43 protein-coding genes and 1 pseudogene are annotated in these 57,671 nt (G+C 71.1%); 24 read left to right on the top strand and 20 right to left on the bottom strand.

Annotation, left to right across the window (positions count from 1 at the left end; translation table 11 throughout):
* Positions 1–107: 107 nt before the first annotated feature.
* The 4 genes from ACFWB8_RS21500 to ACFWB8_RS21485 all read right to left on the bottom strand — a co-directional run bounded on the left by ACFWB8_RS21500 (position 108) and on the right by ACFWB8_RS21485 (position 4,813).
* Entirely contained in the window at positions 108–338 is a 231-nt protein-coding gene (locus ACFWB8_RS21500; protein ID WP_385229239.1) for a hypothetical protein, read from the bottom strand.
* A 275-nt stretch (positions 339–613) separates the two neighbouring features.
* Entirely contained in the window at positions 614–1,828 is a 1,215-nt protein-coding gene (locus ACFWB8_RS21495; protein WP_385229236.1) for a helix-turn-helix domain-containing protein, read from the bottom strand.
* A 335-nt stretch (positions 1,829–2,163) separates the two neighbouring features.
* Positions 2,164–2,742 (bottom strand): recombinase family protein, encoded by a 579-nt coding sequence (locus ACFWB8_RS21490; RefSeq protein ID WP_385229233.1) that lies wholly within the window; start codon positions 2,740–2,742, stop codon positions 2,164–2,166.
* A 595-nt stretch (positions 2,743–3,337) separates the two neighbouring features.
* Entirely contained in the window at positions 3,338–4,813 is a 1,476-nt protein-coding gene (locus ACFWB8_RS21485) for a recombinase family protein (RefSeq protein WP_385229230.1), read from the bottom strand.
* Positions 4,814–4,874: 61 nt separating this feature from the next.
* On the opposite strand from ACFWB8_RS21485, the pseudogene ACFWB8_RS21480 reads away from it, so the two are divergent.
* Positions 4,875–5,039: pseudogene (locus ACFWB8_RS21480) on the top strand (MTH1187 family thiamine-binding protein); the annotation flags it as partial.
* Between the two features lie 38 nt (positions 5,040–5,077).
* Here ACFWB8_RS21480 and ACFWB8_RS21475 read toward each other — a convergent pair.
* The 3 genes from ACFWB8_RS21475 to ACFWB8_RS21465 all read right to left on the bottom strand — a co-directional run bounded on the left by ACFWB8_RS21475 (position 5,078) and on the right by ACFWB8_RS21465 (position 7,698).
* The gene (locus tag ACFWB8_RS21475) at positions 5,078–5,530 is read right to left on the bottom strand and encodes a hypothetical protein (RefSeq protein ID WP_385229227.1); all 453 of its coding nucleotides are present in this window, start codon (positions 5,528–5,530) and stop codon (positions 5,078–5,080) included.
* Between the two features lie 32 nt (positions 5,531–5,562).
* Positions 5,563–5,892, bottom strand: coding sequence for a plasmid mobilization protein (locus ACFWB8_RS21470; RefSeq protein WP_385229224.1), 330 nt, complete (start codon positions 5,890–5,892; stop codon positions 5,563–5,565).
* A 117-nt stretch (positions 5,893–6,009) separates the two neighbouring features.
* The gene (locus ACFWB8_RS21465; protein ID WP_385229221.1) at positions 6,010–7,698 is read right to left on the bottom strand and encodes an RICIN domain-containing protein; all 1,689 of its coding nucleotides are present in this window, start codon (positions 7,696–7,698) and stop codon (positions 6,010–6,012) included.
* A gap of 232 nt (positions 7,699–7,930) precedes the next feature.
* Here ACFWB8_RS21465 and ACFWB8_RS21460 point away from each other — a divergent pair, with 232 nt between their 5' ends.
* Positions 7,931–8,527, top strand: coding sequence for a hypothetical protein (locus ACFWB8_RS21460; RefSeq protein WP_385229218.1), 597 nt, complete (start codon positions 7,931–7,933; stop codon positions 8,525–8,527).
* Between the two features lie 75 nt (positions 8,528–8,602).
* Here ACFWB8_RS21460 and ACFWB8_RS21455 read toward each other — a convergent pair whose 3' ends face one another.
* On the bottom strand, positions 8,603–9,652 hold the full coding sequence (locus ACFWB8_RS21455) for a glycoside hydrolase family 6 protein (protein ID WP_385229215.1): 1,050 nt from the start codon (positions 9,650–9,652) through the stop codon (positions 8,603–8,605).
* A 255-nt stretch (positions 9,653–9,907) separates the two neighbouring features.
* Here ACFWB8_RS21455 and ACFWB8_RS21450 point away from each other — a divergent pair, with 255 nt between their 5' ends.
* The 3 genes from ACFWB8_RS21450 (at position 9,908) to ACFWB8_RS21440 (ending at position 12,599) form a co-directional block, all read left to right on the top strand.
* Positions 9,908–10,417 (top strand): MarR family winged helix-turn-helix transcriptional regulator, encoded by a 510-nt coding sequence (locus tag ACFWB8_RS21450; RefSeq protein WP_385229212.1) that lies wholly within the window; start codon positions 9,908–9,910, stop codon positions 10,415–10,417.
* A gap of 57 nt (positions 10,418–10,474) precedes the next feature.
* Positions 10,475–10,804 (top strand): DUF3817 domain-containing protein, encoded by a 330-nt coding sequence (locus ACFWB8_RS21445; protein WP_385229209.1) that lies wholly within the window; start codon positions 10,475–10,477, stop codon positions 10,802–10,804.
* Between the two features lie 94 nt (positions 10,805–10,898).
* Complete coding sequence (locus ACFWB8_RS21440) at positions 10,899–12,599, top strand: methylmalonyl-CoA mutase (protein ID WP_385229206.1); 1,701 nt, start codon at positions 10,899–10,901, stop codon at positions 12,597–12,599.
* Between the two features lie 153 nt (positions 12,600–12,752).
* Here ACFWB8_RS21440 and ACFWB8_RS21435 read toward each other — a convergent pair whose 3' ends face one another.
* Positions 12,753–13,400: a TetR/AcrR family transcriptional regulator gene (locus ACFWB8_RS21435; protein WP_385229203.1), complete on the bottom strand. Its 648-nt coding sequence runs from the start codon at positions 13,398–13,400 to the stop codon at positions 12,753–12,755.
* A 241-nt stretch (positions 13,401–13,641) separates the two neighbouring features.
* Between ACFWB8_RS21435 and ACFWB8_RS21430 the strand changes: the two genes are divergently transcribed.
* The 7 genes from ACFWB8_RS21430 to ACFWB8_RS21400 all read left to right on the top strand — a co-directional run bounded on the left by ACFWB8_RS21430 (position 13,642) and on the right by ACFWB8_RS21400 (position 23,150).
* Entirely contained in the window at positions 13,642–14,640 is a 999-nt protein-coding gene (locus tag ACFWB8_RS21430; RefSeq protein WP_385229200.1) for a tetratricopeptide repeat protein, read from the top strand.
* A 596-nt stretch (positions 14,641–15,236) separates the two neighbouring features.
* The gene (locus ACFWB8_RS21425) at positions 15,237–15,881 is read left to right on the top strand and encodes a DUF6230 family protein (RefSeq protein WP_385229197.1); all 645 of its coding nucleotides are present in this window, start codon (positions 15,237–15,239) and stop codon (positions 15,879–15,881) included.
* A 112-nt stretch (positions 15,882–15,993) separates the two neighbouring features.
* Positions 15,994–16,551 carry a DUF6114 domain-containing protein gene (locus ACFWB8_RS21420; RefSeq protein ID WP_385229194.1) on the top strand — a complete coding sequence of 186 codons (558 nt, stop codon included), beginning with the start codon at positions 15,994–15,996 and terminating at the stop codon, positions 16,549–16,551.
* Complete coding sequence (locus ACFWB8_RS21415) at positions 16,541–17,896, top strand: hypothetical protein (protein ID WP_385229191.1); 1,356 nt, start codon at positions 16,541–16,543, stop codon at positions 17,894–17,896. Before ACFWB8_RS21420 ends, ACFWB8_RS21415 begins: the two co-directional genes overlap by 11 nt.
* A 231-nt stretch (positions 17,897–18,127) precedes the next feature.
* Positions 18,128–19,024 carry an FG-GAP repeat domain-containing protein gene (locus ACFWB8_RS21410; RefSeq protein ID WP_385229188.1) on the top strand — a complete coding sequence of 299 codons (897 nt, stop codon included), beginning with the start codon at positions 18,128–18,130 and terminating at the stop codon, positions 19,022–19,024.
* Positions 19,025–19,044: 20 nt separating this feature from the next.
* A complete protein-coding gene (locus tag ACFWB8_RS21405) occupies positions 19,045–22,920 on the top strand; it encodes a hypothetical protein (RefSeq protein ID WP_385229185.1) in 3,876 nt (1,291 codons plus the stop codon).
* Complete coding sequence (locus ACFWB8_RS21400; RefSeq protein ID WP_385229182.1) at positions 22,917–23,150, top strand: hypothetical protein; 234 nt, start codon at positions 22,917–22,919, stop codon at positions 23,148–23,150. The genes ACFWB8_RS21405 and ACFWB8_RS21400 overlap by 4 nt, the downstream gene beginning before the upstream one ends.
* A gap of 117 nt (positions 23,151–23,267) precedes the next feature.
* Here ACFWB8_RS21400 and pyk read toward each other — a convergent pair whose 3' ends face one another.
* The 3 genes from pyk to pta form a co-directional block, all read right to left on the bottom strand.
* Positions 23,268–24,698: a pyruvate kinase gene (gene pyk / locus ACFWB8_RS21395; RefSeq protein ID WP_385229180.1), complete on the bottom strand. Its 1,431-nt coding sequence runs from the start codon at positions 24,696–24,698 to the stop codon at positions 23,268–23,270.
* 63 nt (positions 24,699–24,761) lie between these two features.
* Positions 24,762–25,994: an acetate kinase gene (locus ACFWB8_RS21390; protein WP_385229177.1), complete on the bottom strand. Its 1,233-nt coding sequence runs from the start codon at positions 25,992–25,994 to the stop codon at positions 24,762–24,764.
* Positions 25,995–26,039: 45 nt separating this feature from the next.
* A complete protein-coding gene (gene pta / locus ACFWB8_RS21385; protein WP_385229174.1) occupies positions 26,040–28,124 on the bottom strand; it encodes a phosphate acetyltransferase in 2,085 nt (694 codons plus the stop codon).
* A 269-nt stretch (positions 28,125–28,393) separates the two neighbouring features.
* Between pta and ACFWB8_RS21380 the strand changes: the two genes are divergently transcribed.
* Complete coding sequence (locus ACFWB8_RS21380; protein WP_385229171.1) at positions 28,394–29,419, top strand: ATP-dependent 6-phosphofructokinase; 1,026 nt, start codon at positions 28,394–28,396, stop codon at positions 29,417–29,419.
* Between the two features lie 142 nt (positions 29,420–29,561).
* Here the strand turns inward: ACFWB8_RS21380 and ACFWB8_RS21375 are convergent, their stop codons facing one another.
* Positions 29,562–30,185 carry a helix-turn-helix domain-containing protein gene (locus ACFWB8_RS21375; protein WP_385229245.1) on the bottom strand — a complete coding sequence of 208 codons (624 nt, stop codon included), beginning with the start codon at positions 30,183–30,185 and terminating at the stop codon, positions 29,562–29,564.
* 388 nt (positions 30,186–30,573) lie between these two features.
* Between ACFWB8_RS21375 and ACFWB8_RS21370 the strand changes: the two genes are divergently transcribed.
* Both ACFWB8_RS21370 and trxA read left to right on the top strand, forming a co-directional pair.
* Positions 30,574–30,966 (top strand): MerR family transcriptional regulator, encoded by a 393-nt coding sequence (locus tag ACFWB8_RS21370; RefSeq protein ID WP_385229168.1) that lies wholly within the window; start codon positions 30,574–30,576, stop codon positions 30,964–30,966.
* Between the two features lie 34 nt (positions 30,967–31,000).
* On the top strand, positions 31,001–31,348 hold the full coding sequence (gene trxA, locus ACFWB8_RS21365) for a thioredoxin (RefSeq protein ID WP_385229165.1): 348 nt from the start codon (positions 31,001–31,003) through the stop codon (positions 31,346–31,348).
* On the opposite strand, the gene glgB is transcribed toward trxA, so the two are convergent.
* The 4 genes from glgB to ACFWB8_RS21345 all read right to left on the bottom strand — a co-directional run bounded on the left by glgB (position 31,339) and on the right by ACFWB8_RS21345 (position 38,967).
* Complete coding sequence (glgB, locus tag ACFWB8_RS21360) at positions 31,339–33,669, bottom strand: 1,4-alpha-glucan branching enzyme (RefSeq protein ID WP_385229162.1); 2,331 nt, start codon at positions 33,667–33,669, stop codon at positions 31,339–31,341. The two genes, trxA and glgB, sit on opposite strands and share 10 nt — an antisense overlap.
* A complete protein-coding gene (locus ACFWB8_RS21355; RefSeq protein ID WP_385229159.1) occupies positions 33,666–35,126 on the bottom strand; it encodes a maltokinase in 1,461 nt (486 codons plus the stop codon). The genes glgB and ACFWB8_RS21355 overlap by 4 nt, the downstream gene beginning before the upstream one ends.
* A gap of 155 nt (positions 35,127–35,281) precedes the next feature.
* The gene (gene treS / locus ACFWB8_RS21350; protein WP_385229156.1) at positions 35,282–36,976 is read right to left on the bottom strand and encodes a maltose alpha-D-glucosyltransferase; all 1,695 of its coding nucleotides are present in this window, start codon (positions 36,974–36,976) and stop codon (positions 35,282–35,284) included.
* Positions 36,973–38,967 carry a maltotransferase domain-containing protein gene (locus tag ACFWB8_RS21345; RefSeq protein WP_385229153.1) on the bottom strand — a complete coding sequence of 665 codons (1,995 nt, stop codon included), beginning with the start codon at positions 38,965–38,967 and terminating at the stop codon, positions 36,973–36,975. The genes treS and ACFWB8_RS21345 overlap by 4 nt, the downstream gene beginning before the upstream one ends.
* A gap of 425 nt (positions 38,968–39,392) precedes the next feature.
* Between ACFWB8_RS21345 and ACFWB8_RS21340 the strand changes: the two genes are divergently transcribed.
* The 3 genes from ACFWB8_RS21340 (at position 39,393) to glgP (ending at position 43,765) form a co-directional block, all read left to right on the top strand.
* Positions 39,393–39,860 carry a hypothetical protein gene (locus ACFWB8_RS21340; RefSeq protein WP_385229148.1) on the top strand — a complete coding sequence of 156 codons (468 nt, stop codon included), beginning with the start codon at positions 39,393–39,395 and terminating at the stop codon, positions 39,858–39,860.
* Positions 39,847–40,992: a hypothetical protein gene (locus ACFWB8_RS21335; protein WP_385229145.1), complete on the top strand. Its 1,146-nt coding sequence runs from the start codon at positions 39,847–39,849 to the stop codon at positions 40,990–40,992. Before ACFWB8_RS21340 ends, ACFWB8_RS21335 begins: the two co-directional genes overlap by 14 nt.
* Positions 40,993–41,113: 121 nt before the next feature.
* Positions 41,114–43,765, top strand: coding sequence for an alpha-glucan family phosphorylase (glgP, locus tag ACFWB8_RS21330; protein ID WP_385229142.1), 2,652 nt, complete (start codon positions 41,114–41,116; stop codon positions 43,763–43,765).
* A gap of 51 nt (positions 43,766–43,816) precedes the next feature.
* Here the strand turns inward: glgP and ACFWB8_RS21325 are convergent, their stop codons facing one another.
* Positions 43,817–44,824: an Lrp/AsnC family transcriptional regulator gene (locus tag ACFWB8_RS21325; protein WP_385229139.1), complete on the bottom strand. Its 1,008-nt coding sequence runs from the start codon at positions 44,822–44,824 to the stop codon at positions 43,817–43,819.
* A gap of 158 nt (positions 44,825–44,982) precedes the next feature.
* Between ACFWB8_RS21325 and ACFWB8_RS21320 the strand changes: the two genes are divergently transcribed.
* Together ACFWB8_RS21320 and ACFWB8_RS21315 are read left to right on the top strand one after the other, a co-directional pair.
* A complete protein-coding gene (locus ACFWB8_RS21320; RefSeq protein ID WP_385229136.1) occupies positions 44,983–46,473 on the top strand; it encodes a DHA2 family efflux MFS transporter permease subunit in 1,491 nt (496 codons plus the stop codon).
* A 218-nt stretch (positions 46,474–46,691) separates the two neighbouring features.
* A complete protein-coding gene (locus tag ACFWB8_RS21315) occupies positions 46,692–47,210 on the top strand; it encodes a hypothetical protein (RefSeq protein WP_385229133.1) in 519 nt (172 codons plus the stop codon).
* Between the two features lie 300 nt (positions 47,211–47,510).
* Here ACFWB8_RS21315 and ACFWB8_RS21310 read toward each other — a convergent pair whose 3' ends face one another.
* Positions 47,511–49,778 carry a M4 family metallopeptidase gene (locus tag ACFWB8_RS21310; RefSeq protein ID WP_385229130.1) on the bottom strand — a complete coding sequence of 756 codons (2,268 nt, stop codon included), beginning with the start codon at positions 49,776–49,778 and terminating at the stop codon, positions 47,511–47,513.
* A 381-nt stretch (positions 49,779–50,159) separates the two neighbouring features.
* On the opposite strand from ACFWB8_RS21310, the gene ACFWB8_RS21305 reads away from it, so the two are divergent.
* Complete coding sequence (locus ACFWB8_RS21305; protein ID WP_385229127.1) at positions 50,160–51,644, top strand: sugar transferase; 1,485 nt, start codon at positions 50,160–50,162, stop codon at positions 51,642–51,644.
* Positions 51,645–51,662: 18 nt separating this feature from the next.
* On the opposite strand, the gene ACFWB8_RS21300 is transcribed toward ACFWB8_RS21305, so the two are convergent.
* Positions 51,663–52,604 (bottom strand): GDP-L-fucose synthase family protein, encoded by a 942-nt coding sequence (locus ACFWB8_RS21300; RefSeq protein WP_385229124.1) that lies wholly within the window; start codon positions 52,602–52,604, stop codon positions 51,663–51,665.
* Positions 52,605–52,822: 218 nt separating this feature from the next.
* Here ACFWB8_RS21300 and gmd point away from each other — a divergent pair, with 218 nt between their 5' ends.
* The 3 genes from gmd (at position 52,823) to ACFWB8_RS21285 (ending at position 57,631) form a co-directional block, all read left to right on the top strand.
* Complete coding sequence (gene gmd / locus ACFWB8_RS21295) at positions 52,823–53,836, top strand: GDP-mannose 4,6-dehydratase (RefSeq protein WP_385229121.1); 1,014 nt, start codon at positions 52,823–52,825, stop codon at positions 53,834–53,836.
* A gap of 246 nt (positions 53,837–54,082) precedes the next feature.
* A complete protein-coding gene (locus ACFWB8_RS21290; protein ID WP_385229118.1) occupies positions 54,083–56,866 on the top strand; it encodes a LamG-like jellyroll fold domain-containing protein in 2,784 nt (927 codons plus the stop codon).
* Between the two features lie 87 nt (positions 56,867–56,953).
* Complete coding sequence (locus tag ACFWB8_RS21285; protein ID WP_385229115.1) at positions 56,954–57,631, top strand: hypothetical protein; 678 nt, start codon at positions 56,954–56,956, stop codon at positions 57,629–57,631.
* Positions 57,632–57,671 lie beyond the last annotated feature (40 nt).

Genomic DNA, 57,671 nt, shown 5'->3' with positions numbered 1-57,671 from the left:
AGCGACGAGTGCCGCAACGACCGTGACCCATGCGACCGCCCCGAGCGTCACGGCTAACGCGCTCCGCCGGCTGAGCTGTCCGTGGTCCTGGTGCTCGTTGTCGTTGGTCACCGGACACGCTCCACCACGGCGACTTCCGAGAACTCTCTGATGAAGACCATGTGACCTGTGCGGCCCGTGTGCTGGATGCACATGTCGGTGCACTCGTCCGCGCTCCCGGTTGGTTCGGCGGCCCAGTTGCAGTCAGCGTTCAGGCACCGCGCGGTCGCTGTGGTCTCGGCGGACGGATGCCGTCGCATGACGTAGGTGATGTACCGCATCACCGAGATCACGCTCATGCCGCGCTCCGGCCGTGCGGGTGGTTGCGAAGCTCCTCGTTCTGCACTGCCACGGAGCACGGGTCGTCGGCTTCCCGAGAGATCTCACGGGCCGTGGCCAGCGCGAGGCACACCCCGCATCCGGTTACAGGTACCGGTTCGAGCGGAGCGGTTCGTGCCGTCTCTTGCTGTGCTGCCGTCGCCATGCCGCACCCCTTCGAGTAACCCGCCGGATGCTCGATGCTCTCGCCGGATAGGAGTGATCCACAGGGACGTAACGTCCTACTCTCGCAACGCTATTGATCCACTCCAAGGAACTCGGCAAGCTTGCGCAGACCGGCAGGCCGCGTATGCCCCACCCACAGATCACTCACGATGGCTACCGCCAGGGTGTGGTGCCGCATCCAGCCGGGGGCAACCCGCCTGAGAGCTTCCAGAGCCTTCACCGCACCCTCCGCGTCTCCCACATCGGTATGGGCGCGCGCCACGTCCAGGAGCAGCCACGTACGCCACGACGGAGGCGTGTCCGCAGATAGGCGCATGCCTTTGGACAGCTTCAACGCCTCTTCTGGTCGCTCATGCTGGACGGCAAGGCGTACGCGTTCGATGCGTACCGATGAACGGCTGAACACGGAGACGAGCTTGCCGTCTACCGGGGGCGGCAGCTTGGCAAGTCGGTCCGACGCTTTCTCAGCAGTGACCATCATGTCGTTGGCGGTCTCGTAGTCGTCGCTCCGCGCGTACGACGTGGCGGCAGACATCAGTAGCGCACCCCACACGCGAACACCTTCAGACGTATCCGTGTGCTCCCGCTCCACACCGTCCGCAGCATGCACGGCCAAGTTCGTCGCGTCGTCCAACCGGGCCTGCCGCTGATAGGCCCACGCGACAGAGTTCGAGATCATCGGCGCGAGCAACGGGTCTGACGAGTCCCCGGCGGCACCGTAAGCGCGCTCCAGCGCCGAGAGAGCAAGGTCCGTCTTACCCAAACGGATAGCCAGATGTCCGCCGAGTTGCAGCGCTTTGCCCAGTGCCGCTTGGCCGGCTGCCCTCTGCTCCGGATTCCCCACCGCAGCGAGTAGCCGAGCATCCGAGATGATGCCCGGCAGAACGTCCATGAGACGGCCGAACTCCGCCGAGTGGTACAGCGTCCACCCTTCGGCGAGTTCGGCTCTCAGGAGGGGCAGGGACAACCGCTCGACACCCGCAGGATCAACAGGCGGAGCGAACAGCGAAGGCATGATGGCGCGCCGCACGGCTACGAGTTGGGGCGGGTCGGCTTCACCGCTGGACGGAACGCCCGGCGGGTCCCCCAGAAGGGCAGTCAGCTCTACGCCGAGCCCCCTGGCGAGGGAATGCAACGTCGGCAACCGCGCACTGTGCTTCCGATGCTGCTCAAGCTTCCGAATCACGTCCACGGACACGCCGGACCGTCCGGCAAGACCCTCTTGCGTCAGGTCAGCGAACCGGCGCAGCCTCGCCATGCGGTCACCCAAGTGCTCAGTAGCCATGCCCCGAAGCTACGCCCAAACATCACGTCGGTGTCAGTGACCCGGAAACCCGTACAAGGGCCGAAGCGCCATCACGTTCCGGTCCCTGACCAGGGCGCCTCGGGGGCACTGCCCACCCCTTAACTTGGTGGTTCTCGCCCCGCATTACGGCCGTTCTACCCGGTCAGCGGCGCGCAGGGCCAGAAAAACGAGGTTGCACCCAGGGCGCGTATTTCGAGCCTGAGCCGGGATCGCTGACGGGTCTTTCGGCGGAACCTTGGAAGCGCCCTACCCCCGTCCCGGACAGCGGAAAGACCGTCCATCACGGCGGGCAGACGGCCTCTCGGAGGTACGGGCTACTTGCTCTCGTCCAGCGCCCGGTACAGCGTCGCGCGGGACACCCCGAGGGCCTTGGCAATGGCCGTGACGCTCTCGCCCTTGGCCTTCCGGGCCTTGGCCACAGCGAGCTTGTCCGTGTCCATCACCGCCGGACGGCCACCCACGCGACCCTGCGCCCTGGCAGCGTCCAGACCGGCGCGGGTCCGGTCCTTGATCAGGCTCCGCTCAAACTCCGCCATGGCGCCGACCACCTGAAGCATCACGCGACCGTCAGGCGTGTTCGGGTCGATACTCGCAAGAGCACCCGTCAGCACCTTGAAGCCGACCCCACGGGCCGCGAGAGCGTCCACCATGTTGACCAGGTCGATCAGCGAGCGAGCGAACCGGTCCAGTTTCCACACGCACAGCGTGTCCCCGGGGCGCACGTAGTCGAGAACGGCGGCAAGCTCCGGGCGGTCCATGTTCTTCCCGCTCGCCTTGTCCGTGAAGACTCGTGCGCACCCCGCTGCCGTCAGTGCATTGTGCTGCAACTGAGCTTCCTGGTCATCCGTGCTGACCCGTGCGTAACCGATGAGGTGTCCCGTGTTCGTGTTCATGACCACATCGTCTCAGAACCCGTCTCACAACACGATAGGTTTCCGGCAGGTTTTGAGACGGGTTTTGAACGCTGAGTGGAGCCCCCGGAGCGCCGATTCGACCGTCTCATAAACCATCGTTTCTGCGACGCTTCTCACTCGTCACACTGCGCCACGACTCCCCGATGTCCGCAACTGCCAGACCCGTACGGACCGGGGAGGGCAGACGCCTGACGGTGGTTCGGGTCACCCATGGGGGGTTCATCCCCTGCCCCCGCCACCCCGCTCGCGTCGACACGTGGGCGCACCGGGGTCGAAAGTGCCGAACTAACTGCCCTTTTCACCTTCTCTCTAAACGCGTTTAGTAGAAAATGAAAACAGGGTTAGGTGGCGCACTTTGGCGCACTCTGGCAACAGAGGGTAGCGAAGTGAGCGCTTCCGTGACGCTATGCAGTCAATGCTGCAACGGGGTTCCCTTCGGGCTTCCTCTCAGCCGTCGACGGGGGACGACGCATCGGGCGACGAGTGGCGGAACGGCGTGAGTCCACGGCGCCAGGAAGCTGAAGGCCCGCCACCAGGTTTCCCCGGGGGCGGGCCGTGACAGGCGCTCAGGCGTCTACAGAAGCGCTTCCTGTCGTGCGATGTCGTCCAAGATGTCCTGTCGGATCTCCTCATGCTGGTCAGGGGTCAGCGGGGCGCGTCGAGGGGGCAGTTCCTCAGCGTCACTCGCAGCGATGGCGGCAAGCTCGGCTTCTGCCATCTGCTCAGGGTCCGGTCCCCACTTGACCGACAGGCGGTCGGTCGCCTCGCGCGGGTACAGGGTCACGCGAAGATTGAGGAGCGTCAGCAGGCGCCTGCGTCCTGCCGTGTCCTCGGCCTCCCACGCCTGCCCCATCGTGCGCCCGGTCGGCACCGAGACCTCTCGGGTATCCGGGTCGTGTGCGGCCAGCAGACGGGCGTACGCGGCTTCCAGCTCCTTCGCTTTGCGCTCAAGGGTTGGCATCATCAGCGCGCCAGCGGTGGCTATGCGATCAGCCACTCGGTCGGCTTGCTCCTGAAGCTCTTCCATGTCCGCCGACAGGTCGTTGCCGCCCTCAAGGTGGACCAGGACTTCCCGCATGTTCCCGAACACGGTCAGGAAGTCGCTTTCTACCCGCTGATCGAGAGTCTCCGCGTAGATGGTGGTGTGGCCCGCCTTGCAGCGGTAGAGGGGGATGCCCTTGTCCGACGTTCCACCGTTCAGCTTGCAGCCTCGGTAACACGCCGCCATGTCGGAACACATCGGCGTGGCACGTCGCGGGGCGCGATCCTTGCCCGTGGCCAGGGCGTTCATGCGATCCCGTGCCGCCTTCAACTCCGCAGCCGACAAGATCGGGTCCGCGAACTGAACCGGCGTGATGCCATCGGCCGCCGTGATCAGCTTCCCCTTGTGGGCCCGCTGGCCGCGCAGCGTCGGGGCTTTCAGCAGCCGTCGCCACTGAGGCTCGCTGACACCGACGATCCTGGCTGTGCCGGCTACCGTTCCGCCGTTCACCAGGGTGGTTACGGCGTCCCGGATTGCCGATGCTTGCTCTGGTTCCACCTCAAGGTAGGCGGCATCGTCACGTCGCACGATGCGGTACCCGCGAGGAGCGCGCCCGGATGCCCAGCGTCCTTGCTGGCGGCGGGTGGCGTGGCCTTCCGTGATGCGGTCTTTGATCATCTCGCGTTCCCACTCGGCCAGTGCCGCGAGCACCACGGCGACCATGCGGCCGGTGGGAGTGAGTGTGTTGATCGTGCCGTCGGTGGTCGCGATCTTCACGCCGTAGTGCTCGCCCCATGCGACGAGTCGGAGGAACTCGGACACGCTGCGGGCGTACCGGTCCAGCTTCCACGCGATGACGAGATCAGGGCGAGCGGCCATGAGCGCACTCATCTGCTCTCGCGCCTCAAGCGGCTTGGCGCCGGACACCCCGGCGTCCGGGTACTCCACGGCGTCAGCAGGGTCGTACCCGTTCGCCACCAGCCACCGCCGGGCCGCCTGGCGCTGCGTTTCCAGAGATGCGGAGTCGTCCGACTCTCGCGACAACCGCAGGTAAATGGCAGTGCGCATGCCTTAGTTCCCTCCCACCCCATAAACGGGACCTCCATGTTGTCAGAGGTGCCCTCTCTTGGGCGAGTGGGACGAGGTGATGTCCGTCATCAAGCGTGCGGTGGAGGCCGTGGAGGCGCGCGCGCCCCGGGTCTCCTTCATCCTCAAGGCGGACATCCGCCCCGGCGTCACCGACGGCATCACCTCCAAGGTGGAGACGGTGGAACGCCACCTCGCGCAGGGCTGACCGGCCCCGGCCCGACCCGCCTGCATCGCGCGGACGTGTCAGACGGCATGGACGTGAACATCGGGCGGCTGAAGCACCGACAGGTACGCGGTGATGTCCTCCGGGTCACTCGTGAAGATCACCGCACTGCCGTGCTTCGCGGCGGCCAGGGCCACACAGGCGTCAACGGCGTCCGGCCGCTTCTTCGGGGGGAGTTGGGCCTCCCCGAGGACGGTACCGATTCTGCGCCAATCCGTCAGGTCGAAGCCCATCGCGCAGGCGATGCACTCTGGACGGCCCGCCCTGGTCGCGCGCATGGGCGGGGCCGAAGACCTTGCCTGTGGCACGGCACAGTCCTTGAGCGTCGTGGCCAGCGCATGTACCAGCGCCGCGTCGGGGCGCCACACCTGAGCCAGCACCGGCCCGAGGACAAGGGCCCGGTGCGGGGTCTCCTTCAGGGCTTCATGCAGGTGAACCGCCTTGGCCTTGCGGTCGGCAAGGGCGATGAGCATCCCGGTGTCGTAGACGGGAACCCTCCCCGCGTTCAAGCGGCTTTTCCGGAACGCGCACCGGGCCGGTCCGCCCCGTACACGAGGTCGAGGGCCGCTTCGACCTCCCGCCGCTCCTGCTCCGTCAGTGCCCCGGCGGCCGTGTCATCCTGCGGCGCGCCCGCAGCCTCGACTTCGGCCGCGGCGATCAAGGCGTCCACGTCCGCGAACTGCGCCTCTATGGTTTCGGTCTCCGCCATCTGCCGCGTCGCGGCGTGCACGAGATACGCGGACACGTCCAAGCCGGCTCGCTCGGCATGCCGCCTGATGCGCTCGGCCTGCTCCTGCTCAAGGCTGATGCTGATCCTGGTCTTGGCCACAGCCATAGTGTATGACGCGTATTACGCTCCGCCAAGTCTGGCTCACCCGGCCGCCACGGGTCGTTGTCGTGTACCCGGGGGTGAGCGTCTTCGCGTGTGCGGCGCCGCCGGGGGTGCGGGTGGTTACGCGCGCCAGAGCATCGAGGGCTCGGCGGCGCAGCCGGCCTGGAGTACCGGCTCCGTTTGCCCCTCGCCCGAACGTACCGAGGCGCACTTGCCGCTCTTGCGGTTGACCAACTGCCACGCCTGGGCGGACGCGTGATAGCGGAAGGTCCAGAACTGGTCCGGGAACAGGCCGTCCTCGTCCCCGCACAGGTACTGGGTGACGGGGGCGCCGTCCGTGGTGCGCGCCGCCTCTACCGACAGGCACAGGCCGCTGTGCCGGTTGTGGACCGAGTAGACGATTCCCTCGGGGCCGGCCGCCTCGGCAGTGAGCGTCCAGAACTGGGACGAGTTCTCCGCGCAGTCGCTCTGCACGAGCCCGTCGGAGGGCATCGTGGACCCGCCGTCGGGGGACAGGCACATCCCGCTGCCGGTGTTGGTCAGCCGGAACGGCGCCTTCGGTAGCGTCGGCGGGTCCTTCGGTGACCCCGGGGCGGGACCGGCCGGGGTGGGGACGGGGGAGCGGCCGCCGTCGGCCGGGGCAGCCGGCGGGGACGGGGTCGCGGGCGCCGGTGGGGGTGCGGGCCTGGACGGCCCGGCCGACGGCGGGGCGGCCGGGCTCGCCGTCGCGGGGCCCGGGCTGGTGGTGGGCGTGGGCGTGGGAACGGAGAAGGGGAGGGGGCCCGGGGGCAGCTCCCAGCGCGGCGCCGCGTTCCCGGCGGACGCGGGGGCGGCCTGCCGGGTGACGAGGACGACCGTGGCCGCGGCGGCGACGGTGGTGAGGCCGACCAGGGCGGCCGCGGCCACGGCGGCGTAGGAGAACCGGCGCGGCCGGGTCGGCACGGGCACCGGCAGGGGCGGCCCCGGTCTGTCCACGGCGCCGCTCGGCCCGCTCGGCCCGCTCGGCCCGCTCGGCCCGCTCGGCCCGAGCGGGTCGGGCAGGGCGGCCTCGGAGTCGAGGTCCGCGAAGGTGACCGCCGCCGCGGTTGCGGTGTCCGTGCGTTCCAGGACGATCCCCCCGACGTCGGCTCCGTCGTCGAGGCCGGGGGCGGCCCGGTCGCAGCCGTCCTCCCGTATCCCCTCCCACAGCCGCAGGGTTTCCGCCCGCCGGTGTTCGAGGGCGCTGCCCACCAGCGCCAGCGCGAGCGACAGCTCCGGGCCCGCGGTCGCCTCCGGCCCGGAGCCGGCGGCGGACTCCGCGCGCGCCCCGGCGTAGGCCCGCCGGGCCGCGGTCTGCACGGACCAGGCCGTGGCCAGCTGGCCGAAGGCCTCGTCCAGGTGCTCGTGCACCCGCTGCCCCAGTCGCTCCGGGGCGGGCGGCCCGACGGGTGCGGGCACCTTCAGCAGCATGGTGATGATGGCGAGCAGCCGGTTCACCAGCAGCCCCGACTCGGCCAGATCGCGCTCGGCCCGGTGCAGCGCTTCGTCCAGCGCGGGTGCGGGGGTGCGCGCCACCTCTGCGGTCAGCGCGCCGTCGTGGAGCCGCCGGGCCTGCTCCAGCATGGCCTCGCGGCCGCGCACATCGCGTACGCGGTCCCGTACCACCGTGTTGAGCCGGCCGAGCGGGATGACCCGCGCGCCGGAGCGGTACTCGCCCCACAGCGTCTTGCCGCCGCCGTAGCGCTCCGCCAGTTCACGGACCGTCAGCGAGTCGGTCATGGTCCGCAGGAAGCGCGCCAGCGCGTTGGCGGCATCCGTCTGACCCTTCATCGCCCCCTGTGGGCGGCCTGTCTTGCCCATGGTGCCCCCTGATGTCCGCGGACAACCGGGTTGTCCGCCCCGTGAGTACCCGGTGACCTGCGCAGGCCCGTTCCGGCCCGGCCGGTCAAATCCACCGCGGGGCAGCGTGTGCCCCGGACCGGCCAGGGAACAGCGGCGGCCGTCCACCGTCCACAGCCGAGTTCGCTCGGTGTCTCGAAAACGCGAGGAAGAAGGAGCGACCATGTCCCACAAACGCATCGGCGCGCTGGCCATCGGGGCCGCACTGATCGCCGGTCTTTCCCTGACGGGCCCGGTCCACGCCACCGCCACCGGCGGCCCGGTCAAGGGGTCCGAGGCCGAGGCCGCGGCACTGGCGGGTGTGAGCGTGCCCGCCCCGACCGGGGAGGCGGGACCGTCCGGGCTGCGGCACGTGACGACCAAGCCGATGGAACTGCCGGCGGGCGTCGCCGACAAGCTGCTGGCCTCCGGGGCGGCCGTCAACGCGAGCTACACGGCCTCGTTCTCGCCCAGCGGCTGGACCAGCACGGTACGGATGAACATCTTCACGGGCTCCGACGGCCACGACTACGCGTGGGGCGAGGCCTGGCTGCAGGGCGGCGGCGAGGCCCTCTACCTGGACGTCTCCCGCAACGGCGGCGCCACCTGGACGCCGTTCGTCGACTACCAGGTCCCCTCCGGGGTGTACACGCGCACCTCGTACAGCCACTACGACGGGCCCGGCTACTGGATCCGGGCCTGTGGAGCAAACCCGAGCTACGGCGACCCGTACAACAACCCCCAGTGGGGCTACAACATCGCCTGCACCGTCTGGCACTGAGCCCGTGGCCATGGGGGCGGGGCGCGTACAGGGGGGGTGCCCCGCCCCACTTGGTGGGGAATGGCCGGTTCTTGGTCACTCCTTCGCGCGGCGGGCCAGTCCCAGGGCGTAGTCGGGCCACCAGCGGCCGGCGGCGGGGCCGCCGCGGCAGGTTCCGTCGGACTCGCCGGGGCGCTTGATCCACAGGTACGCGTCCACGAGCGGGTCGCCGGTCCGGTCGGTCGGCGGGGTGCCCAGGGACCGGCCCGGCGGGTTGCACCGGGCCTGCCCGCGGTCGCCGTCCAGCGGTCCGTCGCCGTTGCGGCTGGTGTCGATGACGAAGTGCTTGCCCCGGGTGGCCCGGGAGATCCTGGCGCCGTACGCGCGGCCGGCTTCGTCGGGCTGGAAGTCGGAGACATTGAGGGAGAAGCCGTCGGCGCGCGCGAGCCCGGCCCTGTCGAGGGGCTCGACGAGTTTCGCGGGATCCGGGATCCGGGCCGGGTTGCCGGCGTCCAGGTAGACCTTGGTGTTCTTGTTCCGCTTGAGCCGGTCCACGGCCTCGGACAGCAGCCGCAAGCGCTCGTCGTGACGGTCGGCCGGGGTGCAGCCGTCGACGACGTGCGGGACGGCGTCCGGCTCCAGGATGACCAGGGCCTTGCCGTCGCCGATGCCGTCGGCGACGGCGCCGATCCACTTGCGGTACGCGGCGGCGTCGCGGGCGCCGCCCGCCGGGTGCTGCCCGCAGTCCCGGTACGGGATGTTGTGCGCGGCCAGCAGCAAGGTCCGGCCGGCCGCCCTGGCGGCGGCCCGCGCCCGGCGGATCTCCGGACCCGGGTCACCCGCCGACACCCACAGCGCCATCGGCCGGTCCGAGATCCGGCGCAGCACCTGGGCGTCGCTGTTGCGTCCCTGCGCCTCCCAGGCGGCGACCTGCCGGGCGGCGTCGCTCCGCGGGTCCACCCAGAACGGGGACTCCTGGGCCGGGCCGGCCGCCACGGGCCCCTCGGGCGGCGCGGACTGCGGCCGCGCCTTGGGGGCCGGGCCGCACCCGGGGGCGGCGGCGAGCAGCAGCGCGAGGCCGGTGGCGGCGGCGAGAGCGGTGGGGAGGGGGTGGCGGCGGGCGGCGGTGCGACGACGGCCTGGCATCCGGCTTCCTCGGGACGAAGGGTCGGGCAGCGGACCGGCATATCGTGACATAGCGGGAATGTCGGGCGAGGTCGCGACACCGTTCACCCCCGCCGGGGGCCGGGCCGGGCCCGGAGGGGGCCCGCCCGGGAGCCCGTGCTCACCGTCCGAACGCGTTGCCGGGTCGGCTGCCCGGCCAGCCCGCGCCTTGCCCCGTCGGGGCCGAGGAGTGAGACGGGGCACCCCGTCAAATGACCGCCCGGTAGGGTCGCAGACGTGCCAAAGCCGCTCAGCCTTCCCTTCGACCCCATCGCCCGCGCCGACGAGCTCTGGCAGCAGCGCTGGGGGCCGGTGCCCTCGATGGCCGCCATCACCTCGATCATGCGGGCGCACCAGATCCTGCTCGGCGAGGTCGACGCGGTGGTCAAGCCGTACGGGCTGACCTTCGCGCGGTACGAGGCGCTGGTGCTGCTGACCTTCTCCAAGGCGGGCGAGCTGCCGATGTCGAAGATCGGCGAGCGGCTGATGGTCCACCCGACCTCGGTGACGAACACGGTGGACCGCCTCGTGCGGTCCGGTCTCGTCGCCAAGCGCCCGAACCCGAACGACGGCCGCGGCACCCTCGCCTCCATCACCGACAAGGGCCGCGAGGTCGTCGAGGCGGCGACGCGGGACCTGATGGGGATCGACTTCGGCCTGGGCGCGTACGACGCCGAGGAGTGCGCGGAGATCTTCGCGCTGCTGCGGCCCCTGCGGGTCGCCGCCGACGACTTCGAAGAGGCGTAGCGGGGATCACGCCGCCCCCGTCAAGATCGCGCAAACCGGACGGCTAGGCTCGACGGCATGAAGAAGAGCGTGCTGACCCGCTACCGGGTGATGGCCTTTGCCACTGCCGTCATGCTGCTGGTGCTCTGCACCTGCATGATTTTCAAGTACGGCTTCGACAAGGGCGCGGACCTGACGTTCGTCGTGTCCCAGGCGCACGGCGTGCTCTTCATGATCTACGTGGTCTTCGCCTTCGACCTGAGCTCCAAGGCGAAGTGGCCGTTCGGCAAGATGCTGTGGGTCATGCTCTCCGGCACGATCCCGCTCGCCGCGTTCTTCGTCGAGCGCAAGGTCCGCGCCGAGATCGAGCCGCTCGTGACCGACTCCCTCGCCACCGCGAAGGCCTGAACACTCGCGTTTCACTCGACCGCGCCGCCCCCGGGGTGACTCTCCGGGGGTTGCCCATCGACATTTACTAGGACGTCCTAGTAAATTCAACGGTATGGACGCTGACGCCATCGAGGAGGGCCGCCGCCGCTGGCAGGCCCGTTACGACAAGGCCCGCAAGCGCGAGGCCGATTTCACCACGCTCTCCGGGGATGACGTCGATCCCGTCTACGGGCCCCGGCCCGGCGACTCGTACGAGGGATTCGAGCGCATCGGCTGGCCGGGGGAGTACCCCTTCACCCGCGGTCTGCACCCCACCGGGTACCGCGGCCGGACCTGGACCATCCGGCAGTTCGCCGGCTTCGGGAACGCCGAGCAGACCAACGAGCGCTACAAGATGATCCTGGCCGCCGGCGGCGGCGGGCTCTCCGTCGCCTTCGACATGCCCACCCTCATGGGGCGGGACTCCGACGACCCCCGCGCCCTCGGCGAGGTCGGGCACTGCGGGGTCGCCATCGACTCCGCCGCCGACATGGAGGTGCTGTTCAAGGACATCCCCCTCGGGGACGTCACCACCTCCATGACCATCTCCGGGCCCGCCGTGCCCGCCTTCTGCATGTACCTCGTCGCCGCCGAGCGGCAGGGAGTCGACCCGGCCGTCCTCAACGGGACGCTCCAGACCGACATCTTCAAGGAGTACATCGCCCAGAAGGAGTGGCTCTTCGAGCCCGAGCCGCACCTGCGCCTCATCGGCGACCTCATGGAGTACTGCGCCGCCGGCATCCCGGCGTACAAGCCGCTCTCCGTCTCCGGCTACCACATCCGCGAGGCCGGGGCCACGGCCGCGCAGGAGCTCGCCTACACCCTCGCCGACGGCTTCGGGTACGTGGAACTCGGCCTCTCCCGCGGGCTGGACGTGGACCACTTCGCGTCCGGGCTCTCCTTCTTCTTCGACGCGCACCTCGACTTCTTCGAGGAGATCGCCAAGTTCCGTGCCGCGCGCCGGATCTGGGCCCGCTGGATGAAGGAGGTGTACGGGGCGAAGTCCGAGAAGACGATGTGGCTGCGCTTCCACACCCAGACCGCCGGTGTCTCCCTCACCGCGCAGCAGCCGTACAACAACGTCGTGCGCACCGCCGTGGAGGCCCTCGCGGCCGTCCTGGGCGGCACGAACTCCCTGCACACCAACGCCCTCGACGAGACCCTCGCCCTGCCGAGCGAGCAGGCCGCCGAGATCGCCCTGCGCACGCAGCAGGTGCTGATGGAGGAGACCGGCGTGGCCAATGTGGCCGACCCGCTGGGCGGTTCCTGGTACGTCGAGCAGCTCACCGACCGCATCGAGGCGGACGCGGAGAAGATCTTCGAGCAGATCAAGGAGCGCGGGCTGCGCGCCCACCCGAACGGGCAGCACCCGATCGGGCCGGTCACCTCGGGCATCCTGCGCGGCATCGAGGACGGCTGGTTCACCGGGGAGATCGCCGAGTCGGCCTTCCAGTACCAGCGTTCGCTCGAGAAGGGCGACAAGCGGGTCGTCGGCGTCAACGTCCACCACGGATCGGTCACCGGGGACCTGGAGATCCTCCGGGTCAGCCACGAGGTGGAGCGGGTCCAGGTCCGCGAACTGGCCGAGCGCAAGGGCCGGCGCGACGACGCCAAGGTCAAGGCGGCGCTGACGGCGATGCTCGACGCGGCGCGGGACGGCTCGAACATGATCCCGGCGATGCTCGACGCGGCGCGCGCCGAGGCCACGATGGGCGAGATCTGCAACGTCCTGCGCGACGAGTGGGGCACGTACACGGAGCCGCCCGGCTTCTAGTGCTGCGACCGCAGCCCGGCACCGCGAGGCCGGTCATGCCCCCGTACGGTGGCGGCATGACCGGCCTTGCTGTTCCCGTACGCGGTGTGAGCGCGCGCGTGGTGACGAACGAGGGCGGCTGCGGGGGTACTGCCCCGCTGGGCCGAGGCGCCGTCAGGCCGCCGGGGCCGGGCCGCGCAGGCCGTGCATCAGGAGGGTCGTGAAGGTGGCGACCCAGAGTTCGTCGACCGGTTCGCAGCTGACCAGGGCGCGGTGGACCACCGTGCCCGCGATGACGTCGAAGATCAGGTCCGTGGTGCGGCCCGCGAGGGACTCGTCCTCCTCGTACGGGAGTTCGCCGCGGGCCTGCGCCCGCTCGCGGCCCAGTACGACGAGACGTTTCTGCCGGTCCACGATCGCCGACCGGATCCGGTCGCGCAGCGCCTCGTCCCGGGTGGACTCCGCGACCACCGCCATCAGGGCCGTACGGGCCTCCGGGCGCCGCAGCAGCTCCGCGAACCGCAGGACCACGTACTCGATGTCCGCCTCCAGGGAGCCCCGGTCGGGCAGTTCGAGGGAGTCGAAGAGCTCCGCCACCGCGTCCACGACCAGCTCGTTCTTGCCCGCCCAGCGCCGGTAGAGGGTGGTCTTCGCGACCCCGGCCCGCGCCGAGACGTCGCCCATCGTCAGCTTCGACCAGCCCAGCTCCACCAGCGCGTCGCGCGTGGCCGCGAGGATCGCGGCGTCCGCCGCCGCACTGCGCGGACGGCCGGTGCGGCCGCCGGGCGGGGTGGGGGTGGGGCCTGAGCTGGGGTTGCGCATGGCCGAGACCATACCCGCCGGTAGCGGAACCGCCCGGACCCCTGAAGGTGTGGTTCAGATCACGGATCGGATCGCGGGGCGCCGAGGGGCGAAGGGAGTTACGCTACGGGTCGTAGCGTAAGAGCGACAACCACGCGAGCTACCGGCGCCAGGTGGGGACCAGGCGCCACACAGCAAGAAGGTTGGGTCCGATTCGGCCGATCTTTTTCGTCGGTGCGCGCACACGGGGGAGGATGTACGCATGCAGCCCAGAAACATGTCCATGAGCGGCGTCGTAGACCTCGCCGCGGTGAAGGCGGCCGGCGAGGCCAAGGCGAAGGCCGAGCAGGCGCGCGCGGAGGCGGCCCGGCAGGCCGCCCAGGGCGGCGCCCCCGCCTCCCCCGGCGCGCTGCCGCCGTCCGCCCTCGTCGTCGACGTAGACGAGGCCGGTTTTGAACGCGATGTCCTCCAGCTCTCCGCGGAGGTCCCGGTAGTCCTCGACTTCTGGGCCGAGTGGTGCGAGCCGTGCAAGCAGCTCAGCCCCCTGCTGGAGCGCCTGACCGTCGAGGCGAACGGCCGCCTCGTGCTGGCCAAGGTCGACGTCGACGCCAACCAGATGCTGATGCAGCAGTTCGGGATCCAGGGCATTCCGGCCGTCTTCGCCGTGGTCGCGGGCCAGGTCCTGCCGCTGTTCCAGGGCGTGGCCCCCGAGCAGGAGATCCGCGCGACGCTGGCCCAGCTGGTCCAGGTCGCGGAGGAGCGCTTCGGGATCATCGGCATCGAGGTCGACCCGAGCGCCGAGGCGCCGGCCGCCCCGGCCGCCGAGGCCGAGGCCCCGGCGGGCCCGTACGACGCGCTGCTGGAGGCGGCCGTCGTCGCGCTCGACGCCGGTGACCTGGGCGGCGCGGTGCAGGCGTACAAGAACGTACTGGCCGACGACCCGGCGAACACCGAGGCGAGGCTGGGCCTGTCCCAGGCCGAACTCCTCGCCCGCGTCCAGCACATGAACCCGCAGACGGTGCGCGCCGAGGCGGCCGAGAAGCCGCGCGACCCGGCGGCGCAGATCGCTGCGGCGGACCTGGATCTGGTCGGCGGCCACGTGGAGGACGCCTTCGGGCGCCTGGTGGACACCGTCCGTGTGACGTTCGGTGAGGACCGCGACGCCGTACGGGTGCGGCTGCTGGAGCTGTTCGAGGTCATCGGGGCGGACGATCCGCGGGTGTCGGCGGCGCGCACGGCGCTGGCGCGGGTGCTGTTCTAGAGGCGCCGTCGAGAGGCGCCCCGTGGGCCGGTGGACCACCGGCGATTTGTTGACACGAAGCCCAACAGCGGTCGCACTTTGCCAAAACTTGGTAATTGCGGCCGCTGTTACTCGCAGTAAATCGAACCCCGTGAACTGTCCGGTGTGTTCACTCTTCCGCCGATCTGTCGTGGCCTTCGGTGACACCCTGTGTTGCTGCCCGACGTCAGTGGGTCTTACGTAGGTTATCTGGCCGTTACCCGCCAGTAACGAACCCCCTTGTGCCCCGGCCGGTAATGGACCACGATCGGCGACGCTCGGTCCTTCCCGCAGAGCCGCTCACTCGGAGCCGCGGTGGAGGGTCCCCACCGAGCCGGCCGGTGGCAGTGGCACCGGCCGTGGGACAGGGGGGTCTCCGCCGCACGGCGGGGCCTGTCCTCCAGGTTGCGCGAACGCGTGGCCAAGTGGTTGTCGCTCGGGGGTGATCGCCGGTGTACCGGACGCGGCCAGGCCGCGGCTCGGCCGCCTGCGCTTCTTCCCGAGGACGTAGCACTTCTCCCATCCCAGGACGGGCACGGCCCGGACCGGAGATGTACGTCCGAGAAGGAGGAACGAAAATGAGTTCTCAGGTTCGTGGTGGGACCAGATGGAAGCGCTTCGCGCTCGTCATGGTGCCGAGCATCGCGGCCACGGCCGCGGTCGGTGTGGGTCTGGCGCAGGGTGCCCTCGCGGCGTCCTTCAGCGTCTCCGGCCAGGACTTCAAGGTCAGCGCCGAGAAGCTCGACGGTGACAACCTGATCCAGTACGGCAGCGTCACCAAGGGCAAGGACCTCAAGGGCCCCGGCGACGTGTACCACCCGGTCACCATCTCCGGGTTCAGCCACGCCGAGATCACCAACATGTGCCAGTCGCTGGTGACGCCGACTCCGCTCGGCAACATCACGCTCCAGCTGCGCACGGGCAACAAGGGCAAGCCGGCGGTCGCGGACAACATCTACCTGGATGTTGCCGAGCTCGACGCCGACGCCGAGTTCACCGACCTCGACATCGGTGTCGCGGTGGGCGACGGCAGCCACACCACCAAGCCGCAGGCCGGCACGGTGTCCAACGGTGCGCTGTTCTCGCAGCGCGCCAAGAAGGCGGTCCTCACCAACGTCAAGCAGAAGGCATGGGCGACGACGGCGGGCACCTTCAAGCTGCCCGACCTCAAGCTGCGCCTGCTCGGCGGCGACCAGCCGTGCTACCAGGACATCAAGGACTGAATCCGTCCCGGTGCATGACCGGACAGGCGGGCGGTGGTGAGAGCCGACGCCCGCCCGCCCGTCCGGGCTTCACAGACTTCTCCGTACCACCGTTTCCAGGGAGCTGTTGTCCATGAACCACCAGGCCCCGGTCTACGTGCGCGCCGAAGATGACGCCTTGCTCACCGCTGCGTACTACCACTTCCATGCCTGGAGTGGTCGCCGTCCCTTCTGGGCCGGGTTGTTCACGCTCTTCGGTGGTATCCCGATCATGTACTTCCCGTACGCGGACCTCCGGCTCGGCAACGTCACCTTCGCGATGGCGACGACGGCCGGTTCCGGTTCGCTGATCATCGGCATCCTCCTGGTCACGCTGGGCCTGGCCCTGTGGTTCCAGCAGGGCGCCCGGGTCTTCGCCGGGGTCGCCGCGATCCTGCTGGCCCTGGTGTCCCTGCCGATGTCCAACCTCGGCGGTTTCTTCATGGGCTTCACCGGGGCCATGATCGGCGGCGCACTCGCGCTGGCGTGGGTCCCCGCCAGGCCGGTGGACGAGACGGTACGGGCCGACGGGGCGGACAAGGCCGAGGCGATGGCGGGATACCCGGGCATCCCCGGGCCCCGTGGCACGGAGACGGCATACGCGAGCGAGACGACTGCCCACGCCGATGGCGGGAGGAACAGTGCGGGGTGACGAGACGCAGCGGGGTGTGGCCCCAGGCGCAGAGTCCCGTGAGAGAAAGGGTCCGCGGCACGCGGCGCCCAGGAAGTCGCTGCTGACCAAGATCCAGATACCCGTCGGCAAGACGATGGCGCTGGCGGCCATGCCGACGGCGGTCTTCGTCGGGATGGGCATGGCGCCCAAGCTCGCCATGGCCGACGACAAGGAGATCCCCTTCGCGCCCGGACCGTGCGTGACGCGGTCCGACGAGCCCGCGGAAGCGGACACCGCGACGCCGTCGCCCTCGAAGTCCCCTTCGAAGACGCCGTCGCCGAGTGCCTCGCCCACCGCGACCCCCTCGCCGGGTGTGACCCCGTCGGCGTCGAAGCCGGTGTCGGCGTCGGCCGAGAAGCCCGCGCAGAAGCCGGCGGCCAAGCCCGCCGAACAGCCGGCGGCGAAGCAGGCGGCTCCGGTCGCCCCCGTCGCCCCGTCGGCGTCCAAGACCGTGAACCCGCTGGACCCGCTGGGTGTCGGCGACAAGCTCAAGGGTCTCCTCGACGAGCTCGGCAAGCCCCTGACGGGCGCGGGGACGGCGGCCGCCCCGGCGCCCGCGACCCCGTCCAAGCCTGCCGCCACGCCCGCCCCCGAACCGTCGGCGGACGCGATCCGCGATGCGGCGAAGAAGGCCGGGGCCGAGGTCTCGGAGCTGTCCAAGGAGGTCAAGGACACCGCCACGACCCCCAAGGACGAAACGGGCAAGACCGCCGACGACACGGCGGACGACAAGGCCGAGGACGCGTCGGACGACAAGGCCGAGGACGCGTCGGACGACAAGGCCGACGACGCCGAGCCCACGCCCGGGGCCTCGAAGGACGCGGACGGGAAGGAACCCTTCCCCTGCCCGACCTACGACGCCAAGGCGCTGGCCGACGCCGAGCTGGAGCCGGGCATCCCGCTCCTGCCCGACGACCCCTGGTACCTCAACAGCTCGCTGCTGGCCCTCTACGGCCTGGACTACCACGGCATCGTCGAGGTGAAGACCGCCGGCGGCAAGACCAAGAAGGTCCTGAAGTTCACGGCGGACTCGCTGGACATCAAGGACCTGTACCAAACGGTCGGCAAGGAGGGGAAGGTCGCCCACCTGAAGTCCCGTCCGGGCTCCACGTCCAAGATCCGCGGCGCCACGGTGACCATGTACACGGAGAGCCTCAAGGGCAACCTCTTCGGCCTGATCCCGATCGAGTTCACCCCGAACAGCCCGCCGCCCCTGAACGTTCCCTTCGCGTTCTTCACGAACGTCAAGGTCGTCCAGGCCGGCCAGTTCGGCGGCACGCTCACCGTCCCGGGCCTCAAGAACTACATCGGCCCGCCGGAGTAGTCCCCGCTCACCCGCCTTTCCGACGGCCCGTCCCCCTCGCCGGGGGACGGGCCGTCGGCGTCGTGACCCACAGGTAACTCATAGGATCTTCACAGCAGTTGATGTCTCGACTAGCGTGAAGACGCCGCCGTCACAGACGCGGCGCGCGGCAGTCCACGGGGGGACTCACGAGTACTTCGGTGTGCCCATGGCATGCCTGCGCTCGTGACGTCCTTAAGGATCCGCACTTTCATGCTGCACACCATGAACCGCTCGGTGCGCCGGGCGGTGATCTGCGCGATCGGCCTGGTGCTGGCCGCCGTCGCGGTGGGGGTGTCCGGAGCCGCGCCGCCGCTCTGGACCGGCCGGACCGAGAACGCGGCGGCCACCGGAGCCCAGTCCGCGGGCCCCCTCAAGACCTTCCCGCTGTTCACCCGCGGCAGCGGCAAGCTCCGCGCGTACGAGGCGAACGGCGCCGGCGGCCTCAAGGCCGGTTTCGATCTGGGCGGCGGGTTCGGTGACGCGACCGCGCTCGCGGCGGCCAACGTCTCGGAGGGCGGCAGGGGCAACGACCTGTACCACCGGATGAACAACTCCCTGTACTACACCGCCGAGCACGGGAACGACACCAAGCTCATCGGCGGCGGCTGGGACATCTACAACCTGATCGTCTCCGTCGGCAACATGGGCGGCACGTCGGGCCCCGACCTCGTCGGCCGGGACGAGGCCGGAGCCCTGTGGCTCTACCCGGGCAACCCCGACGGCACCCTGGCCGCCCGCGTCAGGATCGGATCGGGCGGCTGGAACGCGATGACCGCGCTCGCGGGCCGCGGCGACTACACGGGCGACGGCAAGGCCGATCTGCTCGCCCGCCACAGCGACGGCAACCTCTACCTCTACCCGGGTACCGGCACTGCCGTCGCCGACGGCGCGCTGGGCACCCGTATCGCCCTCGGTACGGGCTGGAACGCGTACAAGGCGCTCGTGTCGGCCGGTGACACCGACGGCGACGGCAAGACCGATCTGATCGCCAGCGAGCCCTCGGGCGCGCTGTGGCTGTTCAAGGGCACCGGCAAAGCCGCCGCTCCCTTCGCCCCCCGCGTGCAGATCGGCACCTCCGGCTGGGCCGCCTTCGACGTCCTCTTCTGAACAGAACGGCTGATATCGGTATGCGCGAGAACGCACCGCCGCCCAGACGCCGTCGCACCGGCGCCTGGACGCGTTTCCTCACCACCACCGCCGTGGCCACGGCCGCCGCGGTCACCTTCACCGGCAGCGGCATCCAGCCGCCCGCCGACTCCCTGGACACGGCCCGCCCCGCCGCGGCCACCGGGTACGACCTGAACGACGCCAAGAAGATCCGCGACGCGCAGTGCCTGCTCGGCAACGTCCTGCGCAAGGGCGGCGCGGAGATGAAGGCCGTGGCCCGGGCCGGGCTGAACGGCACGGAGGGCGAGCTGCTCGCCGCCGCCGCCCCGAACTACTGGGAGACCACCCCGCTGGCTGCGGCGTACGACAAGGACCACGCCGCCGCCGACGCGAAGTTCGCCGAGATGGAGGAGCGCAACAAGGCCTGGCAGGCCTCGCTCTACATGCTCGACACCCCGCCCGGCTACACGTACACCGGCTTCCAGTGGCCGCCGAACCCGAGCATCTTCACCGAGACGGGCTTCGCCGGCTGGATCGCCGACCGCTTCTGGACCGGCGAGAGCGATCACTACGGGGATCCGCACCCGCTCGCCAGCAAGGAGTCCGTGGACGCCGTCACGGCGATCGCGAACGCCCGCTACTACCCGTCGGGGTCCTATGAGGACCGCTCGGCGTGGGAGTGGGACATGCAGCGCAGCCACGCCATGTACGCGGACGACGCGCGCATGTTCCTGGAGAACGGCGGCTTCCCGACGGCGGCGCCCGAGCCGGACACCATGGAGTTCCGGGTCGACGTCGAGAACCTCAAGGCCCGCTTCGCCTCCTGCGCCACCAGCAACCCGGTGGATCCCCACCAGGTGCTGACGGCCGAGGTGGCCGTGGCCTCGCAGGAGTGGCAGAACGAGATCGCCGGCCAGCGCACGCAGCGCGACACCATCCTCGGCGCGGAGCAGGCCGCCTCGAAGGACCTCCAGACCGCGGCGCAGGCGATGGCCGAGGCCCTGGGCCAGTCGATGATCGCGAGCCGGCTCGCGGACTGGGAAGCGCACTTCCTGAAGGTCCCGGCCGGCAGCGGACGCCCGGCCGCCTCCGAGTTCACCAAGGCCCGCACCTGGATCGAGCAGGCCAAGGCACGCGCCACCGGGCGGCTGTACGTCGCTTCGCGCGCGGCCGAGGACGCGCAGGCCCAGGCCGCGATCGTCACCGCCGCGCAGACGGAGGCGTACCAGCTCGCCGACCAGGCGGGTCTGCCCCGCGGCCGCGGACTGCTCTACGGCCAGCAGGCGGCGCAGATCACCAAGGCGTCCGCCGCGGCCGCCCTGGCCGCGGCCAAGGCGACCGAGACGGCGCTGAACGCGACCCGGGCCTCGGCCGCCGACAGCAAGACCCTGAACTCGCTGGCGATGACCCAGGCCCACGCCTCGAAGGCCGAGTTCCGCCGCAAGGCGGCGCAGGAGGCCGAGGCGCAGGCCAAGGCGGCCGCCGAAGGAGCCGCCGCCCAGGCGGTGAAGGCGGCCGAGAACGCGGCGAAGGCCAAGGCGGCCCAGATCAAGGCCGCCGAGGCCGAGACCACCGCCAAGAACGCTGCGGCCGACGCCAAAGCCAAGCGGGAGAAGGCCGAGGCCGAGCGCGACTACGCCAAGTCCCAGAAGGAACTGGCGGAGTCGGAACGCGGCAAGGCCGCGGCGGCCGAGTCCACCGCGCAGGACCAGCGCCGGATCGCGGCCGAGAAGCTCACCGCCACCCAGGCGGCCGGCCGTACGGCCGGCGAGCAGAAGGACGCCGCCCTCAAGGCCGAGCAGGACGCGGTCTCCGCCCGTGACGACGCCATCGACGCCGAGACCCGGCGCGACGCGCTGAACGCCCAGGCGGCCGCGGCGGAGTCCCAGGCCGCCGCGGACGAGGGCACCTCGGCGGCCGGGGCCTCCCGCGCCGCCGCGACCAAGGCCCGCTCCGAGGCCAACGACGCCACGAGCGCGGCCACCGCCGCCCGCGCGGCCGCGAACGCGGCCACCACGGCGGCGTCCAACGCGCGCGCCGCGGCCACCCGGGCCGAAGGGGCCGCGAAGCGGGCCCAGTCGGCGGCGGACCAGGCCAAGGCCGACGTCGCCATCACCGACGCGGCCGTCACCAAGGCGCACGCGGCCGCCGCCGAGGCGATCGACGCCTCGTGGCAGGCGAGCTGGAACGCGATCACCGCCAAGGCCCAGGCCGACACGGCCAAGGCGAACGCGGCGAAGGCGAAGGCCGACGCGAGCGTGGCGCGCACCGAGGCGCTCGCCGCGGGCGCCGAGTCGATCCGCACGGCCGGGTTCGCCTACGCGACGGCACAGGCGGCCGCGGCCGCCCGCGATTCGGCGGCGCAGGTGATCAAGCCGGCCAACGACGCCATCGAGATGGGCTCCCCGTACAAGGAGACCGACGCGTCGGCGGGCCTCGCGGTGCTCACGGGCCAGGCGGCGAAGACCGCGGCCGAACGCCAGGCGGCCGTGGCCCAGGCCAAGTCCGACCAGGCCGCCAAGGCCGCGGCGGAGGCCAAGGCGCTGGCCGCCAAGGCCGACGCGGACGCGAAGGCCGCGGCGGAGGCGGCCGCCTCGGCGGCGGACTGGGCGGCGAAGGCGGCCAAGTCGGCCGCGGCGGCCCAGGCGTCGGCGAACCAGGCCGCGGCCTCCGCGAAGGCCGCGAAGGCGTCCGAGGCCAAGACGGTCACCTACCACGAGCAGGCGACCGAGGACGCGGCTGCCGCCCAGTCGGCGGCCACCACGGCCGACGGATACGCGAACGCGGCCGATTCCGCGGCCACCGACGCGGAGCGGGACGCGGCATCCGCCCGCACTGCCGCGGCGGGAGCCGAGGCCGACGCGGGCGCCGCCCGCGGCATCGCCACCCAGGCGGAGAAGGACGCGACCACCGCCGAGGCGGCGGCCGCACGCGCCCAGGAGGCCGCCGACCAGGCCCAGGTGATCGCCAAGGAATCCGAGAGCTGGAAGGCCGAGGAGAAGACGGCCAAGAGCGCGGCCGTCTCGGACCAGGGACAGGGCGTCACGGGCGAGGGCGTCGTCTGGGTCGCCAGTCTCAAGGACGCTCCGGAGCCGATCAGCGACTGCGTCGGCACCGGCGGCTGCGACATCACCTTCCGCCACCACGTCACCGGCACGGTGGTCTACCTGCTGTTGATGTGCGACCTGCCGGAGGTGCCGCTCGGCGACTGCATCGGCAACATCTCCTCCGAGTACCTGACGCAGGTGCCGATCGACGTCTCCAAGGACAAGGTCGAGCACATCGCGGGCCGGGACCTCGCCGAGGCGGCCATCAAGGGGATCGTCCACGCGCTGCTCGACGACATCAAGGGCTGCTTCTGGGACCTCCAGCTGTCCAGCTGCGCCTGGGTCGCCGCGGAGTTCGCGATCCCGGGGATCCTCGGCCTGCTCTGCAAGGCCGTGGTGGGGATGCGGGCCGCGATCAGGGCCGGGCGCGCCCTGGCGGCGTTCGAGGCGGAGATGGCCTCACTGGGCGCCTCCGCGGCCGCCATCAAGAACGTGACCGGCGGGCTGAAGGTGTCCGAGCTCGTCGCCGCGGAGATGAAGAAGGCCCTGAACGTCGGCAAGATCAGGGGGCTGAACAACAAGGCTCTGGGCGAGAAGCTCTGGGACAACACCACCGGCAAGGGACCGATCAACGCCGAGGGCGCCTACGAGATGATGAACGTCAAGCATCTCGCCGACGTCAAGAAGCTGTTCAGCAAGGCCGAGATCACCACCGTGCGCGACGCGTACGCGGAGGTCCACCGGCTCCGTCCGTACCACCCGACCGCCAACCCCACGGGCAACAAGAGCGCCGGCCCCCGGGCGGACCTGATGGACTGGCTCCTCCAGCACTGGGACGATGTGCCATGAGAACTCGCTTCTACGCCGACCGGCACGAACCGCTGACGGTCCACTTCGAGATCATCGGCGGTGAGCGCGTCATCGGTCCGGGCGACTGGATCGACGTCGAATTCGCCGAGTCCGAGACACCGAGCTCGGTCCAGCCGATGGGCGGCGTCCTGATCCTGACCCAGGAGGGCGACGGCTCCATGCGGGTCTGGGACTCCTCGGGCCGGGAGATCGATCCCGGCGGCGAGTGACCGGATGAACAAGCCGAGGGCGGCACCCCGATCCGATCGGGGTGCCGCCCTCGGCCCGTGTGCGGCGGAGCCGGTCAGGCGGTGCGTGGGGGCACCTCCCAGCGGTAGCCGGGGGAGTCAGTCGCGGGAGCCGCCGACCAGGTGGTGGACGCGGACCATGTTGGTCGTGCCCGGGACGCCGGGGGGCGATCCGGCCGTGATGATCATGGTGTCGCCCTGGTTGTAGCGCTTGAGCTTGAGCAGCTCCGCGTCCACGAGGTCGACCATCGCGTCCGTGTTGTCCACGTGCGGGACGACGTAGGACTCGACGCCCCAGCTCAGGGTGAGCTGGTTGCGGGTGCCGGCGTCGGTGGTGAAGGCCAGGATCGGCTGGGACGCGCGGTAGCGCGAGAGCCGGCGGGCGGTGTCACCGGACTGGGTGAAGGCGACGAGCGACTTCGCGTCCAGGAAGTCGGCGATCTCGCAGGCCGCGCGGGCGACGGAGCCGCCCTGGGTACGGGGCTTCTTGCCCGGGACCAGCGGCTGCAGGCCCTTGGAGAGGAGCTCCTCCTCGGCCGCCGCGACGATCTTCGACATCGTCTTGACGGTCTCGATCGGGTAGGCGCCCACCGAGGACTCGGCCGACAGCATGACCGCGTCCGCGCCGTCGAGGATGGCGTTGGCGACGTCGGACGCCTCCGCGCGCGTCGGGCGCGAGTTGGTGATCATCGACTCCATCATCTGGGTCGCGACGATCACCGGCTTGGCGTTGCGGCGGCACATCTCGATGAGCCGCTTCTGGACCATCGGGACCTTTTCGAGCGGGTACTCGACGGCCAGGTCACCACGGGCCACCATGACCGCGTCGAAGGCGTCGACGACGGCCTCCATGTTGGCGACGGCCTGCGGCTTCTCGACCTTGGCGATGACGGGGACCCGGCGGCCCTCCTCGTCCATGACCTTGTGGACGTCCTTGACGTCGTTGGCGTCGCGCACGAAGGACAGGGCGACCATGTCGCAGCCCATCCGCAGGGCGAAGCGCAGGTCGTCGATGTCCTTCTCGGAGAGGGCGGGGACGTTGACGGCCGCACCCGGCAGGTTGATGCCCTTGTGGTCCGAGATGACACCGCCCTCGATGACGATGGTCTTGACCCGGGGGCCCTCGACCGCGGTCACCCGGAGCTCGACGTTGCCGTCGTTGATCAGGATTTGGTCGCCCTTGGAGACGTCACCCGGCAGGCCCTTGTAGGTGGTGCCGCAGATGGACTTGTCGCCCGGGACGTCCTCGGTGGTGATGGTGAACTCGTCACCGCGCACCAGCTCGACGGGACCCTCGGCGAAGGTCTCCAGACGGATCTTCGGGCCCTGGAGGTCGGCGAGGACGCCGACGGCGCGCCCGGTGTCCTCGGAGACCTGCCGGACGCGGTCGTACCGCTCCTGGTGTTCTGCCTGGGATCCGTGGCTGAAGTTGAATCGGGCCACGTTCATACCTGCCTCGATGAGCGCTTTCAGCTGCTCATACGAGTCGACGGCGGGGCCCAGCGTGCAGACGATTTTGGAACGGCGCATGGAGCGGATCCTATCGGTTTGTTTCGTAGCGGAATATTCCGTCTGGCGGAAAGTCCAAAGTGACTAGCCGGTAACCAATTCGTACGCCTGGGCGGCGATCTCCAGTTCCTCATCGGTCGGGACCACGGCGACGGCCACCCGGGAGTGTTCCGCCGAGACCAGCCGCGGCTCGGGGGAGCGCACCGCGTTGGCCTCCGGGTCCAGGACGATGCCCAGCTCCGCCAGGCCGTCCAGAGCGGCCTCGCGGACCTGGTGGGCGTTCTCGCCGACCCCGGCCGTGAACGCCACCGCGTCCACCCTGCCGAGCACCGCCGTGTAGGCCCCGATGTACTTCTTCAGCCGGTGGATGTACGTCGCGAAGGCGAGGCTCGCCGCCTCGTCGCCCTCGCCCGCCCGCCGCAGTACCTCGCGCATGTCGTTGTCGCCGCACATGCCCAGCAGACCGCTCTTCTTGTTCAGGAGCGAATCGATCTCATCCACCGAGAGGCCGCCCACCCGGGCGAGGTGGAAGATGACCGCCGGGTCGAGGTCGCCCGAACGGGTACCCATGACCAGCCCCTCCAGCGGCGTCAGGCCCATGGACGTGTCCACGCACACGCCGCCCCGGACCGCCGAGGCGGAGGCACCGTTGCCCAGGTGCAGCACGATCACGTTGACCTCCCCGGGCGTCTTGCCGAGCAGCCCGGCCGTCGCCCGGGAGACGTACGCGTGGGAGGTGCCGTGGAAGCCGTACCGTCGGACGGAGTACTTGTCCGCGGTCGCGGCGTCGATCGCGTACCGGGCCGCGTACTCGGGCATCGTCGAGTGGAACGCCGTGTCGAAGACGGCGACCTGCGGGATGTCGCCGCGCAGCGAGCGCGCCACCTCGATCCCCGTGACGTTCGCCGGGTTGTGCAGCGGAGCCAGGGGGATCAGGTTCCGGATCTCCGCCAGCACCTCGTCGTCGATCACGGTCGGCCGGGTGAACCGGGTCCCGCCGTGCACCACCCGGTGGCCCACGGCGGCCAGTTCGGGGGAGTCCAGCCCCATCCCGTCGGCGGCGAGCTCCGCGGCCACGGCCTTCAGCGCGGCCTCGTGGTCCGCGATCGGGCCGAGCCGCTCCCGCTTGCCGCCGACGGCCCCGGCGGCCCCGGCGGCACCGGTGTCGGCCAGTCGCTCGTGCACGAGCCGGGAGGTCTCCTCGCCGATCCGCTCCACCAGGCCGACGGCGAGGCGGGACCGGTCCGCCATGTCGAGGAGCTGGTACTTCACCGACGAGGAGCCGGAGTTGAGGACGAGTACGCGCGATGCGGTCACGATGGGGTCTTTCCTGTTCGCAGTCGGTCGGTCGGGGGAGGTCGGTCAGGCGGTGCGCGCCGGTGCGCCCTGCGCCTGGATCGCGGTGATCGCCACGGTGGTGACGATGTCCTGCACCAGCGCGCCGCGCGAGAGGTCGTTGACGGGCTTGCGCAGACCCTGGAGCACCGGGCCGACCGCGACGGCGCCCGCCGAGCGCTGCACGGCCTTGTACGTGTTGTTGCCGGTGTTGAGGTCCGGGAAGATCAGCACGGTGGCGCGGCCGGCCACCTCCGACCCGGGCAGCTTGGTCGCGGCGACCGAGGGCTCCACGGCGGCGTCGTACTGGATCGGGCCCTCGATCAGCAGGTCGGGACGCTGCTCGCGGACGATCTCGGTGGCCTTGCGGACCTTGTCCACGTCCGCGCCGGTGCCGGAGGTGCCGGTCGAGTACGAGAGCATCGCGATCCGCGGCTCGACCCCGAAGGCGGCCGCGGTGGCGGCCGACTGGATGGCGATGTCGGCGAGCTGCTCGGCGCCCGGGTCCGGGTTGACCGCGCAGTCCCCGTAGACCAGGACCTGGTCGGCCAGGCACATGAAGAAGACCGAGGAGACGATGGAGGCCTCGGGCTTGGTCTTGATGATCTCGAAGGCCGGCCGGATGGTGGCGGCGGTGGAGTGCACCGAACCGGAGACCATGCCGTCGGCGAGGCCCTCCTGGACCATCAGGGTGCCGAAGTAGTTGACGTCGGTGACCACGTCGTGGGCCAGCTCGACGGTCATGCCCTTGTGGGCGCGGGCCTTGGCGTAGTACTCGGCGAATCGTTCCCGCAGCGGGGAGGTCGCCGGGTCGATGAGCTGGGCGCCCGAGATGTCGATGCCGAGGTCGGCGGCCTTCTTCAGGATCGCCGCCTCCTCGCCCAGCAGCGTCAGGTCGCAGACCCCGCGGCGCAGCACCACGTCCGCCGCGCGCAGCACGCGGTCCTCGGTGCCCTCGGGCAGGACCACCCGGCGGCGCTCGGAGCGGGCCTGCTCCAGCAGCTCGTGCTCGAACATCATCGGGGTGACGCGCTCGGAGCGGGCCACCGACAGCAGGTCGCGCAGCTCGGCGGTGTCCACGTGCCGCTCGAACAGGCCGAGCGCGGTCTCCAGCTTGCGCGGGGTGGCCGAGTTCAACCGGCTCTGCAGCGAGGAGAGTTCGGCGGCGGTCGGGAAGCTGTTGCCGGCCACCGAAACGACCGGGGTGCCCGGCGCCAGCTTCGAGGCCAGCGTCAGGATGTCCTTGCTCGGGCGCTCGTTCAGGGTCAGCAGCACACCGGCGATCGGCGGGGTGCCGGAGGTGTGCGCGGCGAGCGCGCCGATGACCAGGTCCGAGCGGTCCCCGGGGGTGACGACCAGACAGCCCGGGGTCAGGGCGTTCAGGAAGTTCGGCAGCATCGCCCCGCCGAAGACGAAGTCCAGGGCGTCGCGGGCCAGCCCGGCCTCGTCGCCGAGGAGCACCTCGCCGCCGAGCGCCCGGGTGATCTGGGCGACGGTCGGGGCGGACAGCGACTTGTCGTCCGGCAGCACGTAGCAGGGCACGGGCAGCCGGGCGGCCAGGCGCTCGGCTATCACCTCGCGGTCCTCGTCGGCCACCCGGTTGACGACCATCGCGACGACGTGGCAGCCCAGGCTCTCGTACGCCCGGTAGGCGTTGCGGGCCTCGGCGCGCACGGCCTCGGCCTGGTGCCTGGTGCCGCCGACCACGGGCACCACGACGGCCCCCAGCTCGTTGGCGATGCGGGCGTTCAGCGCGAGCTCGTCGGGCAGGTTGGTGTCGGCGTAGTCGGTGCCGAGGACCAGCATGACCTCGTACTCGCGCGCCACCCGGTGGTAGCGGTCGACCAGCCGGGACACCAGCTCGTCGGTGCCCTTCTCGGCCAGGATGGCGGACGCCTCCTGGTACTCCATGCCGTAGGCCGTGGCGGCGTCCTGGTCTATGCGGTAGCGGGCCTTCAGGAGGTCGAAGAGCCGGTCGGGAGCGTCGTGCAGCAAGGGCCGGTACACACCGACCCGGCCTGTCTGCCGGGTCAGGAGCTCCATGATCCCCAGCTCGACGACCTGTCGGCCGTCCCCCCGCTCGATGCCGGTCACGTACACGCTGCGCGTCACGCGTGCTCTCCGTCCGTGGTTTGTACTGGTTGGTATGGGCTTGCCCCTTGACAATACCTCTGCGGGTCGATAGGACGCCCTCCGGTAAAAGGGCCCATGGGACAGGTCGAAAGGCCTGGTGGGGGTCGTGGCGGCCGAGGGGACGCAGCGCGCGCCACTCGCGGCCCGTGGAACAATCGGACACGCTTCACCAATACGCCCTTCATATGTACGGCCGTCCGCCCGCACGCGTACGGCCAGGTACGACCAGGAGCAGGAGACACAGCACGATGCGTATCGGAGTTCTCACCGCAGGCGGCGACTGCCCGGGCCTGAACGCTGTCATCCGGTCGGTCGTACACCGTGCCCTGGTCGGGCACGGGGACGAGGTCATCGGCTTCGAGGACGGCTTCAAGGGCCTCCTGGACGGCCACTACCGCCCCCTCGACATCAATGCCGTCAGTGGCATTCTGGCCCGCGGCGGCACGATTTTGGGTTCAGCCCGCATGGAGCGCGCCCGCCTCCACGAAGCGGCCGAGAACGCGGCCGAATTGGCGAGGCGCTACGAGCTCGACGCCCTGATCCCGATCGGCGGCGAGGGCACCCTGACCGCCGCCCGGATGCTGGCGGACGCGGGCATGCCGGTCGTCGGCGTACCGAAGACCATCGACAACGACATCTCCTCCACCGACCGCACCTTCGGCTTCGACACCGCCGTCATGGTCGCGACCGAGGCCATCGACCGCCTCAAGACCACCGCCGAATCGCACCAGCGCGTGATGGTCGTCGAGGTCATGGGCCGCCACGCGGGCTGGATCGCGCTGGAGTCGGGCATGGCCGGCGGCGCCCACGGGATCTGTCTGCCGGAGCGCCCCTTCGAGGTGGAGGCCCTGGTCAAGATGGTGGAGGAGCGCTTCGCCCGCGGCAAGAAGTTCGCCGTCGTCTGCGTCGCCGAGGGCGCGCACCCGGCCGAGGGCTCCATGCCGTACGAGAAGGGCGCGATCGACGCGTACGGTCACGAGCGCTTCGCCGGCATCGGCAACCGCCTCGCGGTCGAGCTGGAGCGGCGCCTGGGCAAGGAGGCCCGCCCGGTCATCCTCGGCCACGTCCAGCGCGGCGGCACCCCCACCGCCTACGACCGGGTCCTCGCGACCCGCTTCGGCTGGCACGCGGTCGAGGCCGTCCACCGCGGCGACTTCGGCAACATGACCGCCCTGCGCGGCACGGACATCGTGATGGCCCCGCTGGCGGAGGCCGTCACCGAGCTCAAGACGGTCCCCGAGGCCCGTATGTACGAGGCCGAGTCGGTCTTCTGAGCCACCTCGCGCAGCCCCGGGTCCCAAGTCCTCCCGGCCGGGACCTTCGCCCCGACTTCCGACGGCCGAACGGCCCCGGTCGCGTCCCCGCAGGGACGCGCCGGGGCCGTTCCCGCGGGGCGGCAGTGCGGGCCGATGTGTCCTACGACGCACCGCCGGCGAGGTGCCAGAAGCGTTCCACGATGTCGGCGAGGAACTCCCGGCCCGCGTCGCCCGTCCCGGCCTCGCCCGAGGCGCTGCCCCAGCTCAGGGTGGCCACCATCTTCGACTGGTAGTCGCCGTAGAGCTGTTCGAGTACGTACTCCAGGTTCTGCCTGGGCACCGGCAGCAGCTTGCTCAGTGGCTTCACGTACGCCTGCCAGCGCGTGGTGACCGCACTGCGCAGCACCTCGGCCAGCTCCTCCTCCTTGCCCGTCGCCGTCACGAACTGGGCCAGGGTCAGCCCCAGCGCCGAGGCGAGGGCGGCGGACTGCCGCTCGTTGCCCTTCCAGCGTCCGGTGTCCTCCATCTTCTGGTACGAGCTGGCCTCCAGGCCGACCCGCCGGGCCAGCTCCTCGGCGGCCAGGCCCCTGGCCATCCGGTGCTCCCGCAGGGTGACCGGTTCGGCGATCAGCTCGCCGGGCGAACACCACAGCACGCCGGCGAGCGCGGTGAGCTCGGCGGAGGTGGGCGAGATCTCGCCCCGCTCCCAGGCCATGACGGTCTCGGGGGCGACGAGCATTCCGTACTGGGCGCGCAGGCCATAGGCGACATGACCGGGAGCCATGCCCAGGGCCGCGCGCAGACGACGCGCGGCGGGGGCATTGAAAGGTGGGCTGGAGTGCACATGGCACACCGTAGGAGTGGCCGAGCCGTGTCGACTACAGACCAATCAAACAAGCCCATAACTCGTAGGAACGTCCTATGAAGTTAAGGGCTTTGGTCCGCTTTTCGTGCGACTGTCCGGTAATCGGATTCGCGAAAGATCCTTACCCAAGCGTACGGTTTCGGCCACCCGTTGCGATACCCCCGTGCGTGATCCACCTCACGCGCCTGAACCGGCCACCTGACCGATACGTGATCCAGTGCGGGGGCCCTCGCGCACGGGGGTGGCGAGGGCCCCGCCACCCCTCTTTCCTTGCCTTGACGTCGGCGTCAAGGACTACGGTCGGGCCATGCGAATCGGCGAACTGGCGGAGCGGGCCAAAACCAGCACGCGCACCCTGCGCTACTACGAATCGCGCGGACTGCTGCCCGCGCGACGCGACGCGAACGGCTACCGCGCGTACGACGAGGAAGACCTGCGCCTGCTGCGCCAGATCCGCACCCTGCGGGACTTCGGCTTCGAGCTGGAGGAGACCCGGCCCTTCGTGGACTGCCTGCGCGCCGGGCACCCGTCCGGCGACGCCTGTCCGGCCTCGCTCGCCGTCTACCGCCGCAAGCTCGCGGAGCTGGACGGCCTGATCGGCCGGCTCACCGACGTACGCGACCAGGTGGCCCGGCAGCTCGCCGGAGCCGAGGCCGGAGCCGAGGCCGGAGCCGCGCCGAAGTGCGAGATGACCGGATGACGGACGTGGAAGAGAAGGAAAGAGGGGGAACACGATGAAGACCAAGGCCCATGGCGTGGCGGAAGTGACCGACGCCGACTTCGAGACCGAGGTGCTCGGCGAGCGCGGGCGGCCCGTCCTCGTGGAGTTCACCGCCGACTGGTGCGGCCCCTGCCGCCAGCTCGCACCCGTACTGTCCGCCGTCGCCGCCGAGGAGGCCGGGCGGCTCAAGGTCGTGCAGATCGACGCGGACAGCAACCCCACCACCGTCACGCGGTACGGGGTGCTGTCCATGCCGACCCTGCTCGTCTTCCGCGACGGCGAGCCCGTGCAGCAGATGGTCGGGGCCCGCGCCAAGCGCAAGCTCCTCCAGGAGCTGGAGGAGCAGATGGCTCAGGCCTGAGGCCGCAGCCAGACCGTCGCCAGCGGCGGGAGTGTCATGCGCAGGCTCACCGGGCGGCCCTGCGCGGGGACCGGCTCGGGGCGCAGCGGGCGGGTGTGGTGGACGCCGCTGCCGCCGTAGAGGTCCAGGTCGGTGTTGAGGACCTCCCGCCACTGCGCCACTTCCTGCGGTACCCCGATCCGGTACCCGTGCCGGACCACCGGCGAGAAGTTCGAGACGCACAGGAGCTGCGAGCCGTCCTGCGCGTACCGAAGGAACGCGAAGACGTTGTCCTCCGCGGCGTCCGCCTCCACCCACGCGAAGCCCTCCGGGACGCTGTCCCGCTCCCACAGCGCGGGCGCCGCCGTGTACGTCCGGTTCAGGTCGCGCACGAGGTCGCGCACGCCCCGGTGGTCACCGGCCGCCGCGTACGAGGAGTCCAGCAGCCACCAGTCGGGCCCGTAGGCCTCCGACCATTCCGATCCCTGGGCGAACTCCTGCCCCATGAAGAGCAGTTGCTTGCCCGGATGGGCCCACATGAACCCGAGGTAGGCGCGGTGCGCGGCCCGCTGCTGCCACCAGTCCCCGGGCATCTTCGACACCAGCGAGCCCTTGCCGTGCACCACCTCGTCGTGCGAGATCGGCAGCACGTAGTTCTCGCTGAACGCGTACACCATCCCGAAGGTCATGTCGTTGTGGTGGTACTTGCGGTGCACCGAGTCCTTCGACGCGTACCGCAGGGTGTCGTGCATCCACCCCATGTTCCACTTCAGGCCGAAGCCGAGACCGCCGCCGTCCGTCGGCCGGGTCACGCCGTCCCACGCCGTGGACTCCTCGGCGATCGTCACGACACCCGGGCAGCGCCGGTAGACCGTCGCGTTCATCTCCTGGAGCAGCGCCACCGCGTCCGGGTTGTCCCGTCCGCCGTGCTCGTTCGGCGTCCACTGCCCCTCGTCGCGCGAATAGTCCAGGTAGAGCATCGAGGCCACCGCGTCCACCCGCAGCCCGTCCACGTGGAACTCCTGGCACCAGTACACGGCGTTGGCGACGAGGAAGTTGCGGACCTCCTTGCGGCCGTAGTCGAACTCCAGCGTCCCCCAGTCCGGGTGCGCCGCCCGCTGCGGATCCTGGTGCTCGTACAGCGGCCGCCCGTCGAACTCCGCCAGCGCCCAGTCGTCGCGCGGGAAATGCGCCGGCACCCAGTCGACGATCACCCCGATCCCGGCCCGGTGCAGCGCGTCGACCAGGAAACGGAAGTCGTCCGGGCCCCCCATCCGCGAGGTGGGCGCGTAGAAGCCCGTGACCTGGTAGCCCCACGAGCCGCCGAAGGGGTGCTCCGCGACCGGCATCAGCTCCACGTGCGTGAAGCCGAGCTCCTGGACGTACCCGGGCAACTGCTCGGCCAGCTGCCGGTACGAGAGCCCCGGCCGCCAGGAGGCCAGGTGCAGCTCGTACACCGAGAACGGGGCCTGGTGCGCCGGCCGGGAGCCCCGGGTCGCCATCCACTGCGCGTCCTGCCACACGTAGTGCGAGGCGACCACCACGGAGGCGTTGGCCGGCGGGACCTCCGTGTGCCGGGCCATCGGGTCGGCGCGCAGGGTGTGCGAGCCGTCGGGGCGCGTGATGTCGTACTTGTACAGGGCGCCCTCGCCGACCCCGGGCAGGAACAGCTCCCACACCCCGGACGAGCCGAGCGAGCGCATCGGATAGGCGACCGAGTCCCAGTACGAGAAGTCGCCGGTGACCCGCACCCCCTGGGCGTTGGGAGCCCACACCGTGAACCGGGTGCCCGCCACGCCCTGGTGCTCCATCGGTTCGGAGCCCAGCGCCGTCCACAGCTCCTCGTGCCGGCCCTCCCCGATCAGGTGCAGGTCCAGCTCGCCCAGCGCGGGCAGGAAGCGGTACGGGTCGTGGATCTCGATCTCGTCGCTGTCGTACGCCACCAGCAGCCGGTAGTCCGGCACCCCGGTCAGCGGCAGCAGCCCGGAGAACAGCCCGTCACCGTCGTCGAAGAGCTCGGCCCGCAGCCCCTTGGCGACGACGGTCACCGCCTTGGCGTACGGGCGCAGCACCCGGAAGGACACCCCGCCCCGCCGGGTACGCGCGCCCAGCACCGCGTGCGGGTCGTGGTGGCGGCCCTCCAGCAGCCGGGCCCGCTCCTCCCCGCCGAGCGCGGGCGCGGGCCGCACCCCGTGGGGAGGGGTGGTGCGCCGGGCCCGGGGCGCACGCGGCTTTCTGGCCGCGCTTTCGGGCTGGGGGGCGGCCTGGGCGGCGGCCTTGGGGGCGGCCTGGGTGACGGCTTCTTCGCGGACGGGCGGTGACGGCTGTCGTGCGGCGCTCACGCGAGCGGCCTCCTCGGGGGCTTCTGACGGGGGTGGGGGTGCGGGGAGATGGAACCGGGGGCGGGCAGGGGCGGCGGCACCCGCGGCACCCGGTGGGCCGGACGCCGGGGCTGCGACAGCCGCCGGATCGCGGCCATCGGCACGTGCAGCCAGTCGGGCCGGTGCCGGGACTCGTAGCGGGCCTCGTACACGGCCTTGTCGGTCTCGTACGCGCGCAGCAGTACGGGGTCCTCGCGCGGGTCGCGCCCGGTGGTGCGGGCGTAGCCCTCGCAGAAGGCGGCCCGGCAGGCGTCCGCCCAGGCGGGGGCGAAGGGCCGGTGCGAGCGGGCGGCGTAGTCGAAGGAGCGCAGTATCCCGGCGATGTCGCGCACGGCCGGTTCGGGGCGGCGCCGGTCGGCCAGCGGCCGGGCCGGCTCGCCCTCGAAGTCGATCAGCGCCCAACTGCCGTCGGCGGTGCGCAGGGTCTGCCCCAGGTGCAGGTCGCCGTGGATCCGCTGGGCGGGCACCCCGGCCCCCCGGGAGGCGGCCAGCGCGTCGAAGGCCCCGCGCAGCCCGGCCTCGTAGGGGCGCAGGGCGGGCACCTCGCGGGCGGTGGCGGCGAGGCGCGCGGTCATCCCGGCGGCGAGCCGGGCGGTCTGCTCGGGGCCGAGCGCGAGGGTGGGCAGGGCGGCGGCGAGCGCGCTGTGCACCTCGGCGGTGGCCCGGCCCAGCGCGTGGGCCTCGGCGGTGAAGTCGGCCCCGGCGCCGAGCCGGCGCAGCGCGAGCTGCCAGCCGTCGTCGGAGCCGCGCAGGTAGGGCTGGAGCACGCCGAGGGTCAACGGTTCTCCACCGGGCAGCTCGGCCTCGTACCAGGCGACCGGTGCGGGCACCCGCGCGCAGCCGGCGGCGGCCAGGGCTCTGGGGAGCTCCAAGTCCGGGTTGACCCCGGGGCCGACCCGGCGGAACACCTTCAGGATGTACGAATCCCCGTAGATCAGCGAGGAGTTGGTCTGTTCCCCGGACAGCGGCCGGGGCGTCAGGCCGGCCGCGACGGGCGCGGCCGGGTCCCGGTCGAAGCGCAGCGGGCCGAGGGCGCCGGGGGAGCGCAACCGTTCCAGCAGCAGGGCCGCGAGCCGGGGATCACCCAGCCCCTCGTACACGGCCCTGCCCGCGTACGGACCGTCCTCGGGGTGACCGATCAGCGCGGGCGCGAGGGCGGGCGGCAGGGACGCGCGGATGCCCAGGAGCAGTTGGTAGCAGTCCCCGTCCACGTCGAGGAGGAGGTGCAGCAGTCCGGGATCGGATCCCGGTGGCAGCAGTTCCGCTGCCGAGACGGCGCGGATCCTGCCGATCGTGCGGCCCTTGCCCGCGAACCAGCGCTGTGCGGGCAGCCAGGCCCGCAGCATCGGTTCGAGCGGGCCGATCCCGGCGGCCCGGTCGGCCGCCAGCCGGCTCCGGGCGGATGCAGCCTCCGACATGGCGTCGCGTCCTTTCCCCGGGCCGTCACAGAATGCGCAGAGTGTCCCGGATGTGCGGCAGTTGCTACTCCGGTATGTGCGAGTGTCGGGTCAGGATGATCCGTACAGGGGCGGGCGATTGACCCATTCGAGCTGCCCGCCCCGTACTCGGCCCGCTATTCGGTGCGCAGCCGGAACCAGTAGAAGCCGTGGCCCGCCAGGGTCAGCAGGTACGGCCACTCGCCGATCGGCGGGAAGCGCACGTCACCGGTGAGCTCCACCGGGACCCGTCCGTTGAACGACCGCAGATCCAACTCGGTGGGCTGCGCGAAGCGCGAGAAGTTGTGCACGCACAGCACCAGGTCGTCCCCGTACTCGCGGAGGAACGCGAGCACCGCCGGGTTCGACGACGGCAGTTCGGTGTACGAGCCGAGTCCGAAGGCGGGGTTCGCCTTGCGGATCTCGATCAGCCGGCGGGTCCAGTGCAGCAGCGACGAGGGCGAGGCCATCGCGGCCTCGACGTTGGTGACCTGGTACCCGTGAACGGGGTCCATGATGACCGGCAGGTTCAGCCTGCCCGGATCGCAGGAGGAGAAACCGGCGTTGCGGTCCGGGGTCCACTGCATCGGGGTGCGGACGCCGTCGCGGTCGCCCAGCCAGATGTTGTCGCCCATGCCGATCTCGTCGCCGTAGTAGAGCACCGGCGAGCCGGGCAGCGACAGCAGCAGGGCGGTGAACAGCTCCATCTGGTTGCGGTCGTTGTCCAGCAGCGGGGCGAGCCGGCGCCGGATGCCGATGTTGGCCCGCATCCGCGGGTCCTTGGCGTACTCGGCGTACATGTAGTCGCGCTCTTCGTCGGTGACCATCTCGAGCGTCAGCTCGTCGTGGTTGCGCAGGAAGATCCCCCACTGGCAGCGGTCCGGGATCGCCGGGGTCTTGGCCAGGATCTCGGAGACCGGGTAGCGGGACTCTCTTCGGACGGCCATGAAGATGCGCGGCATGACGGGGAAGTGGAAGGCCATGTGGCACTCGTCCCCGCCCTTCGCGAAGTCCCCGAAGTAGTCCACGACGTCCTCGGGCCACTGGTTGGCCTCGGCGAGCAGCACGGTGTCGGGGTAGTGCGCGTCGATCTCCGCCCGTACCCGCTTGAGCAGCTCGTGGGTGCGCGGCAGGTTCTCGCAGTTGGTGCCCTCCTCGGCGTACAGGTACGGGACGGCGTCGAGCCGGAACCCGTCGATGCCGAGGTCGAGCCAGAAGCGGAGGGCGGAGACGATCTCCTCCTGCACGGCCGGGTTCTCGAAGTTGAGGTCCGGCTGGTGCGAGAAGAAGCGGTGCCAGTAGTACTGCTTGCGCAGCGGGTCGTAGGTCCAGTTCGACGTCTCGGTGTCGACGAAGATGATGCGGGCGTCCTGGTACTGCTTGTCGTTGTCGGCCCACATGTAGTAGTCGCCGTAGGGCCCGTCGGGGTCCTTGCGGGACTGCTGGAACCACTCGTGCTGGTCGCTCGTGTGGTTCATGACGAAGTCGATGATCACCCGCATGCCGCGCTGGTGCGCGGCGTCCACGAACTCCACGAAGTCGGCCAGGTCGCCGAACTCGGGCAGCACGGAGGTGTAGTCGGAGACGTCGTAGCCGCCGTCGCGCAGCGGCGAGGCGAAGAACGGGGGCAGCCAGAGGCAGTCGACGCCGAGCCACTGGAGGTAGTCGAGCTTGGCGGTGAGCCCTTGGAGGTCCCCCACGCCGTCGCCGTTGCTGTCGTGGAAGGAGCGGACGAGGACCTCGTAGAAGACGGCCCGTTTGAACCAGTCGGGATCGCGGTCCTTGGCTGGGGTGTCCTCGAAGGTGTCGTGGACGGGATCGTTGATCATCATGTGGTGGGTGACCCTCCGGTGGGCGGGGACGGTCGCAGAGCCGCCAGTACGTGCGCGGGCGTGCGGCCCGGCTCTAGGCGCACGTAGTTGGCCCTGCCCCAGTGATAGGTCTCGCCGGTGAGCTCGTCGCGCACCGCGAGGGACCCGTGCCAGTCGAGCCCGAGTACCGGCATGTCCAACGAGACCGTCGCCTCCTGGGTGTGGTGCGGATCGAGGTTGACGACCACCAGTACGGAATTGGCTCCGGCGTGCTTCGAATAGGCGATCACCTGTTCGTTGTCGGTCGAGTGGAAATGGATGTCGCGCAGCTGCTGGAGTGCCGGATTGCGGCGGCGCAGCCGGTTCAGGGAGGTGATCAGCGGGGCGATGGTGGTGCCGTCGCGGTCGGCGGCGGCCCAGTCGCGTGGCCGGAACTCGTACTTCTCGGAGTCCAGGTACTCCTCGCTGCCCTCCCTGACCGGGGTGTTCTCGCAGAGTTCGTAACCGGCGTAGACCCCCCAGGTGGGGGAGAGGGTCGCGGCGAGCACCGCGCGGACCTCGAAGGCGGGGCGGCCGCCCCGCTGAAGGTAGGCGTGCAGGATGTCGGGGGTGTTGACGAAGAAATTCGGCCGCATGACGGCGGCGGACCGGGACGAGGAGAGCTCGGTCAGGTACTCGGTCAGCTCGGCCTTGGTGTTGCGCCAGGTGAAGTACGTGTAGGACTGCTGGAACCCGACGGAGGCGAGCGCGCGCATCATCGCGGGGCGGGTGAAGGCCTCGGCGAGGAAGATCACGTCGGGGTCCGACTTGTTGATGTCCGCGATCACCTTCTGCCAGAAGACGACGGGCTTGGTGTGCGGATTGTCGACCCGGAAGATGCGGACGCCGTGGTCCATCCAGTGGCGCAGGACCCGCAGGGTCTCCTCGACGATGCCGGCCATGTCGGTGTCGAAGTGGATCGGGAAGATGTCCTGGTACTTCTTCGGTGGGTTCTCGGCGTAGGCGATCGTCCCGTCGGCGCGGTGGCGGAACCACTCCGGGTGCTTCTCCACCCAGGGGTGGTCGGGGGAGCACTGGAGGGCGAAGTCGAGGGCGACCTCGATCCGCAGCTCGCGGGCCTTGGCCACGAAGGCGTCGAAGTCCTCGATCGTGCCGAGGTCGGGGTGGACGGCGTCGTGCCCGCCCTCGGTGGAGCCGATGGCCCAGGGCACGCCCGGATCCCAACTCCCGGCGGATAGAGTGTTGTTCGGGCCCTTGCGGTACGTGCTCCCGATCGGGTGGACGGGCGGCAGGTACACCACGTCGAAGCCCATGGCCGCGATGGCCGGGAGCCGCTCGGCGGCGGTCCGGAAGGTCCCGCTGACCGGAGCCGCGCCGGGCTCCAGCACGGCGCCCTCCGAGCGGGGGAACATCTCGTACCAGGAGCCGAAGAGGGCCCGCTTGCGCTCGACCAGCAGCGGCAGCGGCTTGGAGGCGGTGACCAGCTCGCGGTACGGGCGCCTCGCGAGCACCGCGTCCACCTGGGGGGCGAGGGCGGCCGCGTACCGCACGGCGGTGGCGCGCTCCTCGTCGCGCATGGCGGCGGCGGCGGCGAGTACGTGCGCGCGACCGTCCCGCTTGGGGACCTTGGCGGCCGCCCGGTCGTAGAGCTCGGCACCCTCCAGCAGGGTCAGCCCGGCGTCGATACCGGCGGGGATCTTGATCGCCGCATGGGCCCGCCAGGTGGCCACCGGGTCGCTCCACGCCTCGACGGTGTACGTCCACCTCCCCTCGACCTCGGCGGACACGCGGGCCCCCCACCGGTCGGTGCCGGGGGCGAGCTCGCGCAGGGGCACGGGGGGCCGCAGCCGCCCGCTCGGATCTCGGAGTACGACATGGGCGGCGACGGCGTCGTGCCCTTCACGGAACACGGTGGCCGAGATCTCGAAGACCTCGTCCACGACCGCCTTGGCGGGTCTGACGCCGCAGTCGACGGCGGGGCGGACGTCCAGCACGGGAATGCGACCGATCATGATGGGATCACCTGGGGGCAGTTCGCAGGGCTCGGTGACGACAGTCCAGCCGGAGCTCCGGCTGGTCGTGCACGCTCTGTTCGCTCTGTTTCTAGCCGCTCAGTGGACGGCTGGGCTGCGGGCATGGCCGCTCCTGTCCGCGTTCACTCGGGTGGCGGGAGAGGTCGGGGGAGGGTGTGCGGTGCGCGTACCCGGGGAGCCCTTCCCACTCTCACCCGGCCCAATCCGCGTGCTTGGTTAACTACTCGTACGTAGTGGCCGGGGCGTGACCAAGGCCCCTCTCGACATCCGCCGAGGCTCCGTCAAGTCCGCAACGCCTACCCGATGTACATCGAGCCGCTGCCCGTCCCACCCGCCCCGCTCACCCCTCCCGCACCGTCTTCGGGGGTGTCCGCAGAGCCCGCGGGGGCGCGCGACAATGGCGTATGGGCACCAGCGCATGGCAAGAACTCATCACCAACGGGGACCCCCTCGGCGACTTCTTCGAAGGCCGTCCGCCCGCCCTGGCCGGTGTGCGGGTCAGGTCCGTACACCCCGACGGCTGGGGACGGGCCGTGGTGCTGCGGATCGACCTGCCGCGCGAGACGAAGGGGGACACCGTGCAGTGCCACCTGAACTTCCTCGCCGTCGAAGACTTCCGGCTGGACCGGTGGGAGCCCCCGGCGACGGCCGACGTCACCCTCACCCCGACCACCGGGCAGCGGCTCGCGGTCACCGTGCGAGGGCAGCGGATCGCACTCGCCTTCGGCGCGCACCGGGAGCTGCACGTGACGCACGTCAGCGTCCACCGGGGCGACGAGACCGGGCCCCGGGAGTTCACCGGCGCCGTGGACCGCAGGCTGTACCCCGTGCTGCCGCCGACCACGGCGAGGACCTTCTATGAACACCCCTGACTGGGCCGCCGGCGAGCTGCTCTACGTCCACCTCGACGAGCGCGGCCCGTCCGTCACCCTCGGCTTCGAGTGGGACAGGCCCGCCGGGTACCACCACCTCAAGTTCCTCGTCTTCGACGCGGTGACGCAGGTCCGGGCGGCCGGCCTCGGCAGCCCGGTGCCGCACGAGGTGACCGCCGCACCCGGGCCGGACGGGCGCCTCGACGTCCGCGTCACCGGACCGGCCCTGACCCTGACCTTCCGCGCCGGCTCCCTGCGCGCCCCCGACCCCGCGGCCCTGGACCACGTACGCCGGCTGCGCGCGCCCGACGGCGCGCTGCGGGCGGCGGCCGCGCGGGAGGCCGCCGGCGTGGCCTGGGCCCCCGAGGAGGAGCGCTTCCTGGCCGCGGCGCTGGCCGAGACCACCCGTACGGAGGACGACGCCGATGCCCTGGCGGCGCAGCTCGCCGCCCTGCCGGCCTTCGAAACGGCCCTGGCCGACCGGGCCCTGGACGGCCTGACCCGGATACCCTCCGAGGCCCCGGCCCTGCGCGGGCTGCTCGCGCGGGCGGCCCGGCTGGGGATCGCCGAGCCGGTGGAGCCCGCCGGCGCGGCGACCCTGGCCGTGGTGCGCTGCCTGCGCGGGGTGCCGCGCCCCGGTCTGGCCTTCCGTACCCCGGCCGGGGAACGGGTGGTGCTCGAGCGCATCGAGTTCCACCGCCGGGCCGTCGACCGGCTGGACCCCTCCTGCTCCGCCCGGGTGCTGCTGTCGGGGCCCGGAGCCCGGACGCTGGGCCAGTGGGACCGGCTGGACGCCGACTCCGCGCTCTTGCGCCACGTACGGCGCCTGCGCGCGGCCGACCCGCGGGCGCGGGAGGCCGCCGCCGACGAAGCCTCGGACTGGCCCGACTCCTGGGCCCCGGACGAGGGCGGCGCCCTGTGCGCCGCGCTGGCCCGCGCCGCCGCCCGGGAAACGGACCCCACCGCGCTGGAGTCCGAGCTGGGCGCCCTGCTGCGGCTCGCCCGTTTCCTGGACGCGCCCGCGCTCGCGATCCTGCGCACCCTGCCGCCCGAGTCCCTCCCGGACCCCCTGCGCCCCTACCTGTCGGACCTGTTGGACACCCCGCCCCGGGAACCGGGCCCGATCGGCTAGACGCCCCCTTGAGGCGCCATGGCCGAGCCGAGGCCGTCTCGCTAGCCTTCCGGGGGTGATAGGCGGGTGCACAGCGTGGTGCGGCCGCTCCGATCCGTAATCCCCTGCGAAGGTGGAACACGTGAAGGCTATCCGTCGATTCACCGTGCGCCCCGTACTCCCCGAGACCCTCTTGCCGCTCGCCGATCTCGCGCGCAATCTGCGCTGGTCGTGGCATGCGGAAACCCGCGAGCTGTTTCAATCCGTCGATCCCGAGGGCTGGCAGGCAGCCGGCGGTGATCCCGTCCGGCTGCTCGGTGCCGTTTCCGCCGCGCGGCTGGAGGAGCTGGCCGGGGACCGGCGGTTCCTGCGGCGGCTTGCCGTCGTCGCCGCCGACCTCGATGACTACGTCCACGGCGGGAGGTGGTACCAGAGCCACGAGGCCGGCGCGGAGCTGCCCGCCTCGATCGCCTATTTCTCCCCCGAGTTCGGGATCACCGCCGCCCTGCCCCAGTACTCCGGCGGGCTCGGGATCCTCGCCGGGGACCACCTCAAGTCCGCCAGCGACCTCGGTGTGCCGCTCATCGGCGTCGGACTGCTCTACCGGCACGGGTACTTCCGCCAGTCCCTCTCCCGGGACGGCTGGCAGCAGGAGCACTACCCGGTGCTGGATCCCAACGAACTGCCCGTCTCGCTCGTGCGCGAGGAGGACGGGGTGCCCGCCCGGGTGTCCCTGACCCTCCCCGGCGGGCGCTCCCTGCACGCGCACGTCTGGCAGGCCCGCGTCGGCCGGGTGCCGCTGCTGCTGCTGGACTCCGACGTCGAGGACAACGACGCCGTCGCCCGGGAGGTGACCGACCGGCTCTACGGCGGCGGCAGCGACCACCGGCTGCTCCAGGAGATGCTGCTCGGCATCGGCGGGGTGCGCGCGGTGCGCACGTACTGCCGGATCACCGGGCACCCCGATCCCGAGGTCTTCCACACCAACGAGGGCCACGCCGGGTTCCTGGGGCTCGAACGCATAAGGGAACTGGAGGGACAGCGGGGGCTCGGCTTCGACGCCGCCGTCGAAGCCGTCCGCGCCGGGACCGTGTTCACCACGCACACGCCCGTCCCCGCCGGGATCGACCGCTTCGACCGGGCTCTGGTCGCCCGGCACTTCGGGGACGGCGGCGAGCTGTCCGGGGTGCCGGTCGAGCGGATCCTGGAGCTCGGCGCGGAGACGTACCCCGGCGGCGACCCCGGGGTGTTCAACATGGCGGTCATGGGGCTGCGCCTGGCCCAGCGGGCCAACGGCGTGTCCACCCTGCACGGCGCCGTCAGCCGGGAGATGTTCGCGGGGCTGTGGCCCGGCTTCGACCCGGCCGACGTGCCCATCACCTCGGTCACCAACGGGGTGCACGCCCCGACCTGGGTGGCCCCCGAGGTGGTCCGGCTCGGCGTCCGCCAGATCGGGGCCGGGCGCACCGAGGACGCGCTGTCCGTCGGCGGTTCGCAGCGCTGGGACGCCGTCGCCGACATCCCCGACCAGGACGTGTGGGACCTGCGCCGGGTGCTGCGGGAGCAGCTGGTCCAGGAGGTACGGGACCGCGTGCGCGCGTCGTGGCGCCAGCGCGGGGCCGCCGAGGCCGAACTGGGCTGGGTGGACTCCGTACTCGACCCGGACGTGCTGACCATCGGCTTCGCCCGGCGCGTGCCCTCGTACAAGCGGCTCACGCTGATGCTGCGCGACCCGGATCGGCTGCGCAGGCTGCTGCTGGACCCGGACCGGCCGGTGCAGATCGTCGTGGCGGGAAAGGCGCACCCGGCCGACGACGGCGGCAAGCGGCTCGTGCAGGAGCTGGTGCGCTTCTCGGACGACCCGCGCGTGCGCCACCGGATCGTGTTCCTGCCCGACTACGGCATGGCCATGGCGCAGAAGCTCTACCCGGGCTGCGACGTCTGGCTGAACAACCCGCTGCGGCCGCTGGAGGCCTGCGGGACCAGCGGGATGAAGGCGGCGCTGAACGGCTGCCTCAACCTGTCGGTGCTGGACGGCTGGTGGGACGAGTGGTTCGAGCCGGACTTCGGCTGGGCCATCCCGACCGCCGACGGCCTCGGCACGGACGAGGACCGGCGCGACGACCTGGAGGCGAACGCCCTCTACGACCTGATCGAGGGCCGGGTCGCGCCGCGCTTCTACGACCGGGCCGGCCGCAGCGGGCTTCCCGTGCGGTGGATCGAGATGGTCCGGCGCACCCTCGTCTCGCTGGGGCCGAAGGTGCTGGCGGGACGGATGGTGCGGGAGTACGTGGAGCGCCTGTACGCGCCGGCCGCGCTGGCCCACCGCGCCCTCGGCCCGGACGCGGCGCGGGACCTCGCCTGGTGGAAGGGCCGGGTCCGGGCGGCTTGGCCGCAGCTGCGGGTCGAGCACGTGGAGGCGCTGGCCGCGGGGCCCGTCAACGGCACCGCCGAACTCGGGGCCACGCTCACCCTGCGCGTGCAGGTCTTCCTCGACGCGCTCGCGCCCGAGGACGTGGAGGTGCAGGCCGTCGCCGGGCGGGTCGACGCGCAGGACGTCATCCGGGACGCGCGGACCTTCCCGCTCAAGCCGGCCGGCGGGCCGGACCTGGAGGGCCGCTGGGTGTACGAGGGCCCGCTCGCCCTCGACCGTACGGGGCCCTTCGGTTACACGGTACGGATCCTGCCGGCGCATCCGCTGCTGGCGACCCCGGCCGAACTGGGCCTGGTCGCCGGGCCGGTGGCCACGGACGCCGGCGACCCGGCCGCGGGGGCCGGCGTGGTGCTGCGCTAGCGGCACGCGCGCGGGTCAGGGCGCTCGGCAGGGCGCTCGTCAGGGCGCGGATCAGGGGGCGGGCGGCGGGTCGATCAGCCGCCCGTCCTCCACGAGCATCCCGGCCCGTTTGATGTTCTTCAGGGTCGGGATGACCTCCATCTGCCGGATCCCGGGCACCGCGCCGATCCGTTGGGTCAGGTACGTGTACAGGGCGTCGGTGTCCCGGCAGATCACCACGGCCAGCAGGTTCGCGGCCCCGGTCACGGCGGCCGCGAACGGCACCTCGGGGTGGCTGCCCAGCGCGGCGCCCGCCTCCGCGAGGCTCGCCGGGTCCACGGTCAGCATCAGGGTCGTCTCCGCCTCGTACCCGAGCGTGCGCGGCACGATCTCCACGTCGAAGTACATGGCGCCCTGCTCGCGCAGCCGCTCCAGCCGGCGCCGGGCGGTGGACTCCGACAGGCCGGTGGCCCGGGCCAGTTCCGGGTAGCCGGCCCGGCCGTCCTGCCCGAGCACCGCCAGCAGGGCCAGCTCCGTGTCGTCCAGCCCGTACCGCGGCCGCGTCCCCGGCGCCGGCGGCCGGGGCGGCTCCAGGGCGGCGACCTGGCCGGGGCTCAGCACGTCCAGGCCGATCCACCGCTCGGGGCCGCCGCTGAACATCCGCAGGAGGGTGTGGGCCGTCACCCCGGTCACCCGGCGGGTGCGCGGCAGCTTGTCCAGCAGCAGGGCGTCGCGGTCCTCGCGGGTCCGGGCCTTGGTCATGCAGTGGATGTCGGTGCCGCCGGAGCAGAGGTTCACCCAGGCGATGTCGGGGCGGCGGGCGAGCGCCTCCGCCACCGCCGGCGCGGCGTCCGGCGCGCACTGCACCCGGAGCCAGGACTCGAAGAGGCCGACGCGCCGGCCCATCGGCAGTCCGACGACCCGGGCCAGCCCGCTGCCGCGCAGCCGGCGGTAGCGGCGCACGACGGTCTGGTCGGATACCTCCAGTACCTCGGAGAGACGGCTGAAGGACGCTCGACCGTCGATCATCAGCGCCTGGATCAGGGCTTGATCGAGGGTGTCCATTTCCACGGGATCCATGCTTTCCATCATGACAGGGCCTGCGGTGATGGAAATCCGGCAGGTTCGGGGCCGTGGCTGTGGGTATCGCGGTAGCGGCTGAGACCTTGAGGTCAGCGGAAGTCCTGCCGGACACTGCTGTGCACGTACTCCGACTTCTGACCCCGAGGAGACCTCCCATGCGTAAGTGGCTGCCGTTGACCGCGGTGTGCCTCGGGGCCTTCATGCTCCTGGTCGACGTCACGATCGTGACCGTCGCCCTGCCGGACATGGCCGCCGACATGCACACCGGATTCGCCGAGCTGCAGTGGGTGATGGACATATACGCCCTCGCGCTCGCCGCCCTGCTGCTGGGCGCGGGCTCGCTCGCCGACCGGATCGGCCGGCGCCGCGTCTACCTCGGCGGGCTCGGCCTCTTCGCCGCCGCCTCCCTCGCCTGCGGCCTGGCCGACGGCCCCGGCGCGCTGATCGCCTTCCGCGCCGTCCAGGGCGTCGGCGGCGCCGCGATGTTCGCCACCACCATGGCCCTGCTCAGCGCGGCCTACCAGGGCCGGGACCGCGGGGTCGCCTTCGGCGTCTGGGGCGCGGTCAACGGCGCCGCCGCCGCGGCCGGCCCGATCGTCGGCGGGCTGCTGACCGAGCAGTTCGGCTGGCGCTGGATCTTCTTCATCAACCTCCCCGTCTGCGCGCTCGCCGTGTACGTCACCCTCAAGGCCGTCGCCGAGTCCCGCAACCCGCGGGCCCAGGGGCTCGACCTGCCCGGCATGGCCACCTTCACCGCCGGCGCGGGCGTCGTCACGTACGCCCTGATCCGGGTCGGCGAGAACGGCTGGAGCTCCGGCACCACCCTGGGCCTGTTCGGCCTCGGCGCGGTCGCCTTCGCCGCCTTCGTCCTCGTCGAACTGCGCAGCTCACGCCCGATGCTGGACCTCTCGCTGTTCCGCAGCCCGACCTTCGTGGCCGTCATGGCCGCCGCGCTGCTGATGTCCGGGGCCGCGTTCGGCTACCTCATGTACGTGTCCATGTGGCTGCAGTCCGCCGAGGGAATGGGCCCGGTCGGCGCGGGTCTGGTGCTGGTGCCGCTCAGCCTGGCCGCCTTCTTCGTCTCCGCGGCCTCCGGAAAGCTGCTGCACGGGGCTTCTCCGCGGCTGACCATCGGCGGCGGGCTGCTGCTCATCGGGATCGGCGCGCTGCTCCAGGGCTGGATGCTGGACGCCGGTGACGGCTGGGTGGCGCTGCTGGCGGGCATGATCGCCACCGGTGCGGGCGTGGGCCTGGCCTCCCCGGCGCTGGCGGCCGCCGCGATGGGGGCGGTGGCCCCGGCCCGGGCGGGCATGGCGGGCGGCGCCCTGAACACCGCGCGGCAGCTCGGCATGGCTTTGGGCATCGCGGTGCTCGGCGCGGTCTTCCAGGCCGGGCTGAGCGACGGCCTCGGCGGCTCCGGCCAACCGCACGGCACGGCCGAGGCGTTGGCCACCGGGCGGGCGGGCGAGCTGCTGCACGCGGACCCGGGGGCCGGGCAGTGGATCGAGGCGGCCTTCGCGAGCGGGCTGAAGGACACCTTCTGGGTCTCGGGAGTCATGGGACTGGTGGGCGCGCTGGCCCTGTTCGTGCTGGTCCGCCGGCCGGCTCCGGCCCGGGCCGCGACCCCGGAACGCGCCGCCGCCTGAGCGTCCCGGCGCGTGCGCCCCGCACCCCGTCCGGGTCCGGGGCGTACGTGTACGCCCCCTCGGCGTTGCGGCGTTCGGCCCGCCCGGGCGGCCCGTGAGGGTGAACCTTCGAACGCGCTGCGCATGCTGAATCGTTTCAGCAGTTCCGTCCGCTCCTACGCTTCCGGCGGATGTCACCGGACCCGACATCCTCGGAACCCGAGAAACGGACTCCTTTCATGCGTCTTCGCACCACCGCCGCGGCGGCACTCGCCGCCCTCGCCCTCATCCTTCCCACCGCGGGGCAGTCCCTGGCCAACGACCACGACGACGACCGCAACAGCCTGGGCGAGCTGCGCTACCGGTACACCGACGAGGACGGTGACACGCGCCGCGGCCGTATCGAGCCCGCCGACAACGACACCTGCTACCGGCTGACGCACGCCTCGGGGGGCCACCCGGCCTTCGAGGTGCGCAACGAGACCGAGTCGCTGGCGCTGCTCTTCGAGGACCGCAACTGCGGCGGCGAGGCCGTGGAGGCCCTGCAGCCGGGCGAGCGGGCGCACGACTTGGAGGTCCGGTCGGTCCTCTTCAAGCCGACCCGCCACCACAACAACAACAACCACAACAACCAGAACGACAGCGACGACGAGGGCCGCCACGACGCACGTCACGACCGTGACGACGACGAGGACCGCCGCATGAACAACGCCGACCAGAACGACCTCTTCGGCAGCGTCTTCCGCTCCATCGGCTGATCCACCGGTTCCCTGCGCGAAAGGGTCCGGCGCCCCACCCTGGGGTGCCGGGCCCTTTCGACGTCCGGCGTGGGGCCGCCCGAGCAGCTCCTCGCGCAGGTGGCGGGCCATCCCGGACTCCTCGCACAGGGCGAAGGTCCCGGCCCCGGGGGGCAGGTCCCGTACGCCCGAAGGGCCGGATGGGACACGGCGCATGGAACACGGCGCATGGAACAGGGCCGCCCGGGGAGGTCTGCTCCCGGGCGGCCCCGTGGTCTGTCTGTTCAGCTCTGCTTCATTTCCGGCCCTGGTGGGGTCGGGTCAGAAGGTGAGCTTCCAGCTGTCGATCTTGCCGGTGTCCAGGTTCGCGTTGTCGTTGACCCGGAGCTTCCAGACGCCCTGGGCGACCTCGGAGGACGCGTTCACCGTGTAGCTCTTGACGATGTTGTCCGCACTGCCGCCGGAGCGGTTGTGCAGGTTGTAGACACTGCCGTCCGGGGCGACCAGGTCGACCTTCAGGTCACCGATGTAGGTGTGGACGATGTTGACGTCCACCTTGAGGGTGCTCGGCGCGTTGCCGGTGCGGGTCACCGTGATCGGGGAGTCGACGGTCGCGTTGTCGGCGATCGCGTAGTCGGCCGTGTTCTCGAACACGTTCTGCTGGCTGGTCCCGACGGTCCAGGTGAAGGACGCCGTCCCCGTCTGGGAGGCGGAGTCGGTCACCGTGACGGTCACGTTGGACGTGCCCGCCGTGGTCGCCGTACCCGAGATCAGACCGGTCGAGGAGTTGATCGACAGGCCGGCCGGCAGGCCGGTCGCCGCGTAGCTCAGCGCACCCGGGTTGGTGCTGGTTGCCTGGACCTGCAGGCTCACAGCGGTGTTGATCTGGGTGGTCTGGTTGGCGATCGCGGTGACCGAGACGCCCTGCTGCGGAGGCCGGGCACCGACGGCGATGCCGGCCCAGGCGTTGGCCACGTTGTTGTACGTGACCGAGTTCGCGCCGTACAGGTCGGCGGCGGCCTGGAGGGTCGCCGTACGGGCGGCCGCGTAGTTGGTGTTCGACTTGAAGTAGCCGACCGTCAGCGCGCGGAACCAGATCTTCGCGGCGGCGTCGCGGCCGATCGCGGTGACCGGGAGGTTGTCCGAGGTCGGCGAGTTGTAGCTGACGCCGTTGATGACCTTGGCGCCGGAGCCCTCGGACATCAGGTAGAAGACGTGGTTCGCCGGACCCGAGGAGTAGTGGACGTCGATGGAGCCGATGCCCGAGTACCACGCGTCCTTGGAGCCGCCGTCCTTGCTCGGCTTGTCCATGTAGCGCAGCGGGGTGCCGTCGCCGTTGATGTCGATCTTCTCGCCGACGAGGTAGTCACCGACGTCGGACGGGTTGTTGGCGTTGAACTCGACGGCCGCCGCCATGATGTCGGAGGTCGCCTCGTTCAGGCCGCCGGGCTCGCCCGAGTAGGTCATGTTGCCGGTGACCGAGGTCAGACCGTGGGTCATCTCGTGCGCGGCCACGTCGATGGACGTCAGCGGGTGCGTGTTGCTCGTGCCGTCGCCGTAGGTCATGCAGAAGCAGGAGTCGTCCCAGAACGCGTTGACGTACGCGTTGCCGTAGTGGACCCGGCTGTAGGGGGCGACGCCGTCGTTGCGCAGGCCGTTGCGGCCGTGCACGTTCTTGTAGTAGTCCCACGTCAGCTGGGCGCCGTAGTGGGCGTCCGCGGCGGCGGTCGCCCGGTTGGAGGCGGCGCCGTTGCCCCACACGTCGGTGGTGTTCGTGAAGAGCGTGCCGGTGCCGGAGCTGCCACCGTTGAGGTCGTAGGTCTTGTGGCTGCCGCGCCCGGCGTCGGTCAGCGTGTAGTTGCTGCCCGACTGCGAGGAGCCCAGCGTGACCTGGCCGCTGTACATCGTGTTGCCGGTGCCGGTCTCGATGGCCTGCCACTCGGTGATCTTCGCGCCGGTCTTGGCGTTGGTGATCACGTGCAGGGCGCTCGGGGTGCCGTCGTGCTGGAGGCCGCCGACGATGGTCTCGTAGGCGAGGACCGGCGCGCCTTCGGCCGCCCAGATCACCTTGCGGGCGCCCTGGGACGGCTTGGCGTCCTTGGCACCCGCCGAGTTGGCGGCGGAGATCGCGGCACCGTCGGCCGCGGCCGGGGTGACGGTGGCGGAGGTGTCCGCCACCTTGATCTCGTGGTTGGTGGCCTTGGTGACGCTCTTGGTGGCGCCGTCCTTGGCGTGGACGGTCAGGTCACCGCCGAGCACGGGCAGACCGTCGTAGGTCCGCTCGTAGGTGGTGTGCGTGGTGCCGTCCGCGTCCTTGACCACGTCGCGCACGACGAGCTTCTCGCCGCCGCCGAGGCCGAGGGCCTTGGCCGCCTGCGCGGTGGTGGAGTTGGCCTCGGCGAGGAGCGTCGCACGCTCCGAAGCGCTGAGTGCGCGGTTGGCGGCGCCCGGGTTGGGCTGAGCCGAGCGGGCCTGCGACGCGGTGACGTCGGCGGATGCGGTTCCGGCCTGTATGCCGACGGCGAGCAGCGCTGCCGCGGCAACGAGCGCGCCGGCCGCGGTGGCACGCCTCTGGGGGGTGGGACTCAACGCAGACTCCTTCTGCAAGGGGGGTTCCGGACGGCTGGGTGGGCCTCCGGGCAGATCAGGGCTGGTGCGATGAACGGTCGAAGAGTGCCACCTGTGGGCGCTGATGTCAGGGCCGCGTCAAAAGGTTGGCTGGAAACAGTTCGTTGTCCGAAGAGACGCATCCGGTATCCGAACCATTCACCTTCGTGTGGGACGTGGGAGTCCAACATTCGGAACGGTTGATACCGGTTGCTAACGCTTGAGCAACGAGAGGTCTCGTTCACGCAAACGGCATCTACCGTACGGGCGTTTGTCGTACTGTTTCCCGGTGCGCCAGATGTCCGCTGCCCGGGGAAGCCGCAGACACGCGCCACTGTCATAGACCACGTGCCAGGGGGGCCCATGAGGCATGTCCATTTTCCTGCGCAAAGAGTGGCCGGAACGGCTGCTGATTCGTCGAGGGCCGCTCTGCCCGCGCGTCGGCTCGGAGACAAGGCCCGCTGGTACCTGCCCGCCGCAGTCACCGCCGATTTCCTCGGCGCGGCCGTTCCCGTGGGACTCGTCTTCGAGGCCGCGCAGCAGGTCCGGCCGGCCTACTGCGCCGTCGGCGCCGCTCTGGCCTGGACCGCGGTGCAGGCGATGCGCCGGCGCTACGCGTCCCGCGTGCTCGGCGAGTCCCGCGGCGTCATGCCCGTCGTACACGACTGGCTGATTCTCATCGGAGTCCTCGCCGTCGCCCGGGTCGTGACCGGCGAGAGCACCCCGCGGCTGTCCGCGCTCGGAGCCCTGCTGCCCGCCCTCCTCATCACCGTCGCCTGCCACAAGCTGACCTACCGCCACCTCTCCGCGGCCCGCCGCGAGGCGCACGCGGTGAGCCGGGTGCTCGTCATCGGCGAGCCCGACGCCGCCGAGACCGTCATCGCGCACCTGGCCGCGCGCACCGACCACCCGTACGTCGTCGTCGGCGTGGTCCCGGTCGGCGCCGGCTCCATGGTCAGCGGGGTGCCCGTGGCGGCCCGGCTGGACACGGACATGCCGCAGGCCCCGAACGGCGACTCCGTCGCCGTGCTCGGAGCCGTCGCCAGCCACCACGCCGACCTGGTGCTCGTGGCGCCGGGGGTGCGGATCGGCGGGGAGCGGCTGCGCCGCGTGGCGTGGGCCCTGCACGACGCCGGGCTCGAACTCGCCGTCTTCCCGGGGCTGGTGGAGGTCTCCGTCAAGCGGCTGGAGACCCTGACCGCGGGCGGGCTGGCCGTGCTGCGCGTGGTGCCGCCGCTGAGCCGGGGCGTGCAGACCGTCCTGAAGTCGGTGCTGGACCGCGTGGGGGCCGCCCTCGGGCTGGTCGTGCTGTCGCCGCTGTTCCTCGGCATCCTGCTGGCGATCCGGGCGGGCTCGCGCGGCCCCGCCTTCTACCGGCAGCGGCGCATCGGCCGCGACGGGGTCCCGTTCGTCATGTGGAAGTTCCGCACCATGGTCGTCGACGCGGACGCGCGCAAGTCGGAGCTGTCCGCGGCCAACGAGAACGACGGCCTGATGTTCAAGATGCGCCGCGACCCCCGGGTGACCCGGGTGGGCCGGCTGCTGCGCCGTACGTCCATGGACGAACTGCCGCAGCTGTTCAACGTCCTGGCCGGACACATGTCGCTGGTCGGCCCGCGGCCCCCGCTGCCGGAGGAGGTGGCGCAGTACGACGAGGTCGAGCTCCGCAGGCTCACCGTCCGGCCGGGGATGACGGGGCTGTGGCAGATCAGCGGACGGTCCGACCTGTCCTGGGATGAAACGATTCAGCTTGATCTGCAGTACGTCGACAACTGGTCCTTCACCAGCGATGTCGACGTCATGGGCCGTACCCTCCGCGCCGTCGTCGACGGTCGCGGAGCGTACTGAGAGGCCGCTGCTTTGCGATCAGCCCTGCTCGCGCCACCACCGGTAGGTGGAGGCGATGCCGTCCCGCAGCGGGATCCCCGGCTTCCAGCCCAGCGAGGTCAGTCGGCCGACGTCGAGGAGCTTGCGCGGGGTGCCGTCCGGCTTGGAGGTGTCCCAGGCGAGCCGGCCCTGGAAGCCGGTCACCTCGGCGACCGTCTCGGCCAGCTCCTTGATGGTCAGGTCCTCGCCGCAGCCGATGTTGACGGGCTCGTCGCCGTCGTAGCGCTCCAGCAGCACCGCGCAGGCCGCCGCCAGGTCGTCCACGTGCAGGAACTCCCGGCGCGGAGTGCCCGAGCCCCACAGGGTTACCTCCTCGCGGCCTTCGGCGGCAGCCTCGTGGAAGCGCCGGATGAGGGCGGGCAGCACGTGCGAGGACTCCAGGTCGAAGTTGTCGCCCGGGCCGTAGAGGTTCGTCGGCATGGCCGAGACGTACGAGGCCCCGTACTGCTTGCGGTACGACTGGACCTGGACGATGCCGGCGATCTTCGCGAGGGCGTACGCCTCGTTGGTCGGCTCCAGCGGGCCGGTCAGCAGGGCGTCCTCCCTGATCGGCTGCGGGGCCAGCTTCGGGTAGATGCAGGAGGACCCGAGGAACAGCAGGCGGTTCACGCCGGCGGCGTGCGCGCCGGCGATGACACTGAGCTGGATCTTGAGGTTGTCCTCCAGGAACTGCACCGGATACGTGCTGTTTGCCATGATCCCGCCGACCTTGGCGGCGGCCAGCACGACGGCATCGGGTCGGGCGTCCTTCAGGTACGCCCCGGTCGCGGCGGCGTCGCGCAGGTCGAGGTCGGCCCGGCCCCGGGTGAGCACCTCGTGGCCGTCCGCGGTGAGCCGGCGGACGACCGCCGACCCCACGAGGCCGCGGTGGCCGGCGACGAAGACGCGAGCGTTCGGGGGCAGGAGCGGCGAACTTGTCATACCGCCGATGATGCCAGTCCGTTCCCGCGCGCTGCGGGGCAGCCCCGCGCCCGACCGAATCCGCCGCAAAGGCGGCCGGACCGGGCGTGTACGGTACCCATCCAGCCCCCGGGCCCTGGCCCGTACGCTCGGCGCGTCCCCCTGCCGGGGCCTGCCGCGCACACTCCGAGGCGCAGCCTCACCACACCACGAACAGCAACCACCACCAGGGGGACCCCATGGGCAAGACCGCGCTGATCACCGGCGTCACCGGGCAGGACGGCTCGTACCTCGCCGAGCTCCTGCTCTCCAAGGGCTACACGGTGCACGGGCTCGTGCGGAGGTCCTCCAGCTTCAACACGGAGCGGATCGACCACATCTACCAGGACCCGCAGACGGCGAATCGTTCCTTCGTGCTGCACCACGCGGACCTGTCCGACGGGGTCGCGCTGGTGAACCTGCTCCGCGACATACGCCCCGACGAGGTCTACAACCTCGGCGCCCAGTCGCATGTCCGGGTCTCCTTCGACGCGCCCCTCTACACCGGTGACGTGACCGGCCTCGGCGCCCTGCGCCTGCTGGAGGCGATCCGGGCCAGCGGGGTCGACACCCGCATCTACCAGGCCTCCTCCTCGGAGATGTACGGGGCCACCCCGCCCCCGCAGAACGAGGGCACCCCCTTCCACCCGCGCAGCCCGTACGGCGCCGCCAAGGTCTTCGCGTACTGGACGACGGTGAACTACCGCGAGGCGTACGACATGTTCGCCGTCAACGGGATCCTCTTCAACCACGAGTCCCCGCGCCGCGGCGAGACCTTCGTGACCCGCAAGATCACCCGCGCGGTCGCCCGGATCCAGGCCGGCCTCCAGGAGAAGCTCTACCTCGGCAACCTCGACGCCGTCCGCGACTGGGGCTACGCCCCGGAGTACGTGGACGCCATGTGGCGCATGCTCCAGCAGGACGAGCCCACCGACTACGTCGTGGCCACCGGCGTCGCCGCCACCGTCCGCGAGTTCGTCGAGGCCTCCTTCGGCCACGCCGGGCTCGACTGGAACGAGCACGTGCGCTACGACCCCAAGTACGAGCGTCCCAGCGAGGTCGACGCCCTCATCGGGGACGCCTCCAAGGCCCATGAGCTGCTCGGCTGGAAACCGACGGTCCTGGTGGCGGATCTGGCCAAGATCATGGTCGACGCCGACATCCGCCAGGTCGAGGACCAACTGGCGGGCGTGACGGTCCGCATCGACCGCTGAGGCCTTATATTTCCCCTACGCTTTGCCGTGTCCCGGTCATTCACATGGTTCTCTGCGGGTGTGACCGGGGCAAAGCTGCCGTATGTCCGTAGTGCACCCTCCATGCTGACCCCTGTTGATTCCAAGTTGGTATGCAATGGGTCAAGCGAGGTGACCGGGCCCTCACGTGAGCCCTAGTCTGCGCCAGTACATATGGCTGATCGGATAGTTCCAGCCATCAAACCGGGCGATTGCCCTGGGGGGCTCATGCGTAGATCCAGAGGGCTGACTGCTGCCCTCGTCCTGTCACTGGCCGGTGCCGGCACCGGCATAGGCCTGGTGCTGATGCCCGAGGCGTCAGCCATCACGGCGCCGGTGGCATTCACCGCCGACAACCTGCCGACCTGGCAGCCCAACGGCATCGTCTGGGCGATGGCCCAGGCGAACGGCACCGTCTTCGCCGGCGGTACCTTCTCCGCGGTCCGTCCGCCGGACGGCGCCGGCAGCGGCGCCGAGCAGGAAGCCGTGAACTTCGTCGCCCTCGACGCCGCGACGGGCAACCCGACCTCCTGCAAGCTCGCCTTCACCATCGGCGACGGCACCGCAACCGTGCGCACCCTGACCGTCTCGCCCGACAACAAGACGCTGTACGCGGGCGGCTACTTCGGCGCGGTCAACGGCACCCCCGTCTCCAGCGTCGCCGCGATCGACATCGCGACCTGCACCCCCAAGGCCTCGTTCCACCCGAGCTTCCCCGCCACCGTGCGCGCCCTCGCCGTCACCGGCGACACCGTGTACGCGGCCGGTGACTTCGGCACCGTCGAGGACCAGACCCGCGAGCGCTTCGCCGCGGTCGACGCCACCTCCGGTGCGCTCAAGCCCTTCACCGCCAACGCGGACGAGCCGGGCCGCGCCATCGCCGTCACCCCCGACGGCAAGAACGTGCTGCTGGGCGGCGACTTCTTCTCGGTCAACGGCGCCAACACGCACGCGCTCGCCGTGGTGAACTCCACCACCGGCGCGGTCGCCAAGACCTACACCAACATCCCGTCGAACTCGGTCGTCAAGTCGATCGCGACCGACGACACCGGCTTCTACACCGGCAACGAGGGCTCCGGCGGCGGCGTCTTCGACGGCCGCATCGGCCTGCGGCTCAGCGACTTCAGCGAGAAGTGGCGCGACCGCTGCCTCGGCGCCACGCAGTGGGTCCTGCCGTACGAGGGCGTGCTCTACAGCTCCTCGCACGCGCACGACTGCACCCTCAACGGCGAGTGGACCGACGGCAAGCGCAACTTCCTGCTGGCCCAGCCGACCGACTACGAAGGCGCCGCCCCCGCGCCCGTGGACGGTTTCGTGGCCAGCCCGCGCAAGCTCGGCTGGCACCCCACCGCCAACGACGGCCTCGGCGAGGGCATCGGCCCGCGCGTCATGGCCGTGGCGCAGAAGAACGACGTCAAGTACATGTGGGTCGGCGGTGAATTCACCCAGATCAACGGCAAGCCGCAGCAGGGTCTGACCCGCTTCGCCTCCACCGGCGACGTCGGCGCCCCGACCACCCCGGTCGCCAGCGCCGCCGCCGTCAAGCCGAACGAGGTCCAGGTCCGCTGGCGCACCAGCTACGACCAGGACGACAGCAAGCTGACGTACCGCATCTACCGCAACGGCTCGGCCACGCCGATCGCCTCGGTGGTCGCGGACTCCGTCGAGTGGGAGCGCCCGCAGGCGTCCTGGATCGACGCCACCGCCAAGGCCGGCCAGTCCTACAGCTACCGGGTCACCGCGACCGACGGCGCGGGCAACACCAGCGCCCTGTCGGCCTCCGTCTCCGTGACGGTCCCGACCTCGGTCCAGACGTACCCGAACCAGGTCCGCGCGGACGGCGCCAACCTGTACTGGCGCTACGACGACACGGTCAGCCCGTTCGTCGCCGACTCCTCGGTCAGCGGCAACACCAGCGGCATCCAGGTGAACGCCCCGGCCCTGCGCCAGACCCCCGGCGCCGTCACCGGTGCCAGCACGGCGATGGGCTTCAACGGCACCAGCCAGTTCGTCTACAGTGACCACCGCCAGTCGGTCGGCACCTCGTACACCATCGAGACGTGGTTCAAGACGAACACCACGCGCGGCGGCAAGCTGATCGGTTTCGGCAACGACTCGGACAGCAGCAGCGGCTCGTACGACAAGCAGCTCTACATGACCAACACCGGTCGCCTGATCTTCGGTGTCTACAACGGCTCGGCCCGGACCATCTCCACCGGTCTGTTCGACACGTTCAACGACAACAAGTGGCACCACGTGGTCGGTACGCAGGGCCCCGCGGGCATGGCGCTGTACGTGGACGGCCAGTCCAAGGGCACGCTGAACGTCACCAACTTCACCCCCTACGCCGGTTACTGGCACGTGGGCGGCGACAACCTCGGCAGCTGGCCGACCCGGCCGACCAGCAACTTCTTCGCCGGTCAGATCGACGAGACGGCCGTCTACCCGACGGCGCTGTCCCAGGCCCAGATCAAGAACCACTTCGATCTGGCCAAGGCCCCCTCCGACTCGGTCTCCAAGGTCTCCGCGACCGAGGACACCTACGTCAACCAGGGCGCCCCGAGCACCCCCAACGGCGCGGCCACCTCCCTCGCGGTGCGCGGCAGCGGCTCGGTGTACGAGACGTACCTGCGCTTCAACCTCCCGGCCGCCCCGGCCGGTCAGGTCCTGAAGGCCGCCTCGCTCCAGATCAAGACCACGACCCAGGCGGGTGCCGGCTCCGCCGACACCGTCTCCGTGGTCCCGGTCACCGGCAACTGGAGCGGTGACAGCACCACCTTCACCACCAAGCCCGCCGTGGGCGCCCCCGCGCTGGGCACCATCTCGGCGGTGCCGGACGGCTCGGCGATCCAGAGCGTGCCGCTGGACACCACCGCGCTCTCCGCGGTGCTGAACTCCAGCTACAGCCTGGGCCTGACGAGCACGGGCACCGACCCGCTGTGGATCTGGTCCTCGGAGGCGACGGCAGCGGACGCCGCACCGCAGCTGGTCCTCACCTTCGGCCCGAAGTAACCGTCTGACGACAGTGCGGGGCCCGGCGCGCAAGCCGGGCCCCGCACCCCTGTTCACCGAGTACCCAGTAAGTACGGGAGCCACCTGATGTACCGACGCTCCGCAGCGGCTGCTGTTCTGCTGGCCGCCGCCCTGACCCTGACCGCCTGCAGCTCGGACGGTGACGGCAAGGCCGACTCCGGCGCGGCCAAGGCGAAGCCGCCGGCCTCCTCGTCGGCCCCCGACCCGGCGGACGCCCCGGCGCCGGCCGCCTCGCCCGAGGCGAAGCCGACGGGACCCGTTCTGCCGGACGCGAAGCTCACCCCCAAGACGGGCAGCTTCAAGGAGAACGAGAAGAAGTACCTGAGCGGCCGGGTCCCCGAGAAGATGGACCCGGCGGCCGTCCTGCAGACCGGCCAGGAGTCCTGCCAGCGGGTGGAGCGCACGGCCAAGCGTGACAAGGACGCGGCGGTCGGGTCCATCGTCGCCGGGGAGATCCCGGGCGCGAAGGACGCGATCACCTACCTGTGCCCGGAGCAGAAGCCGATCCTCGCCGCGGCGGAGAAGGGCTTCCCCGACGGCACCCGGCAGTCGCCCGCAGCGGGCTCGTACCGCGCGCTGACCCAGGGCTCCACCTGTGTGTGGGAGGCGAAGGGCAAGGACGGCGCCGTTCTCGCGTCGGGCCCCGAGGCCCCCGCCAAGGCCGGTGACAAGATCACGGCCAACGTCCCGGCCGGCACCGCCCAGTTCACCTCCACGGGCTGCTACGCCTGGATCCCCGCGTAGGGGCGCCGCGTCGTACGCAAACGCCGCCGCGGACCGGATT

It is taken from the genome of Streptomyces sp. NPDC060031, from assembly GCF_042736805.1.
Lineage (GTDB): Bacteria > Actinomycetota > Actinomycetes > Streptomycetales > Streptomycetaceae > Streptomyces.
This window is presented reverse-complemented; position numbering and strand designations above follow the sequence as displayed.

Bases quoted from the DNA above. Each gene is read 5' to 3' on its own strand.
- ACFWB8_RS21500 (WP_385229239.1), bottom strand. From the start codon at position 338: ATGAGCGTGATCTCGGTGATGCGGTACATCACCTACGTCATGCGACGG.
- ACFWB8_RS21495 (WP_385229236.1), bottom strand. From the start codon at position 1,828: ATGGCTACTGAGCACTTGGGTGACCGCATGGCGAGGCTGCGCCGGTTC.
- ACFWB8_RS21490 (WP_385229233.1), bottom strand. From the start codon at position 2,742: ATGAACACGAACACGGGACACCTCATCGGTTACGCACGGGTCAGCACG.
- ACFWB8_RS21485 (WP_385229230.1), bottom strand. From the start codon at position 4,813: ATGCGCACTGCCATTTACCTGCGGTTGTCGCGAGAGTCGGACGACTCC.
- ACFWB8_RS21475 (WP_385229227.1), bottom strand. From the start codon at position 5,530: ATGCTCATCGCCCTTGCCGACCGCAAGGCCAAGGCGGTTCACCTGCAT.
- ACFWB8_RS21470 (WP_385229224.1), bottom strand. From the start codon at position 5,892: ATGGCTGTGGCCAAGACCAGGATCAGCATCAGCCTTGAGCAGGAGCAG.
- ACFWB8_RS21465 (WP_385229221.1), bottom strand. From the start codon at position 7,698: ATGAAGGGTCAGACGGATGCCGCCAACGCGCTGGCGCGCTTCCTGCGG.
- ACFWB8_RS21460 (WP_385229218.1), top strand. From the start codon at position 7,931: ATGTCCCACAAACGCATCGGCGCGCTGGCCATCGGGGCCGCACTGATC.
- ACFWB8_RS21455 (WP_385229215.1), bottom strand. From the start codon at position 9,652: ATGCCAGGCCGTCGTCGCACCGCCGCCCGCCGCCACCCCCTCCCCACC.
- ACFWB8_RS21445 (WP_385229209.1), top strand. From the start codon at position 10,475: ATGAAGAAGAGCGTGCTGACCCGCTACCGGGTGATGGCCTTTGCCACT.
- ACFWB8_RS21440 (WP_385229206.1), top strand. From the start codon at position 10,899: ATGGACGCTGACGCCATCGAGGAGGGCCGCCGCCGCTGGCAGGCCCGT.
- ACFWB8_RS21435 (WP_385229203.1), bottom strand. From the start codon at position 13,400: ATGCGCAACCCCAGCTCAGGCCCCACCCCCACCCCGCCCGGCGGCCGC.
- ACFWB8_RS21430 (WP_385229200.1), top strand. From the start codon at position 13,642: ATGCAGCCCAGAAACATGTCCATGAGCGGCGTCGTAGACCTCGCCGCG.
- ACFWB8_RS21425 (WP_385229197.1), top strand. From the start codon at position 15,237: ATGAGTTCTCAGGTTCGTGGTGGGACCAGATGGAAGCGCTTCGCGCTC.
- ACFWB8_RS21420 (WP_385229194.1), top strand. From the start codon at position 15,994: ATGAACCACCAGGCCCCGGTCTACGTGCGCGCCGAAGATGACGCCTTG.
- ACFWB8_RS21410 (WP_385229188.1), top strand. From the start codon at position 18,128: ATGCTGCACACCATGAACCGCTCGGTGCGCCGGGCGGTGATCTGCGCG.
- ACFWB8_RS21405 (WP_385229185.1), top strand. From the start codon at position 19,045: ATGCGCGAGAACGCACCGCCGCCCAGACGCCGTCGCACCGGCGCCTGG.
- ACFWB8_RS21400 (WP_385229182.1), top strand. From the start codon at position 22,917: ATGAGAACTCGCTTCTACGCCGACCGGCACGAACCGCTGACGGTCCAC.
- pyk (WP_385229180.1), bottom strand. From the start codon at position 24,698: ATGCGCCGTTCCAAAATCGTCTGCACGCTGGGCCCCGCCGTCGACTCG.
- ACFWB8_RS21380 (WP_385229171.1), top strand. From the start codon at position 28,394: ATGCGTATCGGAGTTCTCACCGCAGGCGGCGACTGCCCGGGCCTGAAC.
- ACFWB8_RS21375 (WP_385229245.1), bottom strand. From the start codon at position 30,185: ATGGCTCCCGGTCATGTCGCCTATGGCCTGCGCGCCCAGTACGGAATG.
- ACFWB8_RS21370 (WP_385229168.1), top strand. From the start codon at position 30,574: ATGCGAATCGGCGAACTGGCGGAGCGGGCCAAAACCAGCACGCGCACC.
- trxA (WP_385229165.1), top strand. From the start codon at position 31,001: ATGAAGACCAAGGCCCATGGCGTGGCGGAAGTGACCGACGCCGACTTC.
- ACFWB8_RS21355 (WP_385229159.1), bottom strand. From the start codon at position 35,126: ATGTCGGAGGCTGCATCCGCCCGGAGCCGGCTGGCGGCCGACCGGGCC.
- treS (WP_385229156.1), bottom strand. From the start codon at position 36,976: ATGATGATCAACGATCCCGTCCACGACACCTTCGAGGACACCCCAGCC.
- ACFWB8_RS21345 (WP_385229153.1), bottom strand. From the start codon at position 38,967: ATGATCGGTCGCATTCCCGTGCTGGACGTCCGCCCCGCCGTCGACTGC.
- ACFWB8_RS21340 (WP_385229148.1), top strand. From the start codon at position 39,393: ATGGGCACCAGCGCATGGCAAGAACTCATCACCAACGGGGACCCCCTC.
- ACFWB8_RS21335 (WP_385229145.1), top strand. From the start codon at position 39,847: ATGAACACCCCTGACTGGGCCGCCGGCGAGCTGCTCTACGTCCACCTC.
- ACFWB8_RS21325 (WP_385229139.1), bottom strand. From the start codon at position 44,824: ATGGATCCCGTGGAAATGGACACCCTCGATCAAGCCCTGATCCAGGCG.
- ACFWB8_RS21320 (WP_385229136.1), top strand. From the start codon at position 44,983: ATGCGTAAGTGGCTGCCGTTGACCGCGGTGTGCCTCGGGGCCTTCATG.
- ACFWB8_RS21315 (WP_385229133.1), top strand. From the start codon at position 46,692: ATGCGTCTTCGCACCACCGCCGCGGCGGCACTCGCCGCCCTCGCCCTC.
- ACFWB8_RS21305 (WP_385229127.1), top strand. From the start codon at position 50,160: ATGAGGCATGTCCATTTTCCTGCGCAAAGAGTGGCCGGAACGGCTGCT.
- ACFWB8_RS21300 (WP_385229124.1), bottom strand. From the start codon at position 52,604: ATGACAAGTTCGCCGCTCCTGCCCCCGAACGCTCGCGTCTTCGTCGCC.
- gmd (WP_385229121.1), top strand. From the start codon at position 52,823: ATGGGCAAGACCGCGCTGATCACCGGCGTCACCGGGCAGGACGGCTCG.
- ACFWB8_RS21290 (WP_385229118.1), top strand. From the start codon at position 54,083: ATGCGTAGATCCAGAGGGCTGACTGCTGCCCTCGTCCTGTCACTGGCC.
- ACFWB8_RS21285 (WP_385229115.1), top strand. From the start codon at position 56,954: ATGTACCGACGCTCCGCAGCGGCTGCTGTTCTGCTGGCCGCCGCCCTG.